At 42.3% G+C, this 57,671-nt stretch carries 56 protein-coding genes and 2 pseudogenes (1 of these 58 only partly in view); 24 read left to right on the top strand and 34 right to left on the bottom strand.

Annotated features, from left to right (window positions below):
- Positions 1–59: 59 nt before the first annotated feature.
- Complete coding sequence (locus tag V7K35_RS27665; RefSeq protein ID WP_273762064.1) at positions 60–353, bottom strand: hypothetical protein; 294 nt, start codon at positions 351–353, stop codon at positions 60–62.
- Positions 354–811: 458 nt separating this feature from the next.
- The gene (locus V7K35_RS27660; protein WP_335083424.1) at positions 812–982 is read right to left on the bottom strand and encodes a chlorophyll a/b-binding protein; all 171 of its coding nucleotides are present in this window, start codon (positions 980–982) and stop codon (positions 812–814) included.
- A gap of 414 nt (positions 983–1,396) precedes the next feature.
- On the opposite strand from V7K35_RS27660, the gene ald reads away from it, so the two are divergent.
- Entirely contained in the window at positions 1,397–2,488 is a 1,092-nt protein-coding gene (ald, locus tag V7K35_RS27655; RefSeq protein ID WP_335083422.1) for an alanine dehydrogenase, read from the top strand.
- Between the two features lie 126 nt (positions 2,489–2,614).
- Here ald and dusB read toward each other — a convergent pair whose 3' ends face one another.
- Complete coding sequence (gene dusB / locus V7K35_RS27650; RefSeq protein WP_335083420.1) at positions 2,615–3,670, bottom strand: tRNA dihydrouridine synthase DusB; 1,056 nt, start codon at positions 3,668–3,670, stop codon at positions 2,615–2,617.
- Between the two features lie 477 nt (positions 3,671–4,147).
- Between dusB and V7K35_RS27645 the strand changes: the two genes are divergently transcribed.
- Positions 4,148–4,330: a hypothetical protein gene (locus V7K35_RS27645; RefSeq protein WP_335083418.1), complete on the top strand. Its 183-nt coding sequence runs from the start codon at positions 4,148–4,150 to the stop codon at positions 4,328–4,330.
- On the top strand, positions 4,302–4,565 hold the full coding sequence (locus V7K35_RS27640) for a hypothetical protein (protein ID WP_335083416.1): 264 nt from the start codon (positions 4,302–4,304) through the stop codon (positions 4,563–4,565). The genes V7K35_RS27645 and V7K35_RS27640 overlap by 29 nt, the downstream gene beginning before the upstream one ends.
- Here the strand turns inward: V7K35_RS27640 and V7K35_RS27635 are convergent.
- On the bottom strand, positions 4,524–5,477 hold the full coding sequence (locus tag V7K35_RS27635) for a heme o synthase (protein ID WP_335083415.1): 954 nt from the start codon (positions 5,475–5,477) through the stop codon (positions 4,524–4,526). The two genes, V7K35_RS27640 and V7K35_RS27635, sit on opposite strands and share 42 nt — an antisense overlap.
- A 191-nt stretch (positions 5,478–5,668) precedes the next feature.
- Positions 5,669–6,607 carry a COX15/CtaA family protein gene (locus V7K35_RS27630; RefSeq protein WP_335083413.1) on the bottom strand — a complete coding sequence of 313 codons (939 nt, stop codon included), beginning with the start codon at positions 6,605–6,607 and terminating at the stop codon, positions 5,669–5,671.
- Between the two features lie 393 nt (positions 6,608–7,000).
- Between V7K35_RS27630 and V7K35_RS27625 the strand changes: the two genes are divergently transcribed.
- The 5 genes from V7K35_RS27625 to V7K35_RS27605 all read left to right on the top strand — a co-directional run bounded on the left by V7K35_RS27625 (position 7,001) and on the right by V7K35_RS27605 (position 14,218).
- Positions 7,001–8,083 carry a cytochrome c oxidase subunit II gene (locus tag V7K35_RS27625; protein ID WP_335083411.1) on the top strand — a complete coding sequence of 361 codons (1,083 nt, stop codon included), beginning with the start codon at positions 7,001–7,003 and terminating at the stop codon, positions 8,081–8,083.
- 83 nt (positions 8,084–8,166) lie between these two features.
- The gene (ctaD, locus tag V7K35_RS27620; protein ID WP_335083409.1) at positions 8,167–9,903 is read left to right on the top strand and encodes a cytochrome c oxidase subunit I; all 1,737 of its coding nucleotides are present in this window, start codon (positions 8,167–8,169) and stop codon (positions 9,901–9,903) included.
- A gap of 148 nt (positions 9,904–10,051) precedes the next feature.
- Positions 10,052–10,678: a cytochrome c oxidase subunit 3 gene (locus V7K35_RS27615; protein ID WP_334793225.1), complete on the top strand. Its 627-nt coding sequence runs from the start codon at positions 10,052–10,054 to the stop codon at positions 10,676–10,678.
- Between the two features lie 1,062 nt (positions 10,679–11,740).
- Positions 11,741–13,012 carry a serine/threonine-protein kinase gene (locus V7K35_RS27610; RefSeq protein ID WP_335083407.1) on the top strand — a complete coding sequence of 424 codons (1,272 nt, stop codon included), beginning with the start codon at positions 11,741–11,743 and terminating at the stop codon, positions 13,010–13,012.
- 114 nt (positions 13,013–13,126) lie between these two features.
- A complete protein-coding gene (locus tag V7K35_RS27605; protein ID WP_335083405.1) occupies positions 13,127–14,218 on the top strand; it encodes a PstS family phosphate ABC transporter substrate-binding protein in 1,092 nt (363 codons plus the stop codon).
- A gap of 365 nt (positions 14,219–14,583) precedes the next feature.
- Here the strand turns inward: V7K35_RS27605 and V7K35_RS27600 are convergent, their stop codons facing one another.
- The 3 genes from V7K35_RS27600 to V7K35_RS27590 form a co-directional block, all read right to left on the bottom strand.
- Positions 14,584–16,413: a tetratricopeptide repeat protein gene (locus tag V7K35_RS27600; RefSeq protein ID WP_335083404.1), complete on the bottom strand. Its 1,830-nt coding sequence runs from the start codon at positions 16,411–16,413 to the stop codon at positions 14,584–14,586.
- Entirely contained in the window at positions 16,403–17,695 is a 1,293-nt protein-coding gene (locus V7K35_RS27595) for an ATP-binding protein (RefSeq protein WP_335083403.1), read from the bottom strand. The genes V7K35_RS27600 and V7K35_RS27595 overlap by 11 nt, the downstream gene beginning before the upstream one ends.
- 881 nt (positions 17,696–18,576) lie before the next feature.
- Entirely contained in the window at positions 18,577–18,810 is a 234-nt protein-coding gene (locus V7K35_RS27590) for a hypothetical protein (protein ID WP_335083401.1), read from the bottom strand.
- A 177-nt stretch (positions 18,811–18,987) separates the two neighbouring features.
- Between V7K35_RS27590 and V7K35_RS27585 the strand changes: the two genes are divergently transcribed.
- On the top strand, positions 18,988–19,356 hold the full coding sequence (locus V7K35_RS27585) for a hypothetical protein (RefSeq protein WP_335083400.1): 369 nt from the start codon (positions 18,988–18,990) through the stop codon (positions 19,354–19,356).
- Between the two features lie 225 nt (positions 19,357–19,581).
- On the opposite strand, the gene V7K35_RS27580 is transcribed toward V7K35_RS27585, so the two are convergent.
- The 6 genes from V7K35_RS27580 to ndhC all read right to left on the bottom strand — a co-directional run bounded on the left by V7K35_RS27580 (position 19,582) and on the right by ndhC (position 24,004).
- Positions 19,582–19,704: an SUMF1/EgtB/PvdO family nonheme iron enzyme gene (locus V7K35_RS27580; RefSeq protein ID WP_335083603.1), complete on the bottom strand. Its 123-nt coding sequence runs from the start codon at positions 19,702–19,704 to the stop codon at positions 19,582–19,584.
- A 204-nt stretch (positions 19,705–19,908) separates the two neighbouring features.
- A complete protein-coding gene (locus V7K35_RS27575; protein WP_335083399.1) occupies positions 19,909–21,711 on the bottom strand; it encodes an SUMF1/EgtB/PvdO family nonheme iron enzyme in 1,803 nt (600 codons plus the stop codon).
- A 1-nt stretch (position 21,712) separates the two neighbouring features.
- On the bottom strand, positions 21,713–22,108 hold the full coding sequence (locus tag V7K35_RS27570) for a Pepco domain-containing protein (protein ID WP_335083398.1): 396 nt from the start codon (positions 22,106–22,108) through the stop codon (positions 21,713–21,715).
- 249 nt (positions 22,109–22,357) lie between these two features.
- Positions 22,358–22,921 carry an NAD(P)H-quinone oxidoreductase subunit J gene (locus V7K35_RS27565; RefSeq protein WP_335083397.1) on the bottom strand — a complete coding sequence of 188 codons (564 nt, stop codon included), beginning with the start codon at positions 22,919–22,921 and terminating at the stop codon, positions 22,358–22,360.
- Positions 22,914–23,651 (bottom strand): photosynthetic/respiratory NAD(P)H-quinone oxidoreductase subunit K, encoded by a 738-nt coding sequence (gene ndhK / locus V7K35_RS27560; RefSeq protein ID WP_335083396.1) that lies wholly within the window; start codon positions 23,649–23,651, stop codon positions 22,914–22,916. Before ndhK ends, V7K35_RS27565 begins: the two co-directional genes overlap by 8 nt.
- The gene (gene ndhC / locus V7K35_RS27555) at positions 23,642–24,004 is read right to left on the bottom strand and encodes a photosynthetic/respiratory NAD(P)H-quinone oxidoreductase subunit C (RefSeq protein ID WP_196526961.1); all 363 of its coding nucleotides are present in this window, start codon (positions 24,002–24,004) and stop codon (positions 23,642–23,644) included. Before ndhC ends, ndhK begins: the two co-directional genes overlap by 10 nt.
- A 368-nt stretch (positions 24,005–24,372) precedes the next feature.
- Between ndhC and V7K35_RS27550 the strand changes: the two genes are divergently transcribed.
- The 6 genes from V7K35_RS27550 (at position 24,373) to V7K35_RS27525 (ending at position 27,168) form a co-directional block, all read left to right on the top strand.
- Positions 24,373–24,708 carry a rubredoxin gene (locus tag V7K35_RS27550; protein ID WP_334798017.1) on the top strand — a complete coding sequence of 112 codons (336 nt, stop codon included), beginning with the start codon at positions 24,373–24,375 and terminating at the stop codon, positions 24,706–24,708.
- A 460-nt stretch (positions 24,709–25,168) separates the two neighbouring features.
- A complete protein-coding gene (locus tag V7K35_RS27545) occupies positions 25,169–26,188 on the top strand; it encodes a photosynthesis system II assembly factor Ycf48 (protein ID WP_335083395.1) in 1,020 nt (339 codons plus the stop codon).
- A gap of 263 nt (positions 26,189–26,451) precedes the next feature.
- Positions 26,452–26,700: a cytochrome b559 subunit alpha gene (gene psbE, locus V7K35_RS27540; protein WP_069071322.1), complete on the top strand. Its 249-nt coding sequence runs from the start codon at positions 26,452–26,454 to the stop codon at positions 26,698–26,700.
- 9 nt (positions 26,701–26,709) lie between these two features.
- A complete protein-coding gene (gene psbF / locus V7K35_RS27535; RefSeq protein ID WP_174708531.1) occupies positions 26,710–26,847 on the top strand; it encodes a cytochrome b559 subunit beta in 138 nt (45 codons plus the stop codon).
- Between the two features lie 8 nt (positions 26,848–26,855).
- Positions 26,856–26,978, top strand: a complete 123-nt coding sequence (locus tag V7K35_RS27530; protein ID WP_322670285.1) for a photosystem II reaction center protein L — start codon at positions 26,856–26,858, stop codon at positions 26,976–26,978.
- A 70-nt stretch (positions 26,979–27,048) separates the two neighbouring features.
- Positions 27,049–27,168, top strand: a complete 120-nt coding sequence (locus tag V7K35_RS27525; RefSeq protein ID WP_012411803.1) for a photosystem II reaction center protein J — start codon at positions 27,049–27,051, stop codon at positions 27,166–27,168.
- 325 nt (positions 27,169–27,493) lie between these two features.
- On the opposite strand, the gene psaI is transcribed toward V7K35_RS27525, so the two are convergent.
- Entirely contained in the window at positions 27,494–27,640 is a 147-nt protein-coding gene (gene psaI / locus V7K35_RS27520; RefSeq protein WP_273762117.1) for a photosystem I reaction center subunit VIII, read from the bottom strand.
- A 194-nt stretch (positions 27,641–27,834) separates the two neighbouring features.
- A complete protein-coding gene (locus tag V7K35_RS27515) occupies positions 27,835–30,636 on the bottom strand; it encodes a hypothetical protein (protein ID WP_335083394.1) in 2,802 nt (933 codons plus the stop codon).
- A 542-nt stretch (positions 30,637–31,178) separates the two neighbouring features.
- Between V7K35_RS27515 and V7K35_RS27510 the strand changes: the two genes are divergently transcribed.
- Together V7K35_RS27510 and V7K35_RS27505 are read left to right on the top strand one after the other, a co-directional pair.
- A complete protein-coding gene (locus V7K35_RS27510) occupies positions 31,179–31,376 on the top strand; it encodes a hypothetical protein (RefSeq protein WP_335083392.1) in 198 nt (65 codons plus the stop codon).
- An 81-nt stretch (positions 31,377–31,457) separates the two neighbouring features.
- Positions 31,458–31,937 (top strand): Tic20 family protein, encoded by a 480-nt coding sequence (locus tag V7K35_RS27505; RefSeq protein WP_335083390.1) that lies wholly within the window; start codon positions 31,458–31,460, stop codon positions 31,935–31,937.
- A gap of 3 nt (positions 31,938–31,940) precedes the next feature.
- Here the strand turns inward: V7K35_RS27505 and V7K35_RS27500 are convergent, their stop codons facing one another.
- A complete protein-coding gene (locus V7K35_RS27500; RefSeq protein WP_335083388.1) occupies positions 31,941–32,714 on the bottom strand; it encodes a fumarylacetoacetate hydrolase family protein in 774 nt (257 codons plus the stop codon).
- Between the two features lie 411 nt (positions 32,715–33,125).
- On the opposite strand from V7K35_RS27500, the gene rpsF reads away from it, so the two are divergent.
- Positions 33,126–33,470, top strand: a complete 345-nt coding sequence (gene rpsF / locus V7K35_RS27495; RefSeq protein ID WP_335083386.1) for a 30S ribosomal protein S6 — start codon at positions 33,126–33,128, stop codon at positions 33,468–33,470.
- 247 nt (positions 33,471–33,717) lie between these two features.
- Positions 33,718–34,278: an Npun_F5560 family protein gene (locus V7K35_RS27490; protein ID WP_334793529.1), complete on the top strand. Its 561-nt coding sequence runs from the start codon at positions 33,718–33,720 to the stop codon at positions 34,276–34,278.
- 521 nt (positions 34,279–34,799) lie between these two features.
- Here the strand turns inward: V7K35_RS27490 and V7K35_RS27485 are convergent.
- A complete protein-coding gene (locus V7K35_RS27485; protein WP_273762129.1) occupies positions 34,800–35,150 on the bottom strand; it encodes an STAS domain-containing protein in 351 nt (116 codons plus the stop codon).
- Positions 35,151–35,637: 487 nt separating this feature from the next.
- Between V7K35_RS27485 and V7K35_RS27480 the strand changes: the two genes are divergently transcribed.
- The gene (locus V7K35_RS27480) at positions 35,638–36,270 is read left to right on the top strand and encodes a DedA family protein (protein ID WP_273762130.1); all 633 of its coding nucleotides are present in this window, start codon (positions 35,638–35,640) and stop codon (positions 36,268–36,270) included.
- A gap of 88 nt (positions 36,271–36,358) precedes the next feature.
- Here V7K35_RS27480 and V7K35_RS27475 read toward each other — a convergent pair whose 3' ends face one another.
- The 5 genes from V7K35_RS27475 to V7K35_RS27455 all read right to left on the bottom strand — a co-directional run bounded on the left by V7K35_RS27475 (position 36,359) and on the right by V7K35_RS27455 (position 42,049).
- Positions 36,359–37,561, bottom strand: coding sequence for an argininosuccinate synthase (locus V7K35_RS27475; RefSeq protein WP_334793530.1), 1,203 nt, complete (start codon positions 37,559–37,561; stop codon positions 36,359–36,361).
- Between the two features lie 399 nt (positions 37,562–37,960).
- Positions 37,961–38,452 (bottom strand): PEP-CTERM sorting domain-containing protein, encoded by a 492-nt coding sequence (locus V7K35_RS27470; protein ID WP_335083384.1) that lies wholly within the window; start codon positions 38,450–38,452, stop codon positions 37,961–37,963.
- Positions 38,453–38,574: 122 nt separating this feature from the next.
- Complete coding sequence (locus tag V7K35_RS27465) at positions 38,575–40,524, bottom strand: alkaline phosphatase (protein ID WP_335083382.1); 1,950 nt, start codon at positions 40,522–40,524, stop codon at positions 38,575–38,577.
- Positions 40,525–40,725: 201 nt separating this feature from the next.
- Positions 40,726–40,962, bottom strand: coding sequence for a hypothetical protein (locus V7K35_RS27460; RefSeq protein WP_334793533.1), 237 nt, complete (start codon positions 40,960–40,962; stop codon positions 40,726–40,728).
- Positions 40,963–41,113: 151 nt separating this feature from the next.
- On the bottom strand, positions 41,114–42,049 hold the full coding sequence (locus V7K35_RS27455; RefSeq protein WP_335083380.1) for a cation diffusion facilitator family transporter: 936 nt from the start codon (positions 42,047–42,049) through the stop codon (positions 41,114–41,116).
- 564 nt (positions 42,050–42,613) lie between these two features.
- On the opposite strand from V7K35_RS27455, the gene V7K35_RS27450 reads away from it, so the two are divergent.
- The 3 genes from V7K35_RS27450 (at position 42,614) to V7K35_RS27440 (ending at position 44,539) form a co-directional block, all read left to right on the top strand.
- Positions 42,614–43,579 carry a glycosyltransferase family 2 protein gene (locus tag V7K35_RS27450; RefSeq protein ID WP_335083378.1) on the top strand — a complete coding sequence of 322 codons (966 nt, stop codon included), beginning with the start codon at positions 42,614–42,616 and terminating at the stop codon, positions 43,577–43,579.
- Between the two features lie 472 nt (positions 43,580–44,051).
- Complete coding sequence (locus V7K35_RS27445; RefSeq protein WP_335083376.1) at positions 44,052–44,315, top strand: hypothetical protein; 264 nt, start codon at positions 44,052–44,054, stop codon at positions 44,313–44,315.
- Between the two features lie 53 nt (positions 44,316–44,368).
- Positions 44,369–44,539, top strand: a complete 171-nt coding sequence (locus V7K35_RS27440; protein WP_335083374.1) for a hypothetical protein — start codon at positions 44,369–44,371, stop codon at positions 44,537–44,539.
- Between the two features lie 394 nt (positions 44,540–44,933).
- Here V7K35_RS27440 and V7K35_RS27435 read toward each other — a convergent pair whose 3' ends face one another.
- The 10 genes and pseudogenes from V7K35_RS27435 to V7K35_RS27390 all read right to left on the bottom strand — a co-directional run.
- Complete coding sequence (locus V7K35_RS27435; protein WP_323202785.1) at positions 44,934–45,281, bottom strand: hypothetical protein; 348 nt, start codon at positions 45,279–45,281, stop codon at positions 44,934–44,936.
- A gap of 265 nt (positions 45,282–45,546) precedes the next feature.
- Complete coding sequence (gene recG / locus V7K35_RS27430; RefSeq protein WP_335083371.1) at positions 45,547–48,021, bottom strand: ATP-dependent DNA helicase RecG; 2,475 nt, start codon at positions 48,019–48,021, stop codon at positions 45,547–45,549.
- A 257-nt stretch (positions 48,022–48,278) separates the two neighbouring features.
- Positions 48,279–49,136: a hypothetical protein gene (locus V7K35_RS27425; RefSeq protein ID WP_335083369.1), complete on the bottom strand. Its 858-nt coding sequence runs from the start codon at positions 49,134–49,136 to the stop codon at positions 48,279–48,281.
- 265 nt (positions 49,137–49,401) lie between these two features.
- Positions 49,402–50,346 (bottom strand): translation elongation factor Ts, encoded by a 945-nt coding sequence (tsf, locus tag V7K35_RS27420; RefSeq protein ID WP_335083368.1) that lies wholly within the window; start codon positions 50,344–50,346, stop codon positions 49,402–49,404.
- Positions 50,347–50,574: 228 nt separating this feature from the next.
- Positions 50,575–51,369: a 30S ribosomal protein S2 gene (gene rpsB, locus V7K35_RS27415; RefSeq protein WP_335083366.1), complete on the bottom strand. Its 795-nt coding sequence runs from the start codon at positions 51,367–51,369 to the stop codon at positions 50,575–50,577.
- 446 nt (positions 51,370–51,815) lie between these two features.
- Positions 51,816–51,983, bottom strand: coding sequence for a hypothetical protein (locus tag V7K35_RS27410; RefSeq protein WP_334793547.1), 168 nt, complete (start codon positions 51,981–51,983; stop codon positions 51,816–51,818).
- Between the two features lie 337 nt (positions 51,984–52,320).
- Positions 52,321–53,103: a Uma2 family endonuclease gene (locus tag V7K35_RS27405; RefSeq protein ID WP_335083364.1), complete on the bottom strand. Its 783-nt coding sequence runs from the start codon at positions 53,101–53,103 to the stop codon at positions 52,321–52,323.
- A gap of 50 nt (positions 53,104–53,153) precedes the next feature.
- Positions 53,154–53,741 (bottom strand): annotated as a pseudogene (locus V7K35_RS27400) (HAD hydrolase family protein); the annotation flags it as partial.
- 86 nt (positions 53,742–53,827) lie between these two features.
- Entirely contained in the window at positions 53,828–55,402 is a 1,575-nt protein-coding gene (locus V7K35_RS27395; RefSeq protein ID WP_335083362.1) for a group II intron reverse transcriptase/maturase, read from the bottom strand.
- A 554-nt stretch (positions 55,403–55,956) separates the two neighbouring features.
- Positions 55,957–56,166 (bottom strand): annotated as a pseudogene (locus V7K35_RS27390) (HAD family hydrolase); the annotation flags it as partial.
- 105 nt (positions 56,167–56,271) lie between these two features.
- On the opposite strand from V7K35_RS27390, the gene V7K35_RS27385 reads away from it, so the two are divergent.
- Positions 56,272–57,093, top strand: coding sequence for a hypothetical protein (locus V7K35_RS27385; protein WP_335083360.1), 822 nt, complete (start codon positions 56,272–56,274; stop codon positions 57,091–57,093).
- A gap of 140 nt (positions 57,094–57,233) precedes the next feature.
- Here the strand turns inward: V7K35_RS27385 and V7K35_RS27380 are convergent, their stop codons facing one another.
- Positions 57,234–57,671, bottom strand: partial view of a DevA family ABC transporter ATP-binding protein gene (locus V7K35_RS27380; protein ID WP_335083358.1) — the 3' portion only. The gene runs 273 nt beyond the window's last position; 438 of the gene's 711 nt are visible here — the last part of the coding sequence; its start codon lies beyond the right edge, outside the window; the stop codon is at positions 57,234–57,236.

The following is a 57,671-nucleotide window of genomic DNA, read 5'->3' as shown; positions in this document are numbered from 1 at the left end:
TTATATATACGGTTAGCTAATCAATTTTGCAGAGTTATTACTTAATAACTCTGCACTTCCTAAAGAGGTGGTTTTTTCTTAGAAACGCTTAACATTGGTAAAGGCGGACTAGAAGAACGAGAGGGCAAATAATGTTGCACTACAGGCTCCTCTGGTAAAGGACGGCGCTGCTGGAAACGCCACAACTTAAAGGCTAGCGCTATGCCTGTTGTTCCTAAACCAAAAGCGAACAACGACCAACTATCATTCAATCCGCCAATCAGGGCATCCATAACGCCCATCGTCATCAATACACTGATTAGTGGCTCTTTTCGGTAGGTTAACTTTAAAAAACGAGGTAATACAGCATTCATCACAGCTTGATTGGTTCCAGTTCGCCTTTCGTGTATATTTACCAAGAATACCTCACCCGTAATTTGCCTTTCTCATCCAAGGCAAACACTATTATGATTTTCTTTAGTAGGGGAGGAAGTATACTCATTAATAGCCTTGCATATAATAGTAGACAATGGCAGAAATTTGCCTACCTTTAACAAGGGGATTTTGCCCCAAGTCTTGTTAATTAAGATGGCGGCTGGATTTCTGCCGTGCTGTACTAGTTGCAAGTCTATTGATATTTCAATCACTAATAAATATTTCGATTCCTCTCTTGCTTACATTCTAGGGCAATAATTTAGGAATAAGTCTAATTAAACTATCTAGGGCGAAGTACTTCGCTTTCAATTGTTAAAGTCAAAACCAACTGGTTGTTCCAGCTGGTTGAAATTTTAACTACTAACTTACAACTTCGACCTTGGGCTTGTTGGTGGCACTACTTCAGACCCAGCCATGATAGCACCCCTTGATTGCTTGTATATTCAATCACCAGCATCAAAGCAAAGCCAATCATTGCGGCTCGACCATTCAAGCGTTCAGCATATTCGTTAAAGCCAAACTTTGGCTCCACTAGTTTAGGTGTAATCGTTGGTTGTGTTTGTGTCATTTTTTAGAAACCTTTTTTCGGCAAACGGGACTTGATATTAGACTTTGCAGCAGTTGTCGGGGATAAGCGGTAAAGGTTAAAGAAATTAACCCGCTCTTTTCCTTTAAGCTTTACCCTACTTCGGCAACTTATGATCTGATTGCAGTGCTTGAATGCCAAGATGACTTGAGAAATTCAACAAAAGCTTCCTAGTAGGGAGCTATACAATCACTGTTTTAATAAATTGTTACTATTCTTTATATATTGTATAAATACTGGAGCAATAGTCAAGGGTAAGAGTTTAGGGCTACTCAGATGAAATTGAGAAACACAGGCCAGAGATTAGCTATCTCTAATACAGCTACTCCAATAGATCAGTAGCAAGCTTGAAATTAGCAGGCTAGAGTTAAACAAAAAAATTATCAGAGGCGGTATATGGAAATCGGCGTTCCCAAGGAAAATAAGGATCAAGAGTTTCGGGTAGGGTTAAGTCCTTCTAGTGTGCGGGTGCTGCGAGAAAATGGTCATAGCATCTTCGTCGAGACGCAAGCAGGTAATGGTGCTGGATTCTCAGATAACGACTACAGAAGTGCTGGAGCCGAGATTGTCCCCACATCAGAAACGGCTTGGAATCGGGAATTAGTTGTTAAAGTCAAAGAACCGCTGACATCTGAGTATAAATTTTTGCAGAAAGGGCAGATATTATTTACTTATTTACATTTAGCAGCCGATCGCAAATTGACAGAACATTTAATTGATTGTGGCACAAGTGCGATCGCCTATGAAACTGTAGAACAACCTGGTGCTAATAGACTTCCTTTGCTCACCCCCATGAGCGTTATTGCCGGTCGGCTAGCAGTACAATTTGGGGCCAGATTCCTAGAACGTCAGCAAGGTGGTAGAGGAGTGCTTTTGGGCGGTGTACCTGGAGTCAAACCAGGTAAAGTAGTAATTCTCGGTGGCGGCGTTGTCGGCACAGAAGCAGCTAAAATTGCTGTAGGCGTGGGTGCTAGCGTCCAGATTTTAGATGTAAGTGTCGAGCGCTTATCTTACCTAGAAACCCTCTTTGGCTCTAGAGTCGAATTGCTTTACAGCAACTCTGCTCATATTGAAGCCGCAGTCAAAGAAGCCGATTTGCTCATCGGTGCAGTTTTAGTCTTAGGACGTAGAGCACCAATATTAGTATCCCGTGAATTGGTCAAACAAATGCGTCCTGGTTCTGTAATAGTTGATGTAGCCGTTGACCAAGGCGGTTGCATAGAAACTTTACACCCCACATCCCACACAAATCCAGTATATGTTGAAGAGGGTGTGGTGCATTATGGCGTTCCCAATATGCCAGGAGCAGTACCTTGGACAGCAACTCAGGCACTCAACAACAGTACATTACCTTATGTTGTTCAGTTGGCGAATTTGGGAATTTTGGCACTGGAAGTTAACCCAGCATTAGCGTCTGGTGTGAATGTGCAGGCTCATCGCTTAGTGCATCCGGCTGTGCAACAGGTATTCCCTGATTTGGTAAGTTAGATTTTAGTAAATTTAGATTACCAATAGTTCCCGCAAACCCCTCATCGCTTGCAATGAGGGGAAATTTGGTGCTAAATATTTCCAATATGAATATTACAAAAAGGAAATTTTTGTAATATTCATTTTTTAAAGCATTACTAAACTACCTTGTACTTCTTCCTCTAATTCATAACCATTAGCCAGTTTTTCAATTGCTTGGTCAATCATTGCCAAACCTTGATCTACCTTTTCAACTACACTTAACTGTCCTCGGAGTTCAGCAGCACCAACGAAACCTTTAGCATACCAAGTCATGTGCTTACGAGCTTGACGCACACCGCGATCGCCTTTATATTCCCATAAGGCTTGTAAATGATCTCTTGCACATTCCAAACGCCCAATTGGGGTTGGTGGCGGTAATATCTCCCCAGTTTTCAGGAAGTGATCAATTTCTCCCACTAAAAACGGATAACCCAAAGTTCCACGGGAACACATCACACCATCAGCGCCAGTTTGCTCTAAACATTTCACTGCTGCTTCAACAGAGAAAATATCTCCATTCCCAATCACTGGGATAGAAAGCACTTCTTTTACACGGGTAATCCATTCCCAACGGGCATTGCCATTGTATCCTTGGGCACGGGTGCGTCCGTGTACCGTAATCATCTTTGCCCCTGCATCTTCCATCCGCTTGGCAAAGTCGAGAATAGTAATTTCGTTGTCATTCCAGCCAATACGGGTTTTTACTGTCACAGGGACATCAACAGCTTTTACCACTTCCCGCACAATTGCCTCTGCTACTTCTGGTTGCCGCAACAACGAAGAACCGCCACCATTTTTAGTAATTTTATTTACCGGACAACCCATATTAATATCAACAGTATCAGCACCTTCGGCAACTGCCTTGATTGCTGCTTCTGCCAGAAAATCTGGACGGCAATCAAATAGTTGAACGCTAATTGGGCGTTCATTCGGGTCTACCTCCATGATTTTGGGTAACTGCTTGACATAATGCAACCCCGTGGCATTCACCATTTCGGTATACATCATTGAATCTGGGGCATAGCGACGCACCAGACGGCGAAACACCATATCTGTCACCCCAGATAGAGGCGACTGGAGAACCCGACTTTTTACCTCAAATGAGCCAATTTTTAAGGGTTGAGAGAGCCTAGCTTGGAGAGTGGGAGACAGAGAAATCATAGAAAAAATTAAAAATTGTGGGAACCGAAGATAGTTAGGATATTTAAAGATATTGTTTATTGTCGTTGATATATCTTGACTTAGAGGCTATTTTTGCAGCTTACCGAGCCTGTTCAACTTCCAAATCCAACGCCTGCGAGATTTGTTTGGCTGTCAAACCCAATACCAATAATTAAGATAAAGTTGTTGTCTTCCACAACGACAACTCAATAGGTACAAGCACCCCATGTTGTAGATCCTAGCACTACTACAATGCCTGCTACTGCAAATAAACGCTACGACGATGCGCTATTTTAACCGTATCATCATGGCAATGCTAGCAATGAACTTTTGTAAAATAATAATGGTTTTTATCAACTGTTAGAGCTTGATGAGCAACGGTTTGAAGTCACAGAAGTAAAACAAAACAGTCTGCTTAAGAAAATCCAGGCGAGAGTAACACCAATAGTTTTTATCACTAGTAACGATGAGAAAGACTTGCCTGATGCTTTCTTGCGCCGTTGTTTATTTCACTACGTAAAATTCCCCGAACATCAACAGTTAATCGAGATTGTCAAAACTCGATTTCCAGTTCCGTCTTTGGAATGGGTGGACGCAATTATTGACCGCTTTTTAGAACTACCTGAACTAAATGCAGCGGGACAAGGGCGAAGCTGGTAAAAAGGTCAGCATCAGCGAACTGATAGATTGGGTGCGGATTCTTAATTATCAAGATGATGAAATTCTCAGCAAGTTAAAAACTGAACTTCTGTATCCTGGCGTTTTACTGAAAAGTTGGGATGATTACCGCCGCTATGGTGAACAGATGCGATCGCGCCCTTTACCAAACGCGATCGCTAAAATTTCTCTCCCCCTAACCAATAAAATGCAAATGATTGCTCACCGCACTAATTAGATTATGGGTAACAGGAAGACTATCCACCACCATACCCAAGCACAACAGCATCATGTAGGAGATGGAATAGAGAAACAATTCTCTAGCTACAGTGCGATCCTCTGGATTTTGCAACAACCGCCAAGATTTGTGGATAAATAATCCTCCCAGAATTAGGGCGATCGCAGCATAAAGAATTCCACTTGCTCCCAAGGGATAAACCAATAACACGGTTGCAACTACGGTAAGCAACGTATAGTACCAAATCTGCTTGACGGTTGCCGTAGTACCTTCAATCACGGGTAACATTGGTATCCCAACTTTTGCGTAGTCATCTTTAATCATCAGAGCTAACGCCCAAAAATGGGGCGGTGTCCACAAAAAGACGATCGCAAAAATCAACCATGCTGACCAGCTTAAAGTGCCCGTGACAGCAGCCCAACCCACTAACGCCGGAATTGCCCCAGCCGCCCCACCAACAACGATATTCTGAGGGGTGTGGCGTTTCAGCCAGTGGGTATAGACCAAAATATAAAAGACGATACCAGAGAAGGCTAGCAGGGCGGCTAACAGATTGGCAAATACTGCCAGGAGTGTAAAGGAAATCGTCGCCAGTGCGATCGCAAAAATTAGAGCATCACGCGGCTGCACCTTACCGGAAGGTATCGGACGATCGCGCGTCCGCTCCATATCATAATCAATATCCCGGTCATAGACACAGTTAATCGTCTGGGCGCTTGCAGCCGCCAATGTGCCACCAGTGAGAGTTACTAGCAACAGCAATGGATCTACTTCTCCCTTAGCAGCAATCCACATACTCCCAGCCGTGGTAATCAAAAGCAACGGAATAATCCGAGGCTTCGTTAGCTGGTAGTAACTTTGAATTACCTGTAAAAATGTTTCGTGGTGGCGAGAGACATTAGTCTCAATCATTTTGGCTCTGGTTCCTTATTTTTCAACAACTTATATGCAGCCCCCGCTCAAGCTGGCTCTTTCAGGCAAACGAAAACACAGACTTTTTGCACCTGCGTGGGTCGCAATACTCGCCGTTGCGCCTTCCATTAGTTCTGAGTGCTGAGTTAGAGTTAGGAATTCTTCCCCTGCTCCCTCATCTCCCTCATTCCTTACCCGTGACTCACCACTCGTGACTCAGCACTAACTGAGTCACGCAGTGCGAGAACTGTGAAAGCCACCAAAGTACCCAGCAAAGTAGCTCCTATAGCTTGGTGAGAGACGGTTAGAGGCTCGACTTGGAGATGTAATTTGAAAGTAGCGACTCCCAACAAGATTTGTAAGGTCAACAACGCACCAGCCATATTTGCCAGTCGCCGTAAGGCTGGATGTAGTGCTGGTGTACGCCAACAGATAAATACCATTGCCAAGGTTGCTACTGTTGGCGGCACCAAACCAGCAATATGGCTGTACATTACATTACAAAGTTGAGAACCGCCAAGACATTGGTGCAGCGCCCAGCGAGAGCCTACCAAAGCACCCAAAAGACTTTGCAGGTAAACCAGAACAGCGGCAGTTAAACCGACCCAAGGCAACTTACCAACGGTTCCATTCCCCTGATAGGGTGTGAGTGCTGTGCCGATAACCAGGAGGGTGCTAAAAAACAACAGCGCCGTTCCTAAATGAGCGGTAACGATATCAAACCGCAACAGTTCGGTAACGGTGAGTCCCCCCAAGATACCTTGGAAGACGATTAGAAACAGAGCGAATGTAGATGCCCAAGGGAGCCAAGAGGGTAAGAAACGACGATGCCACCAGGACAAACCGAAGAGTGCGATCGCGCTTACACCAATTAAAGCTGCATCCAATCTGTGAAACCACTCCAGGAACACCTGGAGATTCATCTGCTTGGCTGGCACAAGTTCGCCATAGCATAAGGGCCAGTCTGGGCAAGCAAGTCCAGCATTCATCACGCGGGTGGCACTGCCTATTGCCATCAAAATTAAGGTGGCTATGCACATTTTCCACACCAAGCGCCGAATCATTTCTTTGGGCTTTTGCTGCTGCTCAACTGCCGCTTCATTTTGTTGTTGTAGGACAAATTCGCTCATGAATGATACCTTCTGCCCGCTCTTGGTGGATCTGTTAAAATTTTCAATTTTCTTTTAGCGTCCCATCTCCACCCTAGCGTATAGGCTAGGGGTTTATAAATTAGCACTCACTTATACTTTGAATCACTTCAGCAAGGTTTTGCCTGAAGCTTTAGGTATTTTTCAAGATGTGAAAAATTGATTAATGACAATTAATTTAAGCATCCTAAATTTTTCCACTGATTTACATCTACTTTTGGCAGTAGTTTGATAGTCACCTTCTACCCAAAATTAGTAAAATAGTCAAAAAAATTAATAAAAATTTTAGACCTTTGGACTCCATGCCTTCTGGCCTAGACTACCTTAGTAAGTGGGTAGCTTTGAGATAACGTAGTAAATTAAATTAAGTAAGCCGTGAAGATTCCAAGTTCAATATGGACATTACTCATTGGCATCGTGCTAACGCTAGTCAGCTTTTGGTACGGTCAAAATCACGATCTGTTGCCAGCAGCAGCAACGGATGAAGCCGTATTGGTGGATGGTCTGTTCAACGCGATGATGATCGTTTCTACAGGTATATTCCTGCTCGTAGAAGGTATTTTAATTTACTCTGCATTCAAATACCGTCGGCGTGCAGGTGATAATGAAGACGGCCCACCAGTTGAGGGCAATGTACCTCTAGAAATTCTCTGGACGGCGATCCCAGCAATTATCGTTCTTGGCATTTCTGTTTACAGCTTTGATGTGTACAACGAAATCGGTGGCTTCGATCCCCATGCTATCCATGAAGCGCCGATGAATCAGGAGTCAATGAGAATGCCAGGAAGTGCTATGGCTGCAACTTTAAGCGATACACCTCCCAGCACTGAACCCAACCTCAATCAAGAAAAATCTGATGAGGCAATGCAAGATCCAGCTACCGCAGAAGTTCGCAATGCTGACCAAATTCCCCAACTGCGGAATGCCCCTGGTGTCGGTAGTGTTGCTCCAACAATTGGGGGCAGTCCTGATCGAGCAGGTAAACCACCAGAATTGCGGGTCAACGTCACAGGTCTACAATATGCCTGGATTTTCACCTATCCTGAAACTGGTATAACTACAAGTGAAATGCACGTCCCCATCGGGCGAGAAGTGCAAATCAATATGACAGCCAACGATGTCATCCACGCCTTCTGGGTGCCAGAGTTCCGCCTCAAACAAGATGCTATCCCTGGTAGACAAAGCGAGATTCGTTTCACGCCCAAAAAAGCAGGCGATTATACCCTGATTTGTGCTGAACTTTGTGGCCCATATCACGGTGCGATGAGAGCATCAGTCGTCGTTGAAACAGAAGAAGCCTTTGAAAAATGGCAGCAAGAGCAGCTAGTTGCCAGCAAAGAAACGCTAAATCAAGCTGTTGCTGTTAACCCTGCGAATCTATCCCCAAATGAATTTCTCGCTCCTTACACCAAGGACATGGGAATTCAGCCAGAAATGTTACATCAAATTCACAAATAGTCAACAGTCCACGTCAAAAGTAATAACTCACAACGGGCTAAACGCCCGGCTATCGCTAACAGGACTCAAGACTCAGAACTCTTATGACACAAGCTCGGTTGCAAGAAACTGCCAATATCCCCGCCCTTCTTGAGGAACCAGGGGTTAGAAAATGGCAAGACTACTTTGGCTTCAACACCGATCATAAGGTGATTGGGATTCAATACCTAGTCACCACATTCATTTTCTACTGCATTGGTGGCGTGATGGCTGACTTGGTTCGTACAGAACTGCGAACCCCAGAAGTCGATTTTGTCACCCCTGAAGTCTACAACAGCTTATTTACGCTGCACGCCACAATCATGATTTTCTTGTGGATCGTACCAGCTGGTGCGGGTTTTGCTAACTTCCTGATCCCCTTGATGATTGGGGCCAAGGATATGGCATTCCCGCGCTTGAATGCTGTTGCCTTTTGGATGATTCCCCCTGCGGGTTTATTGTTGATCACTAGTTTAGTGGTAGGCGATGCACCGGATGCAGGTTGGACTTCCTACCCTCCCCTAAGCTTGGTAACAGGTCAAGTAGGTGAGGGAATTTGGATTATGAGCGTCCTCCTACTAGGTACGTCATCGATTCTAGGGGCAATCAATTTCCTCGTCACATTGCTGAAAATGCGTATCCCCGGTATGGGGGTTCACCAAATGCCCTTGTTTTGCTGGGCGATGTTTGCTACCTCGGCACTGACTCTGGTATCTACGCCAGTGTTAGCAGCAGGTCTAATTCTGCTTTCCTTTGACTTAATTGCCGGGACAACATTTTTTAATCCAACTGGCGGTGGCGACCCAGTAGTGTACCAGCATATGTTCTGGTTTTACTCTCACCCGGCAGTTTACATCATGATTTTGCCCTTCTTTGGGGCAATTTCAGAAATTATCCCCGTCCATTCCCGCAAGCCGATTTTTGGCTATAAAGCGATCGCCTATTCGTCTCTAGCCATTAGCTTTCTGGGGCTAATTGTTTGGGCACACCACATGTTTACCAGCGGTATCCCCGGTTGGTTACGGATGTTCTTTATGATCACCACCATGATCATTGCCGTACCCACAGGAATTAAAATTTTCAGTTGGTTAGCAACAATGTGGGGTGGAAAAATCCAACTCAATAGCGCCATGCTATTTGCAATGGGCTTTGTTGGCACCTTTGTGATTGGTGGTATCAGTGGCGTAATGTTGGCCGCAGTACCTTTTGACATTCACGTTCACGACACCTATTTTGTAGTGGCACACTTGCATTACGTCCTATTTGGTGGTAGTGTTCTCGGCATTTATGCGGCGATTTACCACTGGTTCCCAAAAATGACGGGACGGATGCTGAACGAATTTTGGGGTAAGGTTCATTTTGCCTTGACAATTGTTGGTCTAAACATGACCTTCTTACCCATGCACAAACTGGGATTAATGGGCATGAACCGCCGTATCGCCCAGTATGACCCCAAATTTACCTTTCTCAACGAAATCTGCACTTATGGCGCTTACATACTAGCAATTTCGACATTCCCCTTCATCTTCAATGCGATTTGGAGTTGGTTGTACGGAGAGAAAGCTAGTAATAATCCCTGGAGGGCACTTACCTTAGAGTGGATGACAACCTCACCGCCTGCGATCGAGAATTTTGATGAACTCCCAGTACTGGCTACAGGCCCCTATGATTACGGTTTGGAAAGGGCTGGTGAAGGTGTACCTTTGTCTGATCCCAATCCAATCTTGTCTGGCGGGCCAAACTCAGTATTAAGAGCAGAACCCGATCCAGCCGTTGCTGCTAATCCCGAAGATCGTAAATAGATAGGGGACTGGGGACTGGGGACTAGGGACTGGTTAATTAATTCTCTTCCCAATGCCCCATGCCCCATGCCCAATACTTCTCTACGAGAGGCTGCGCTCAGTACAAGTTCCCAATACCCAATTCCCAATACCCCACTTATCAAAATTCATGCAAAGTCAAACTATTGACCCAGCTAAAACCGAACTAAATCATCACCACGCGGCGGAGGCGTCCGTCGGTCATCACGAAGAACATCCAGACCATCGTCTGTTTGGGCTAATTGTCTTCCTGATTGCTGAAGGGATGATTTTTATGGGGTTGTTCGGAGCCTACTTGGCTTTCCGTGCTACCTTACCTGCATGGCCCCCAGCAGGTACCCCAGAGTTAGAGCTATTGCTACCTGGAGTCAACACCATCAATCTGATTTCTAGTAGTTTTGTCATGCATAATGCTGACACTGCAATCAAAAAGAACGATACGCGGGGTATGCAAATCTGGTTAGCAATTACTGCTGCGATGGGTGCAATTTTCTTGGTGGGTCAAGTATATGAATATACCCATTTAGAATTTGGTTTAACTACCAATTTATTTGCCAGTGCATTTTACGTTTTGACTGGTTTCCACGGATTGCACGTTACCATCGGCGTTTTGGCAATTGTTGCTGTGTTGTGGCGATCGCGCGTTCCGGGTCACTACAGTAACGAAAAGCACTTTGGCATTGAAGCAGCCGAAATCTACTGGCACTTCGTTGACGTGATTTGGATTATTTTGTTCGGATTACTGTATCTACTGTGAGTATTATTTATTAGTTGTTCACTCCACGCTAACAAGTTAATAGGCCCCCATTCGGGGGCTTTTTTTATTAACATAACGCTACCGTTGCCGCTAGCTGCCCTGATGCCACATTATTTTATCTATCGGCTGACAACAAAACCTAAATTAGGACAGTTTCTAAAAAATTAAATATTTGGGAAGTTATCTAAACCGTTATTTATTTACAAAAAATATATTAAAACCAGCTCAGACTTTTCGCACTAGAAGTTTTGCTAAATGTAAATGAGTTATTGCAAGTGATACAGACGCGAATAAAAAGTGGGAAAAGTGGGAAAAGTTGGATATTTTGGAGAAATTATTGAATAACTAGTTAATATGCTGTAACTTGATATCTCAGTGATTGACAACTAATACTTATTTGCCTTAAAAACCATCACTCGATATTTACCTCAAGAACTTACCTGCTCTTTTTTAGTTTTGTCGAAATCACGTTGCTGTGATGACGCGATCGCGGTTAGTAATGACTAAAATCTGGTAACAAAATTGTGGTGGACACCGGAAGGGATATTTGTAGCTTTAAATTCCACTGTTAAAGGTTTTGTCAGTAATCAGACCCAACAGTTGAAATAAATGAATCCTCGATTTTAGACTAAATTGGAATTTTAAGGCTACAACCCTTATGTGACAAGGGTTATCGACTTATGATTTCAATAAATCATAAGAATCATTAAAGCCTTTCGGATAAGGGTTTAGCGGTTTAATGGATAGAATTAGTCTCAACTCCAATAAATCTCTTAGCTCCTGAATGTTGTCTTCATACCGCAGTTATAAATAAATACTGTGGACTAGTGTTAAACTTACTTAAGTGATAAAATTTTTGAACTATTTCAGAAATAAATTTTATATGTAAAATACCTATAAAGGTATTAAATGAGCTAATCAAGCGGCTAACCATAAAACTGCTCCAAAGCATAGGTTGTATGAAAAGCTGACTGCCTTAAACACCAACAAATCTAGCAGCAGGTATTCATAACCTCACCCAAGCTCTGAATGGTCAGCAAATTAACAAGTAGTAGACACCATATGAGCCAGAACCCTCTAGTCAGAAAAACACTCCGAAGTCGCTTTGAGACTGTCAAACTGCACAAAAGCGGAGGATATGGTAATACTTACTTGTTGGCAAGTCCTAGACGTAACAGACATCAATACTATCTTGCTGGAAAAACACTTCGGAATCGCTTTGAGATTGTCAAACACTTAGGAAGCGGAGGCTCTGGTGATACATACTTAGCCGTAGATCTGGATTTACCAGGACAACCCCATTGTGTTGTCAAACATTTCCACCCAAAAGATCGCAATCCTGCTGTTCTACCCATCGCTAAAAGTCTATTTGATCGGGAAGCGGAAGTTTTATACCAACTAGGCAACGCTCATGATCAAATTCCTAGATTGTTTGCCCATTTTAATGAAGATGGAGATTTTTATTTAGTCCAGGAGTTTATTGACGGTCATGCCTTGACTCAAGAAATTGTATCAGGTCAGCGTCTTAGCGAGAATGCAGTCTTAAATTTATTAAAAGACATCCTGGAAGTGCTAGCCTTCGTCCACCAACACAATATTATTCACCGGGATATCAAGCCCCAAAATTTAATGCGGCGGCACTCCGATCAGAAGATTGTGCTAATTGACTTTGGGAGTATTAAGAAAATTGGTGCTTTGGGAGCAGGCTTAACAATTGCTGTTGGGACTCCTGGCTATATGCCAAGCGAACAGGCTAAGGGAAAGCCAAAACTTTGCAGCGATATCTATGCAGTAGGGATGATTGGCATTCAAGCTTTGACAGGCTCAATACCTGAGCAACTCCAAGATGATCCTAATACTGGAGAAGTTATCTGGCGCGATAAAGCACAAGTAAGTGATGGTCTTGCAAATATTTTAGATACAATGGTTCGCGATCGCTATAACCAACGTTACCAGACTGCTGGAGAAGCTTTGCAAGCGCTTAATTCTGATCTGGTGTTGTCACAGTCTTCACAATCTGCTGGCATAAACCAAAATACTGATGATAGTTATTCGCTAACTTATAGAAATTTTATTTTGCTGCTGGGAATAGGGCTTGGTGCTATCACTAGTTTGATAGTAATAGTTTTAATCTATACATTCATTAATACAGGGACATCGCCTTCAAAGCAACCTACTCAATTAAATAATTTTATAGAAAAATTTATTGAGCGACGGTTCACTAATCTTAATCTGAATAGCATCACAGCCAAATTAGCAGTTAACAGAGGAGCTATAAAAGCAATTCCACTATTGCAAAAACTACCAAAGAATAAATTGAATCTCACTACATGAAAAAGATTTAATTATTTACCAGCACTCATAAAACTGGCTTATTCCAGATTTGCTTTTAACCTAAATATCTATAGATTCCTGTAGGATAAATATAATAAAGAATATTTGAAAATAATGGACAATACAAACCAAAAAAAAGCTTTAATTAACAGTGAAATAGCCCTCTTTCTTAGAGGTTTGATTATTGGTAAAGTGCTGACACTTATAGTTATTGGGGGACTGCTTTGGTGGTTACTGAAGCCGAACTTATTGTCCCGCAGCAGCGTTGATTCCTCCAATCAAAGTTCTAACGCCATCTCTAGTAAGACCCCCCCTAGTACTGGAGGATCAACTTTTCAGACAGTCGCTGATATCCCCAATGCCTCATTTAACTACGGAGGCAGTACAGCTTGGGCATCTATCCGGCAATTGGTAGATTCTCAGATCCAAAGCGATCGCCCTGAACTACAATTGCGCTACGTAGACCCTGTTAATGGTAGCCCTGGTTCTAGCTCAGGCATTCGGATGTTGCTTGATGGGAAACTAGACTTTGCTCAGTCTTCCCGTCCTCTTACAGATGAAGAACAAGCTATTGCAAAAGAGCGAGGCTTCACCCTTGAGGAACGTCCCGTGGGTAAGGATGGGATAGCAGTGGTAGTCAACCCATCACTCAAAGTGTCAGGTTTAACTGTTGACCAATTGCAGCAGATTTATTTAGGGAAAATTACTAACTGGAATCAAATAGGTGGGCCAAACCTGCTCATCACACCTTTGTCTCAACGACCAGAGGACGCAGACACAGTAATATTCTCTAGTAACAGCGAATTGAAGGGGCAAGCACTTGGCTCTAATGTGCAGTATGTCTACTCTACAACAGAGGCAGTGCGCCAACTTAGTAAAACCCCTGGTGGCGTATATTACGCTTCTGCGCGTTCAGTAGTATTTCAATGCAGTGTGAAGGCTTTGCCATTGGGTCGCACTTCTGGTCAGCTAATTCTCCCCTATCGCGTACCGATGGTGTCGCCTGAGCAGTGTCCACGTCAGCGCAACCAGATAAATACTCAGGCTATCAAAGATGGTAGCTATCCCATTATCGCTAACTTGTCTGTGATTATTAAGCAGAATAAAGGTCGGGAACAACAGATTGGGGATGCCTATGCCGAACTTTTATCAACTGACCAAGGGCAAAAGGCAATTCAGCAAGCTGGTTTCGTCGGGGTTCGGTAGTACAGCACAATCTAATTGATAATGCTAGGTAGCATTAAACTTGAAATTTATAAAACCCAATTCTGATGGTAAACCTCAGCATACAGCCAACAAGTTGATAAAACTTAGTTAGCGATGCCTGCGACGGGCTACGCCTACACACTTTCCATTACATGATTGATTTGGTGCAATCGCACTTTACAGCAGATTGCGAGTTGGTGAGGTACAAAAATACCCCACCCTAACCCTCCCCTTATAAAGGGGAGGGAACTAGATTTTCCAGTTTCCCCCCTTTATAAGGGGGGACTAAGGGGGGTAAAAATTCGATTAAAATCACAGCCAACCACTTTTCAAACAACCTCTTAACCCAAAATGATGTTTTTCCTCTATGTAATGCGTTCCCCGAAGAGGTTGTCGTTCGCGCAGCGTGTCGTAGACAAGACATCGTACTCTCCATTATTCTGCATTGCTGCGGCAAGTTTTTCTAGATTTTGACGAATATTGAGACTACGAATATGATTAACGCCCCAGACTCGTTCACAAATATCTAAAGCTTGCAAATAAAGCGGTTTCGCTTCATCATAACGTCCAGTTTCACGATAAATTTCTGCCAGATTATTGAGACTTTCGGCAACATTGGGATGATTTTCTCCCAATAGGTGCTTATCAAGTTCTAAGGCTTTTATACATAAGGGTTCCGCTTCATTATAACGTCCCTGCTCCCTATACATATAACCAAGAGCATAGATAGTATCTGCTAAAAGTGGATGCGCCTTTTGCAATAGACGTTCTTTAAGTTCCAATGATTGCAAAAACAGAGATTCGGCTTGATCGTAGCGTCCTTGAGCGCGGTATATCAATCCCAAATTGTGCAAATCTGTTGCAACTTCGGGATTCTCTTCTCCCAAAAATCGCTTATCTAATTCTATTGCTTGTTGCGACAACGGTTCAGCTTCGCTGTAACGTCCTTGATGATAATAAAGTAGCGCTAAATTATTCAATATAAAAGCCAAAGAAAGATGATTTTCGCTAACCAAACGTTTTTCGAGTTCTAATGATTGCAGATACAAAGGTTCTGCTTCGTCATAACGTCCTTGTTCATCATATAATAGTGCCAAATCGTTCAGACTAGCGGCGACATCGGCATGGTTTTCTCCCCACAGGCGTTTCCTCAGTTCCAAAGCTTGTTGATATAGGAGTTCCGCTTTACTATATTGTCCAGTAGATTTGTATAGTCCTGCCAAATTATTCAAGCTAGTAGCAAAAGAAGGATGGTTGTCTCCCAAAAGACGTTTCGTCAGTTCCAAAGCTTGTTGATATAGTGGTTCTGCTTGGTTGTAGCGTCCTGTTGCGCGGTATAGTCCTGCTAAATTGTTGAAATTAGTAGCTAAGTCTATCTGCAAACCTAATTCATTTTGCAATTCAATCGCTTTTTGCCAATACTTAATTGCTAGTTCTTGTTCTTCTTGATAATTCTGAAACTCACCCCGATCTAATCTGCTGCGGTAAATATCACCCAACCTTGAATATAAGGTAGCCAAACTGGGATCTTTAATTCCCCGTTCCTGTTCTACTTTCTCGATTAATCCTTGTAAATCTTGGATGGGTAAGAAAAAGGAGTTATCTTGATTAGTATCTGTGCTAGCTAATTCCGTGTCTCTAAAAACAAACCGTATATGTTCTAGTTCTTTACCAGGAATAGCATTCGTCTTTTTAGATTCAAACCGGAATACACCATTACGCCAACTCCAAAAGTCAGGGGCTTTTTTAATCAGGTTGACTAAAATTTGGTTAGTTACCCAAAGCACGATCGCAAAAGGAAACTCGCGCAATCCTTCCCTTGTCCACTGTAAGTAACCAAAAAATTTCTCCTGTTCTGATTGCTCTTTTCCCAATCTGAGAAAATAAAGTTGTTCAGCACCCGTCACAGTGATCACCGCCTGGTTATGCTGACAAAGATATTCTTCTTGTTGTACCAGTTGATTAAGAACAGCTTTGAGACTAGGTTCCTGACGTGCTAAAGTCACTCGATATGGACGGAAAGCAGGTTGTAGTTCAGCTTCATACTGGGTAATAATCTCATCACGAAAGCTTGCATCATTGCAAACTGCAATCAGTAAATTTAAGCCCCGTTTTTGAGCTTCAATAGAAACAATTAAATCATCATACGCATCTTGATTCTCTCCCTCATCCTCTAAGAATTCTTCATTTAACATTAATAGCTCCCTGTCTTCTCAAGCTTTCGATAATAATTGGATGAACATCATACCAAGTTTCATCAGTGCGATATTCTAGAACATACAACCCATGTAGCAAATCCAAAAACTCTGCTTGTTTGGGGTCATTGGGCATAAACTGTTCATAAACACTCTGCAAAATATCTATATCAGCTTTTCCTAAACGGATAGAAAAATCATTGCGGATTTTATTGATTGCTTGAAGGAGAATTTTATCATCAATAATAATTTCTGCTGAGGGATTTCGCCGGATCATCCGCAAACAAATCCGGCAACATTCCTTAGAAATACGAATTAACTCTCGCAATACACCACCACTGGAAATCACAATTTTTTCAGCAGTTTCTGCTGTGATTAATTCACTGGAGATCCGCTTTTGTAAAACTTCACCGAGAATCTTTGTTGCTTCCGGGCGAGGTTTGGCATTAGGGAACCGATTTTTACCTTTCTCAAAGATTTTTAAGACAGGCATCGCCACAACCTGGTCGTTGGTTTCAGTGGTAATTATTGTACTGATAAATGTTTCCCGAAGAACTGCGATCGGGATAGTGTAGATAATTTGAAAGTTAGGTTGGCAGAGAGCTTTAATATTATCTCGATAAATTTCGTTAACTCTTCCTAAGTCAAGTTTATCTAAATCATCAATAATTACTAAAACGTTTTGTTGAGTTGCAGTTTGAATTAGCGCAGCAATTTCATTAATTCTGGCAACTAAATCTGATAATTTACGTTCAAATTCTTGCTTAATTTCATCCCTAACACTAGCATCAGCTTTTAATTTAGAGCTAATCAATTTTAGTAGGTCAAATCCTATACTAGCTTCTGCTTGTAAATTTAATTCTTCAGTGCGAGTGCGGGTAGCAAACCACTTATAAAGAGCTTCTTTAGTAGATTGAGGAATATCAACTTTGCGTGCTTCTGCCTCGGTCATCAAATTAACTGCGATCGCAAACAGGATATTAATATGATTAACAGCCGACATTTCAATTTTGTCAGCAATAGAGAATAGAACTACAAAATATTTATTTTGAATTTGTCTGCTAAACTCAGCTAACAAAGTGGACTTACCACATCCCCGATGTCCTGTAAAGACAATTTTGCCATCTCCATTAGGACTATCTTCCACTAATTGGTTAAGGTCTGCAATCAAATCATCACCATATTCGACTCTAAATTTTTCCATTTCGTTCCGTTCCATCAATGGAAACAGTTCGAGATTGCTGTATGCTTCTTGAAAGGAGTTTAATAAGTCTTGAGACATCGGATAGTGTTGTAAAGGTGCTAACTATCCATATAATGGCTCATGATTTTTCAAGTAGAAGTTTAGGTAATGTCTAAGATAGAGTATGCCTACATAACTTCTCAAATTCCGTTAAAAAATAACTACTAGGTGAGTGGTATGTTATGTCTTAAAAAGAGATACCCTAATCCCTAAGTTTCAACCTATCAATAAGTAATAGAGGTGAATAATTAATCAGACTGAATGATAGATTATACATTCGATAATTTAAACTGAATGATAGATTATACAGATAACATCCTGAAAGCTACTTAACACATAAATAAAATAAAATTTTCAGTTATAAAAATAAATTTTTAGTGTGCTTCGTCTCATCCCCCTCTAGCCTATGCGATGGGTAGCTGTTGTTACTATTGGTTTAGTAAGCGGGTATTTCACTTTTGCAAATATACCTAGTACCGCAAGGCGGACGAAAGTAAAAAGTCAAAAAGCTTAGAAGAGAGGCTTTTGAACGATTTGAAATAGTTGCTTTATTTACGCTGTGCTGTTTTACCCCACCCTAACCCTCCCCTTATAAAGGGGAGGGAACTGGATTTTTTTCCTTATCACTAACTGGAAGCGACACCCACAACTCGCCTGCGATCGCCTTATAAACGCGAGGGAACTGGATTTCTTGTTTCCCCCCTTTCCAAGGGGGGATTAAGGGGGGTAATTCGACTTGTGTACACCCGCCCCGAAACGGAGAGAGGCTTTGATTCTTGCTCCAAGGGAAGAGGCTGGGGGTTAGGTTTGAAAGAAAGTTGCACACGGCGCTAAAAAGCATTATTTTAATTCCGCCTTGCGGTAATAGTCGCAACCCCACAAATAAATCCGTGGGGTTGTTCTGTTGAGCTAATTAAGCCTTATGGAATTATTTGAACAACTTTCACCAAACTAGCTTTTGCGACTTGTAAACCAGCTTTTGCGACTTGTAAACCAGCTTTTGCGACTTCTAAACCAACTTTTGCGACTTCTAAACCAGCTTTTGTGACTTGTAAACCAGCTTTTGCAACTTGTAAACTAGCTTTTGTGACTTGTAAACCAACTTTTGCGACTTGTAAACCAGCTTTTGCGACTTGTAAACCAGCTTTTATCAACGAATTTCAGCAAATATACCCGCATCTATCTAGTTGGTTAATGCCATCCAATGCTTTTATAATTCTGTAACTTCACTGTGGCTGCTGCATCTGATTATTGCGTATTTTAATGATATATAAATAACTCAGTGTTTAAATTCAGGGTTATTTATAAATTAATCCAAACAGGAAAACTATATGACGCAACGCAAACGAAACTCCATAGCACTCACCAAAGCTGAACGACGGATTGAAGGAATGCAGACAATTAACTCTCAGTTAGACTTTAGCAATGGGTTTTCAATTGCTACTTACAGCACTAAAGTAATTGAGTTACGAGAAAAGTTAGCCGCTTATAATCAAGCACAAACAATAGTAGATAAGACACACAATGCATTAACAGAAACAGAACGTGAGTTAAATATTTATACTGAGCAGATGCTGTTGAATGTTGCATCTCGCTATGGCAAAAATAGTGATGAGTATGAAATGGCTGGTGGAACGCGCAGGTCAGATCGTAAAAAAGCACGTCCACTAGTAAACCAAACAGTAACATCTGTGAAGTGATTAGACCTCTTGCAAAAATCCTTGAATCACCCCTCCTCAACCCTCCCCTTATGAAGGGGAGGGGCAAGATTTGAAGTTTCCCCCCTTTATAAGGGGGGATTAAGGGGGGTCTATTCGACTCTGTTTTATATTTTGAGGTTGTCGCCTTCCTCGCTGGTTCAGGTCTGGACTCCCTGGTGTACGCTCGATAAATTCCCACTTATCAACTCTGACAATGGGGAGTACTCACGCCACAGCCACCGCTACCACGCGAAAACCAACATTGTTGTTACGATTCGCGCGCGCGTTGTTGTTGCGATCGGCAGAACGGCAATTCCTAGCGTTGTTGATCCAACTACCGCCACGCAGCAGCTAAAATCGACCTGCCCCATGCTCAAATTCTCAAACTAAGTGAGAAATTTGATTGAAATGTAGTGTATAATAGTTTTGATATAAAGACACCACTTCTTGAAAAAAAATTTTTGATCCGCCTGTGGCCGAGAGGGAAAAAGAAGGCAAAAGAATAAGAAGTGCAGAGGGCAAAAGGGGAAGAGTGTAAAGGGCAAGGAATCCTCACGCCACAGCTACCGCCACCACGCGAAAACCAACATCGTTGAGACGAAACGCGCGCGCGATCCAAGGGCGAGCGGCAGAACGGCAATACCTAGCGTTGAGGTACCAACTACCGCCACGCCGCACACTTTGGTCATCATTTATACCAGTTAACAACGCATTAAGATAACTTTCCAGATCCTGGTAATTGTTATTATATACATTTAGACACCACTCAAGTATATTACCATGCATATCGTATAAACCGAAAGAGTTAGGCGGAAATTTTCCTACGTCTGTTGTTTGTTCACGATATTCGCCCTTTGGTGCAGAGCCGTAAGGATAGTTACCGTTGTAGTTAACTAAATCTGTAGTAATCGTTTCACCAAAATAGAATGGGGTCTTGGTTCCAGCACGGCAAGCATACTCCCATTCGGCTTCGCTGGGTAGTCGATAGGTTTTTCCTGTCTTCTGACTCAACTTTTGACAAAATTTTACTGCATTATGGCAACTTACCTTTTCTACAGGTCGTTTCTCACCTTTGAAGTTGGAAGGATTACTGCCCATAATTGCTTGATACTGTGCCTGGGTAACTGCATATTTCCCCATGAAGAACTTAGGAACTGTTACTTGATGCAGTGGACTTTCATTATGTCGTCGTTTCGCTTCCTCTAGTGGTGAACCCATCATAAAAGTTCCCCCTGGTATCTGCACCATTTCCAAGGTGACACCATTACCTAAATTTTCTTCAAAATATTTCGCTTCCTCATTACGGCGGTTGGTGATATTTCCTTTTACATTTACCGTAACCACTTCAAATTGAAAAGTTTTTAAGGGATTTTTTTCAACTGTAAATATTCCCTTTGTGGAATTTTCAGCACTAGGACTAGGTTGTGGTGAAGGTGGTTGTTGACGTTCCCACCGCAACCGTTCAATTCGTTGTAAACTTTTCACCGCCTCCATATCCTGTCCTGAAGCCGCAGCTAATACCCGAATCCATAATTGCTCTGCTAAATCTAAATTCCTGTTTACTTCTGCTTGGTAAGCATCATTTTTCAATGTGGCAATATCCGCTAGGGTTGCATATCGTGGCACAAGTATTAGGTGGGATTTATTCACAGGTTCAGCAATCACATAAGGCGTTTGCCTTGTATTTTTATGCTGGCGAACCAGTTCAGGCACGCGAAACTTGAGATATTGCTCCAATCGTTCAACAGTAGCGCACTTACCTTGAATTCCTAACCCTTCTAGTAATGCCTTGGTAAAAGCACCTTGTTGTAAAGCATTAATTTCATAAGAAAACTCTTGGGGAATACAAGAAAATATGCTGATAACTCCTTGTTGGCGTGCTTCTTCTGCGGTTTGTCGCCCAATTCCTTCACCTGTTTTTTTACCTTCATTGCGACAAGCATCTAGAATCAAGACAACATTATCAGCACCGCAGCGACGCAGACGTTCACTCACAAAGTTAATTGCTATTGCCGTGTTTTCAATATCCTCTGGATCGCCATCACAGGGCATGAGATAATCACGGTCAGCGTATCTTATCCCATGTCCACTGAAGAAAAACCAGAAATTATCCCCTGCTCCCATAAAGGGATTGTCAAATAACTGGCGCAAGATTCGCAGCAAGTTAGTGCGAGTTGGGCGAGTAGATTTTCCGTCAACAGGAGGAGAGTCATCAGAGAAGAAAAATATCCGCTCAAATCCCGCTTCATTGCCAAGAAACTCTTGCATTAAGAGTGCATCCCGCTTGGCATAGTTTAGCGGTTGCAGATAATCATACTGGTTAATACCAATTGCGATCGCCCAATTTTTTGCCATTTCATTGTGATTCTTGGCGCTTGAACTTCAGCTTAATCGCTCCTTTAGTCCCAGCTTTGGCACCATTACCAATTAATTTAACTTCCCCATCTGCACTAATTTCTACCGATAGTTCAATTTCATCTAGCTGCATCTTGGAGTTAACTTTTGCTTGCTGTTCAGCTTGACTAAACAAACTTCCCACAACTTTGAGAAAGTGAGTCATATTTTGCTCTAATGTTTGAGCGCTAACCTTAACAGCATCTCCTACCCCTTTGCTACCAATACTTTCCCTGATAGCTTCATCTCCCCAACTACGTGTATTCGTACTCCCGCCTTTAGCACCTTCAGGAATCGATATTTGAGGGGTATCATCCGTCACAATCCAAATGCGATCGTCTTGGGGTGTTTCCGACATATTACTTTAAATATTTAGATTAAATCTTCCCACATCATAAATACAACGGTAGAGATAGCAATTCCGATTACTAAGAAATTTCACTGAGCATCTTAGACATTGCACTAAATACGATAGAGATGCCCAGAGCGATTGCATCTCTCCTTTCTCTGCCAACCTCTGCGCTTCCCTCCGCGTCCCTCTGCGTTAAAAAAACTACCCCTCTCCGCCACCGGAAAGGGGTTAATCACTGCCGAAACTCAGCAATCTCTAATAAGCGTCTTGCAACTCGTAAAAATCAGGCGAGATATAATCCTTCCGCAAAGGCCAACCTACCCAATCTTCCGGCATCAAAATCCGCTTGAGATTTGGGTGTCCTTCGTAGATAATGCCCAACATATCGTAAGACTCACGCTCTTGCCAATCTGCGGTCTTCCAAATCCAGTACACAGAAGGCACTACAGGATTTTCCCGTGGTAAGAACACCTTAACTCGAACTTCTTCGGGGCGATCGCTATTATCACCGACTTTATTCAAATGATATACACTCACCAATTCCTGTCCTGGGCCAAGGTCAACACCACCTTGAAACTGGAGATAATTAAACCCATAAGCATAAAGGGCTGTAGCAGTGGGAAGCAAGAAATCTGCCCCCACTTTAATTATCTCTACACCATTCTTGTCTGGTGCTAAAAACTCATGGTCAAAGCCATTTTCCGTCAACCACTGGGAAACTTTACCGGCTTGTACCAATGACTCTTCTTTGGCCGCTGCGACCGGTTTAGATTCTTCTTCGTCGTCTGCTGGTACTGGTTTAGATTCTTCTTCAGCCACGAGTTTGTTCCTCCTTTTGCGCCTTTGCTGTCAGCAGTGCAGGTGGTATTGGCATACCTATCGCTTCTGCCAATTCCTTCGGTGGTGCAGAGCGAGTATCTGACTGCAAATACTTACCAGTTAAGATTTCCTCTACTGGCTTCAGATTATGAGTCGTGCTGTAGTAGCGGTGGGTTTGCTTAATTTTATACCGCTCTTGCATCGATTCATTGGCGATTTTCTTCCGCAGCTTAATGATTGCGTCGATAATTGCTTCTGGACGGGGAGGACAACCAGGCAAATACACATCCACAGGAATCAGTTTATCAACTCCACGCACTGCTGTTGGGGAATCAACGCTGAACATCCCGCCAGTAATTGTGCAAGCTCCCATCGCAATTACATACTTTGGCTCTGGCATTTGTTCATAAAGACGCACCAGTTGGGGAGCCATCTTCATCGTAATAGTCCCTGCTGTAATAATTAAATCGGCTTGGCGGGGGCTAGAACGGGGAATTAGTCCAAAACGGTCAAAGTCAAATCGGGAACCAATTAAAGCTGCAAACTCAATAAAGCAGCAAGCAGTACCAAACAGCAACGGCCACAAACTAGAAAGCCGCGCCCAGTCGTAGAGATCATCAACCGTCGTCAAAATGACGTTTTCTGAAAGGTCTTGAGTGACATTAGTCCGCTCAATGGGGTTGATAATTCGCTCTTTATCCTGGGTTGTTAAGTTAGAATTCAAGACCATTCCAAGGCTCCTTTACGCCATGCGTAAACTAAGGCGACTACAAGAATTGCAATAAAGACTAGCGCTTCAATAAATGCTAATAGCCCCAAACGGTGGAAAGCTACCGCCCAAGGATACAAGAAAACAGTCTCTACATCAAAGACGACGAAGACCAGAGCAAACATGTAGTAACGGATGTTGAACTGAATCCAGGCTCCCCCGATGGGTTCCATACCAGATTCATAGGTGGTGTGCCGTTCGGGGCTGTAACCACTGGGTCGTAGCAGCTTGGATGCTGAGAGCGCTAAGGCAGGTACTAGGCTACAGATGATGAAAAAGCCTAGAAGGTACTCGTAACCGCTGAGGACAAACACAATGAGTATCTACCGCTTATGGAGTATTTTAAGTAGTGACTGGGGGTGGGGAGTGGGGAGTGGGGAGTAGGGACTGGGGACTGGGGACTGGGTACTGGGTAATGGGAAATCCTTCTGAATCTCCAATCCCTTATCCCTAATACCAAATTCTTTATTTTTAATCCCCAGTCCCCAATCCCTAGTCCCCAGTTCCTAATCCCTCAGTTGCGTAACTTTCTTTTACATTATATCTGTTTGGTTTTTCTGAAATCTGGCAAACAGATGCACTTCAAGTATTTAATTCGCTTTTGATAGTGATAGAAAAGTCTAACAATTATGTCATAATTTTTAACGTATATTTAAGATTTCTCCTCTGCGAGGCCTTAGCCATGAGCGAACCAGCTGTTGAGACTTCGGTGTTAGACCGCTACGAGTGTCGAGCCTGCGGTTATGTTTACGAACCGGAAAAGGGAGACGACAAAGATGATATTGCTTCAGGGACAGCCTTTGCAGAACTGCCCATAGATTGGCGCTGTCCAGTTTGTGCCGCGAAGAAGACCGCTTTTGCTAACATCGGCCCTGCGGGTACTGCATCCGGCTTTAAAGAAAATCTCGGTTATGGTTTGGGTGTCAATAACCTAACGCCAACCCAAAAGAATATCCTAATTTTTGGTGCTTTGGCTCTTGGCTTCTTGTTTTTTATCAGTCTCTACGGTTTACAATGACAGCCGTTATCTCAGAAACACGGAGTAGTGAGTAGGGAAAGAGATTTTAATTATTACTTGTGTGATTATAATCACACAAATATGTTACTTTATCTATTCCATAGAGCGTTTAATTAAGCTAAAAAATGATTACTTTTTTACATTGATTAACAGTGTATTCTCTGATAAAATATCAAAGAATCAGGTGAGAATCCGTAACGTCAAGCAACCTATATACTGATAAGTTGCCTCTGAGGTGTTACAGCAAGTAATCGCAAACATGTTGCTTCTCAAAGCAAAAATTACGCTAAGAGCAAAAAAGTAAGAGTGTATAAAACTTGTTTTTATGCATCGGTTGATACGCCTTGGTTAAGATTGATCTGCTCAACTTATGTAAATGTTTGCAAATTTTAGCAGAAAAGTATCAGTAAACCTTTTAGAGAACAGCTACAGAAATTTAGAAACAACTTAAGAAATACTAATGCATTCAATTGTGAAAGGTTGGCAACGAATAGCTGCCTTGTTGATAGTAGTCCTCATGTGTATAGGTTGTAGCAAAATCCCATCTGTTAGCTACAACCCTTGGAAAATCATTTCTGTGCCAACAGACTCGAATCTATTGGATATTGCTTTTACTAACAACCCTGAGCATGGCTACTTAGTAGGTAGCAATGCTACCCTGTTAGAAACCAATGACAGTGGTAATACCTGGAAGCCGATAATATTGCAACTGGATGAGCAAAAGTATCGCTTTGACTCAGTAAGTTTTGCAGGAAAAGAAGGCTGGATTGCCGGAGAGCCTGGACTGTTGCTGCATACTACCGATGAAGGTGGTTCTTGGTCACGTATTCCCCTGAGTGAAAAGCTACCAGGTAGCCCGATCGCAATTAAGGCACTGGCAGACAAAACAGCTGAAATGGCTACTGATGTCGGAGCAATATATAAGACCACAGATGGCGGCAAAAACTGGAAAGCTCAGGTAGAATCAGCAGTAGGTGTGGTACGTAACTTGGAACGTTCTGCTGATGGTAAATATATTGCAGTTTCCGCTAAGGGTAGTTTCTACTCGACTTGGGAACCTGGGCAAGATGCTTGGGTACCCCATAACCGCAATAATTCTCGGCGGCTAGAAAACATGGGATTTACTGACAATGGGCAATTGTGGTTACTAGCTAGGGGAGGCCAAATTCAGTTTAGTGATCCAACTAAACCTGAAGAGTGGGAAAAGGCAAAATATCCAGAGGTATCCACCAGTTGGGGTTTACTGGATTTAGCATATCGCACACCCAATGAAATTTGGATAGGTGGCGGTAGCGGTAATTTGCTACGGAGTGGCGACGGTGGCAAAACCTGGGAAAAAGACCGGGCAGTGGAAGAAGTTGCTGCTAATTTGTATAAAATAGTGTTCTTAGAGCCAGAACGGGGATTTATAATTGGCGATCGCGGCGTTTTGCTCAAATATTTACCAAACCCTGAAATAACTTCCCCAGAAGCAGCTTAATGGGGACTGGGTACTAGGGACTGGGGACTGGGGACTGGGGACTGGGGCGTTTTTTAAAAATGCTCGTTTTACCCCATAACTTTTTAGATCCCCTTAAACTCCGCGATAAATTAGGGGACTAAGTAAGAGTTTTCCCAATCCCTAATCCCCAATCCCCAATCCCCAATACCTAATTTCTGAGAAGAACGTTGCAACTTGTAACTCTTTCTTAACTTTGTAGGATAATAAACTCAATAACACTCTATGTAAAGGTAAGGATCTAAATGTCAGGTACCACTGGAGAACGTCCGTTTTCGGACATCATTACCAGCGTTCGTTACTGGGTAATTCACAGCATCACCATCCCAGCATTGTTTATTGCAGGTTGGCTATTTGTGCAAACTGGGCTGGCTTATGATGCTTTTGGCACACCTCGTCCCAATGAGTATTTCACACCAGCACGCCAAGAAGTGCCAATTGTGAAGAACCGTTTTGAAGCTAAAAAACAAGTTGAACAATTTATCGGAAAGTAGTTTGAGATCATGACTAGCAGCAATAACATCAATCAACCAGTTACCTATCCAATTTTTACCGTTAGATGGCTGGCAGTTCACACTTTAGGTGTACCAACTGTATTCTTTTTAGGCGCGATCGCTGCAATGCAATTTATTCACCGTTAGGAGCAATTATGGTAGAAAGATCCCCCAATCCCAATAATCAGCCGGTTGAACTAAATCGGACTTCTTTATACCTGGGATTATTAATGATTTTCGTTCTGGGTATTCTGTTTTCCAGTTACTTCTTTAACTAATTGGAATTACTGTTGTTAATTTTTGTTTATTGAACCTGTATTGATTTGTTGTTAAGGGAGGAGAGAAGCTGTGTCTGGAAGTGGGAGAATTCCCCTGTGGGTCGTCGCTACGATCGCAGGTTTAGGTATAATTACAGTCTTGGGCATTTTCTTTTATGGTGCCTACGCCGGACTTGGTTCTTCGATTTAACATTGGTTTGAACCGAACACTATAAGTTAGGATTTTCTAGCATTTGTTGAGAAATCAACGTTAAAAAAACCGCCTGTCTCATAGAGATGGGCGGTATTAATTTTGGTAAATGTATCCGACAGAATTAATAACTCTCGCTTCTTTGAAAACTTGACTAATGAACGCCACTTGCTCCTCCTTTTGGGAGAATGGGAGCCACTACGCCCTGGTGACTGGTGACAAGAATTGTAACAAGTGGCGTGAGACGCTCTTGCTAGCTGGCTTTTGAGCAGGGGTACAACTTTGGAAACCAGAGCAACGCAGTGGCTCCTAATGACTACATCAGTTAAATATCGCTGATATCGTCGCTTTCGATGTATAAAAATAGAAACGCGAAGACGACACCTGGCAAAACCCAACCAATTATGGGAATGAAGATAGAAGGCAAGTACGAAGTACTAGCCAGGATAGAAGGCAAAAAATAAGCTGCCATAGTAAAGGTTCCTATCAAATCACACTACAATTCAAAATGAGCTTACTGCAAATTCTGCCAGATTTTTGAAATTCTTTCATATTATTAACACAGGTAATATTGGCAGATGAGGACTCTTAAAGTGCAAAACACTCTTTCTTTGTCCTCCTTGTCCCCCTGATCCTGCTGATTCTTAAGTTACTCGCTCGTCTTGATCACATACCCAAAAGTTCATCTAGCTGCAAGTTTGGCAAGTCTGGAGGAATCACAGTTCGCACTATTGTAACTTTGTGACTCTCCTGTTGGGTTGTCAGATCAAGTGCGATCGCTTCTAAGCGAATTTCCAAACAGCCAAAGGGAATGTTTAATAGGCTCATCACTTCCAACTCTCCCAATGCATTAGGTAGTAAATTTGTCAATAAATGGGGCCCATCTAGTAACCAGCGAGTTTGATAATCTTCAACCCATAACTTGACAACCACTTGCGGAGGTACTTCCGGGAGTACTACGCGCACTATGATATATTTGCCGGCGATTAGTTCGCCTTCTGGTACATGCAGTTGGGGAATTGGCAAAGGCTCAATGGCTGCCGCAGTTATGGGTAGAGAAGGGGATAAACCTAAAGGTGGTTGCTTCTGTTCTTCAAAGGAGTAATTCTTCTTCGCCTCGGCTTCCAGTTCACTATATATGTCATCTACAACGATTTCTTGCGCCAACCAAGCTGACGCTATATTTATTTTTATCGGAGGAGGAGGGGGCGGTAGTTGTCTTACCACCATTGAGAGTGTTGGTTCAGATACTTTTTCTCCTAGCGTATTTTCCCCTGTCTCTAGATCAGTTTCCTTTGCTGTGTCTACATCTTCCCCAAAGTTACCAAGATCAAAAACCGCCTCTTGGGCTTCTTCCCGTGTCTCTATATCAGCATCTAGGCTTAATAACAAGTTGAGATCAACATTGGGAGTTTCAGCACTAAGAGAAAGCTGGGTTTCTTGGGCTGGAACATAGTTATTGTAGTCTTCAGGTTCGAGATCATTGATGGATTCAGGCAAAGAGTATCCTTGGCTGTGCATCCACTTCCTGAGCAGGGGAGATGAGTAAAGATTACCTGTTTTAATCAATTGTGCATTTGGCTGTGCTTCTAGTGCAGCAACAGATTCTTCCTGGAATTGTTCATTTGGCTGGGCTTCTAGTACAGCAACAGATTCTTCCTGGAATTGTGCATCACCCACCACTAATTCAGGTGTATTTTCATCTTCAACTGTAATTGCCTCCAACTGCGGGAAGTTTTCAGCCGCTTGAACTTCCAATGCATCTGGGGGGACATTGTTTTTTACTTCCTCTGCATCACCCGGCAAAGCTTGTAGCCGTCTCAAGTATGGAAAAGTAGCGTCGAGTATTCGCATTCGACGTTGCTTGATGACCAACTGCTCCAAGTTGATGGCAGCTATAGGAACATCCTTTTCTAAAAGCTCCTCCTGTGTAGGGAGTTCTGCAACAACATCTGTGGCAGGGTTAACATCGGTTTTAACAGGTGGCAATTTCGGCAATTGAGGCGAAGTGGCTGAATTCTTTAAGTTAGATGTCCGCAAGGTGACTTCTTGCAGAACTTGCAGGTTAATTTGCGGTGGTAGGGGTGTATTTGGGGATGGATTAAGGATCTGCGACTGGTCTGTTTTTGGAATCTTGACCAAATTGAATAGTTTCAAATCGATCCTCACGGCGGTTTCCGGCTCCGTGAAAGCAGTAGACGAGTCAGATGGTGCTATGGAGTTATTTAAGGATTTACTAGATTTTGCTGCGGCTGTGATTGCCAGTAATTCTGTTACATCTGCTGTAATGGTGAACGACTGGCTGGCTAACCGGATGACTTGAGCAACATCGGCGAATCTACCATACAAACTGATATCTGCCAAAATTAACTTAGATTCACAGTCAGCAGGAATATCAATTGAGGTATTGATGGTGAAGGGCAACTCCTGATCTGGTAAGGGTTGCCGTACCTGGGTTAAGATTTTTGAGTTATTGGGCGATCGCAGTTCAATTCCTAGTTCAAGTGCCCGCAGGCTTTTTGGGGATAATGTTTCAGCCTGATCTAGATTTGTCTTTTCTTTAAGTTCTATATGTCCATTGATTGTAAGAGCTTGTCCCCAACGAGCAATGTAAGTATCCTCACCTAAAGTTAGCAGTAATGGTGGCGGTGGTTGTGTTGCTAGAGAATCTGTAACCTTTTCATCTTTGGGTAAGGGTTCAGAGGTGGGTAAAGCTAAATCTATTAAATTTTGTAAAATCTGCTCTACTGTCTCACCTTTGAGCCACACAGGACTCACAGGCTCATCGCTAACTATAATATCTTCTTCTGTTTTATCTAGTAGAACAGTGGTACTAAGCTTACTGTCTGTAGTAATTGCCACTTCTGTGGAGACAGCGATCGCTTTATCTAGCGTAATTGGCGATTTTGGTGGGATAGTAGATTCCAAGTTTCTTTCTGGCAGAACAATGGTAGCGGGGTTATTGTCTGTAGCAATTGCCAGTTCTGTAGAAATAGCGATCGCTTTATCTAACGTAACTGCGGGTTTTACTGGGGTAGTGCATTCCAAGTTTTCAGAAACAGGATCTGGGTGATCAGGTGAATTTGATTCTACATTCTCCTCCTGCTCCCCCTCTCCTTCCTGGGACAAGACTTGAAGTTGGACAATATATTGCCAAGATTTACCCAGCAAATCCGACATCAAATCGCCGCTACAGCGCAACTCCCAAACTCCCGGAGCGAAGTAGGTAAAGGGAATTAGCGCCATTAAGCCTTCTGAATTAGTGCGACGCGATCGCTTGAAAATTCGCTGCTTTGGTTGAACTTCATGGGTTGAAGAGTGAGTTACCCGCACTTCCACATCTGTATTTGGAAGGTTAGAACGAGCTAAAACTCTATAATGCCCTTCCAAAATCTGCAAATTTGGCGATTCTAGGATATGCCACGAGCGAGCGCCTTGTTTCTGTATCAGAAATTGCCAGTGTTCCATTGTAAGTGATGTTCATACCGACGAGTCGCTTAGTAATATTGTGTATTACCTTGCTTGCAAGTTTACCTCAGTAATTTGTAAATGCATCACTTAAATGGCTATCAAGTTAACTCAGTTTTACTTACTTGAGTTCTCGCACTTTAACTAGTCGCATCAAGGGAATTTCACTGGTTCGTCGTGTTGCTTGTGCATAAAGCTTTTGTTATTTTCCTGAATGTTAACTTTGACCCTCTCCAGTGCTAAATTAACAGGGATGCAATGAATACCGTTGGTTGTCTCTGCTCAACCTTGTACGAATATTTATGTACTATTTTTTACCAAAAATATAATTTGCAATAGACACAACACACAATAAATTAAGATTCACTTGATAATTTTTCTTGAATTGCAATCGCCCACGCCGGGTGCAAAGCGCCATCGCCAATCACAACAAACCACCTTGTAAAACTCGCCCAATTTACCTGAAGCGGTTCAAACCGCGACAAAGCGTGTCCTCCCCTGAGTCAATGTGGGTGACAATGAGGATTTACAGGAGGGATTCGATGCTACTCATTTTAATGGACGAGCAAATCCTTGCCCCTGAGCAAGTTTGCCAGTCTTGTTTACTTGCTGACGGGAGCGGTCAACCCCGTTGGCGTGGGGGTAAACTGCGTTGTGGTCAAGCCATTCGCAAACTTAGTCAACAGCAGCCTGACCAGTACGAGTGTATGATGGGCTTCCGCATCGCCCATATAGAATAGTTGAATTTGCCAGCAAGACCAAGTAACTGCGTTATCCTAAGCTCAAGTAACTATATAAATTTCACCACAGGAGAACGCATAATGTCTTGGCGCGGGTCTACAACGGTTTCAGATCGGATTTTTGCTTCCTTGCCTTATTTGCTGCCCCTAATTGATGGTTTAGTTTTTGGCAGCTTTTTGTTAAATCAGTTTCCAGCACTAAGAGTCCTGCTTTTACCGCTGCAACCAGTGTTAATAATTTACGGTAGTTTAGGACAATTTGGACAAATAATTGTGTTTTTTGCGTTGTTACTATTGGTGGTAAGAAACGAAAAAATCAGTCACTTCATTCGTTTCAACACAATGCAGGCAATTCTTTTGGACATAGTTATATTTTTATGTTCCATACTGGTAGGAGCTTTAGGAAAGGTTCCTGGTACTGGCTTTGCAATAGAAACAGTAGCCAACACCATCTTTTTAGGGGTAGTGGCAGCAGTTGGATATTCAGTCATTCAGTCGTTGATCGGACGTTACGCGGAAATTCCGGCGATTTCCGATGCAGTGCATATGCAAGTGCGTTAGAAGTTAACGAACCGCTACAATGTTTTCCAGGCGACCAATACCTTCAATTTCTACGCGGACGCGATCGCCTGGATGCAATGGACTTACACCCTCAGGTGTACCTGTAAGCACCAAATCACCGGGTAGTAGTGTCATAACCTGACTGATATAGGAAACTAGAACATCGGGGGAAAAGACCATCTGATTGATACAGGCAGATTGGACTGGATTAGCGTCGTCATTCACAAAAGTTTGCAATCTCGCTCCTGGATTTAATTCCCGCACAATCCAAGGACCCAAGGGACAAAAAGTATCAAAACCTTTGGCTCGTGTCCATTGACCATCCTGTTTTTGTAAATCTCGCGCTGTTACGTCATTGGCGATGGTGTAGCCCCAAATTTTTGTTTGGGCTACCTCTGGTGTACATTCATAGACGTAATCGCCAATCACTAATGCTAACTCTCCTTCGTAGTCAACTCTTTGTGACTGAGGAGGATACTTAATTTCCCTCTCAGACGGGATGATAGACGTAGGTGGCTTAAGAAAGATTAGTGGCTCAGAAGGTACTGGAGTTCCCATTTCCTCTGCATGATCTGCATAATTCTTACCCACCGCCACAATTTTTGAGGGAGCGCAGGGAGCCAGAATTTGGTAATTTTCTGGTGTCAAAGTTAAATCAGTGGGTTGTCCTTCTAACCAGGGCGGAGCATCTAACACCTGCACATTCAGGGATAGTTGTAGTATCCCATAGTAAATTTGTCCTTCTTGATTTTGAATTCGCACATAGCGCTGCGCCATAACCTTGATGAATATCCTTTTATCTGCTTTTTTGTTGCTGTGAGCGGGTAGCAATCCTCAGTTAGCTTTTTAGTGAACCGATTCAGCCTTGAACCTGAAAGCGATCGCTATAGATGCCTTTAGGGAAATATACCCGTTGGCGAAGCTGATAGCTTGATCAATTTGCTGGCGATCGCCAAAAACTGGATTCTTCTTGCTAAAGAAATATCACAGTAGCCTCCCAACCTAGTTTTCATTAAGGACATCCAAAAAATCCAAACCTTGGCGATTTGGCTGATGAAACCAAATTGAAAACTGGTAAGATTATAGTTCCTTGTTGCTTCAGATGTTGATTAATACTGATATTTAAAATTTATCCTAAGTATAAATCAATGTCAGCAGCCGTTTTTGTCCATGAGGAGACTCAAAAATATGACTACAACTTACGAAACAATGTATATCCTTCGTCCTGACTTGGGAGACGAACTGATAGAGCAAGCAGTTACCAAATATCAGAATTTGCTTCGCGATCAAGGTGCCGAGGATATCCAAATTCAAAATCGTGGTAAGCGTCGCCTCGCTTATGAAATCAAAAAACACCGCGATGGCATCTACATTCAGTTAAACTACGCTGCACCTGCAACTGCGATCGTCCCCTTTGAACGCGCCATGCGTTTGAGTGAAGAAGTGATTCGCTATTTGACAATTAAGCAGGAAGCCGAACAAGAAAAACCCGCTAAAGAGGAAAAACCCGCTAAAGTGGCTGCAACAGTCTAAGAAGATGTGTTGTATCTAATTTACTTCTTAAACATCGTCTAAGGGATATGGAATAGGGAATAGGGGATAGTTTTCCCAATTCCCAATCTCCAATCCCCAGTATCTAATCCCATTCAATGAAATTTTGTCTTTTTCTTTTTCCGTGACTTGTCTGGGAATACTAAATTAACAAATACTTGCCAAAGGTAGTACTCCCGCAGTTATACCTAAGAGTGGACAAGATTCTGAATGGGAGATGTAAGCTACTGTGAGCCAATCTGATACACCCAATATTCAAGTTCTCTCTACGGAAGTATCGCAGCTACGCCAAGAGTTGCAACTTCGCGATCAATTAGTGCAACAACTATCTCAAGAACTCTTCCGCCTGGTAAAGGGTAACACTAGTTTTATGCCCCAACAGCCGGAGGTTGAGCGCGATCTGACCCAGTTACAGGCTTTGCAAGAACAACTCCAAGCTGTGGAGCAGCAGGTGGCGTTCTATCAAGAGCAAATTACAACTCGTGACTCCGAAATTTACCAATTGCGACAGTCAGTTCAAGAACTCACCGATCGCACTCGGATGTTGGAGCAAGTAGTACAAGAGTTGCCTCAAATTTACCGTCGCAAGTTTGAGGAACGGATGACGCCAGTCAGAGAAAAAGTAGCAATGCTACAACGGGAAAACCGCCAACTACAAGCAGAACTGCAAAGTGTGAGTTACCGTTTAGCACTCAAAACTCGCAATGCTAGTCACAGCGGTATTGATTTGCCAAATTTCCCCCGCCCAGCATCCGAAGAAACTAGCATTGCTACTCCCCAGAATGCCTAAAGTTACCATTATGGTGGAATCGAAGAGGTAAGAAATTGGTGCGGCAGAGAATCTTGGAGACATCCAAGTAGTACATCAAGGCAAAAATAACTATAGAGTTAGAAATAATGCAAAGGCTGATATTCTAACCTTTCTTACCTCCTGCTTCCTTGTACTAGTTGCGTTAGGCAAGTCTAATTAGCTCAAAGTAATTTGCAGAGGCTGGGGAGGATCACAAAGAATTGCATTTGCTTTGACCGATTTTGGTCAATCAATTTTGGATTTTAGATTTTAGATTGACCCCAGCAATCAAGTTACTTGAAAAGTCAATTAATTTGAGATTTTGGATAATAGAATTATTCTCGCGTTCTAATTCGGGGGCTTCTCTACGATCCGCTGCGCGAACAGACCTTTTTAAATTTTGGATTTTGGATTGAAGATTCAAAATCCAAAATTTAAAATCCGCTGAGGATATTTGGGTAAATGTGAAAAAATGCAAATATGGATTGACTCTACCATCCTTCTAAAGGTAGATTTATTAGTTAGCGTGCTAGCACCAGATTATTATTTTCGGCAGTAAAAATGTCTTCGTAAGTGTGAAAAATTTCAAACACTGAATCTAGGTGGGTAAGTTCAAAAATTAGCCGTACAGGAGCTTGCACATTGCATAAAACCAAGCGGCAACCACTCTGACGGGCAGCTTTCAACCCTTTTACTAAAGGGACTAACCCAGAACTGTCCATGAAATTAACTTCTACTAGGTCGATAACCCAGAGTTGATCAGCTTGGGGTACTACTCCAGCCATCTGTTGACTTAAAGCCTTACCGCCTTCCAAATCTATGCTTCCTTGGGGTTTAAACAAAATCACTTGAAGTTCTTGTGTAAGAGTCATGAATTTAATAGGGTAGTTGGAACACTTGACAAAAAATTGAAAAAAGACATCAATACCTTTTCTCTTTCAACCGCAAAATTACTGTTTTACCCAGATATTTGGGCAATTGCAGTCGTGCAGTTGAGAGAGATTGATTCAGTATTCATGCCGTATAATTTGTAATAACTTTCATCAATATAGGCATAACCGCCTAACAATTTCGGTATCAACCGTATCTTTTACAATATTTTTATAATTTAACTAGATATTTATAAATTTTTTATGAATTTTTTAATTTTTTTAAAAAAAATATTAAATCGTGGTATTTAGTTAGAAAATCGCATAGTTAACAGTCAAAAGTTCATCGTTATCATAGACTATAAACTCTGGTTAATTCAGAATTAAATTAATGACTCAATGACTCTAATATAGCGGTTTGATTGACACCCCACCCAAAAACAAGCAAAGATATAATAAAAGTAAAAATTTGTAAAGCCGGCGGTGCAGGATGTCTTTAGAGTTGATTTCACTAGAAAACATCCAGAAAGTCGCTCATATATACGGGTATTGGGCAATTTTTTTGGGAATTTTGCTAGAAAATTTAGGCATTCCTCTTCCTGGTGAAACCGTGACCTTAGTGGGCGGATTTCTAGCTGGCAGTGATGAACTAAATTTCTGGCTAGTTCTCGGTGACGCAATTATGGGTGCTGTCATTGGTGGCACTTGTGGTTATTGGATTGGTAGAGTTAGCGGTTGGCCTTTTCTGGTAAAAGTTGGTAGCATACTTCGGATTTCGGAAGTGCGGCTGCTGACTATTAAAGATCAATTTAGTCAAAATGCTGCTAAAGCAGTATTTTTTGGACGTTTTTTGGCGTTGTTGCGAGTTTTTGCTGCACCACTAGCTGGTATAGCCGAAATGCCCTTTGGAAAATTCTTTTTATACAACTTGTTAGGAGCAGTTGCTTGGGCTAGTTTAATGGTGACATTAGCTTTTTTTGCGGGCAAAATTGTCTCTTTAGAACAATTGGTTGCTTGGGTGGGTCAATTTGCGATCGCAGCGTTACTAATCCTCGCTGCCTTAATTGTTGTGCCCCTGTGGCTAGAGTCTCGCCAAGTTAAGGAAGTGAGGAGTGAGGAGTGAGAAATAAGGTGAAAAGTTATTTCTTTTAACTTTCACTTTTTGTATTTTGCATTTTTAACTCTAACTCCTAACCCCTAACTCCTAACCCCTAACCTCTAACTTGCTGCGACCAAATGCGAGTTGGTAGTCCCCAAACGTAGATAAAGCCTTCAGCAGCTTTGTGGTCAAATTGGTCTTCGGCTCCGTAGGTTGCTAAATCAGGAGTATAGAGGGAATTATCGCTCAAACGCCCAACTATCGTAGAGTTGCCCTTGAACAACTTGACTCGCACAGTTCCAGAGACTCGTTCTTGTGTCTTTTGAATAAAGGCATCCAGTGCAACTTTGAGTGGACTGTACCAGAGACCGTTATAAACAATTTGACTGTAAGTTTCTTCAATCCCACGTTTGTAATGGGTGACATCTGCCGTTAAAGTCAAGCTTTCTAAATCCCTATGTGCCTGAATTAGCACCAACATCGCGGGTGATTCGTAGATTTCCCGCGATTTAATCCCTACCAGACGGTTTTCAATCATGTCGATCCGTCCGATGCCGTGATTTCCTACAAGCTGATTGAGTTGTTCAATTAGCTCAACTGGTTGTTTAGCTATGCCGTTAAGGGTTGTGGGAATACCACCGTTGAAACCAATTTCGATGTACTCTGGCTCATTGGGAGTGTGAGCGATCGCTTTGGTCATCTCATAAATTTCTTCTGGTGGCTCAAATGACGGATCTTCGAGACTACCCGCTTCAATACTACGACCGAGCAAATTTTTGTCAATGCTGTAGGGAGAGGATTTTTTGACTGGTGAGGGGATACCAAACTTTTCCCCATAGGCGATCGTTTCTTCACGGCTCATTCCCCATTCTCTGGCTGGTGCGAGGATCTTTAGGTTGGGGTTGAGGGCGGTAACAGAGACATCAAAGCGAACCTGATCGTTACCCTTGCCGGTGCAACCGTGAGCGATCGCATCAGCACCATATTTTTCGGCTGTATCTACTAATACCTTGGCAATTAGTGGACGGGCAAGGGCAGTTCCTAGAGGATAACGATTTTCATAGAGGGCGTTGGCTTGAATCGCTCCAAAGGCGTAATCTTTAATGAACCTGTCTTTGACATCCGCCACTAGGGATTCACTTGCACCGGATTTAAGAGCTTTTTCTCGAATTGGCTCTAATTCATCTCCCTGACCTAAATCTGCCGCTAGGGTAATCACCTCTTCCACACCCCACTCCTTTTTGAGGTAGGGGATGCAAACTGAGGTATCGACTCCGCCAGAATATGCCAGGACAACCTTTTTGGCGCGACCCATTAATTTCTCCAGTTAGGAAAACAAACAATGAGTCATTATTATATCTAAACTAATCCATGTATATTTTATTTATGCAACAACCTATAGGCAGATTGTCAGCAAACTCAGACAGAAGAATCTGCGTAGGTTAATTTGTGGTTAACTCTAATCGAAGTTTGCAAATAGAGCGATCGCTTATATATCGATACAGCAGATCGACTAGATGAAATACAGCATCTGTGCCTGAAAGCTAGATATAACTTTACTTTAAAAATATTAATTTTTATAATACTAAATAATTGATGTATTATATATTACATCTTTTATAAATGTAAGAAATTAGTAATAGGGTAGAATTATCCACCCTGTTTTAAATGGATGCAAATTAACTGCCTAACACTTTATTCTTGATAACTTGGTTCAAGCTTTTGTGCTTGATGACCTAGAAGATAGTTGCTTTTTGGCAAATAATACACCCAGTCCTAACACAGATAACCCAAGGGTAAAATTTGGCTCAGGAACGCTGGTGTAACTGATAATCTGAACATCATTTAGATCAATAAAATTACCACTGTAAACTTCAAAAGTGCCCGGTGTAAATTGCAACCCTAATCCCTGTCCTTCAAGAATTTTTCCCGAAGAGTCGGTTAAAACTAATGCTAATGGATCATTTGCTTCAGTATAGGACTGGCCATTGTAGGTAGCAAAAATCTTTAACCCTTCTGAAGTCGTTATTTGTTGGTCAGCAGCAGCTGCCTGGTCAAACGAAAAAGCGCCTATGAGAGTTTTATTAGTGTTAGAGAAATGATAAGTGAGTTGTGCAGCCTGGACGGGCATAATTTCTCCGGCTGCAAAAATCAAAGCAGTTCCCATCGTTACAGGTGCTAATTTCTTGAAGATGGAGTGAGTCATTTTTTTACTTGATAGAGAACAGGTACAAAAAGACTGAAATAGTTTTATGAGAGAGACGTGTAATACACGTCTCTGCAACACCAAGCTTTTCAATCAGTGTTCAATGAAGCAGTGGATTAAATTCACTGACTCGTCAGCGCAGTTTTCATTGCCTTAAAGATATGGCTCTGATCAAGTACTCCTCGGACACCGGGCGCACTGTAAGTAGTATTAGAGCTATCTTTGAACTTAACTTCTTTTCCCAGGTATTTAGTCAGAACTGATGCATAAGCACCTTGGTAGTAAACAGGTACAATCCTTCGGCTGTGACTACCCCAGAGGTACTTATAATTCGGATCAGATCCCCAAAAGTGACCAGCATCTTTAGAATTGTGCTTGTTGAAAGTGATGTCCTTGGCGTTATACTTCAAGCCCTTAGACTGATTTGGGTCAGGATTAGGAGTCAGCTTTGATACAAAGTCATTATTCAGAGTTAAATAGTGGTCATGGTCAGCAGTAACGAGTAGCAGGTTCTTGCTCCAACCACCATGATTGTTGATCCAGGTAATAACCTCTTGAACTGCTTTGTCAAAATCATTCGTAGTACCAATCAGGTTATCCATGTTGTTGTCATGAGCACCCCAATCGATATCACCTCCCTCAATCATTAGCCAGAAGCCATCTTTGTCCTTACCTAAAACTTTAAGAGCAGCTTTGCTCAGATCAGCCAAAGTTGGATTTTCGTTAATCTCTTTGGCAATAAAGCTAGCATCGGTTTCATTGGCAGCCAGAGGACGCACAGTATCAGGTGCAGGAGCATTGGGAGCAATCGGGTTGCCTGCTGCATCAATGACAGGAACACAGTCCCCAGCAGTACCAGGAATGATTTGACCTGATGGACAGGGAGTTACAGTTTTAACAACAGAGCTATAGAGTGTGAAATTACCCAGACCTGTGGTGCTGTAGTCACCTTTAGAGGAACTGGTAGGAATATTGCCATCTTGTCCACGGGCACCGTATAGACCAAATAATTTACCTCCTTTATTTGGGTCGATTTCGGCTGCCTTGTCTAACAGTGCCTTAGTTGCATTCGGTCCACGTTCCAAAAAGTTATAGCCATAACGATTGGATGTAGGGTTAGCCTTCAAATACTCGTAGGTGTCTTGTGTAATATACGTGTAGTTAAAAACTGGTCCTGTATTGGTTGTATTGTTAAAGTCCAAGGGATGACCACCACCCAACAAAACATTGGGCTGAGAGTTTAGCAATGTTTGCTGCAAAATGCTGTCTTGGTTGGTCTTGGTGGGGTCATAAATACTGTCGTACTTGCTACGACGATTGACGAAAGAGGCAGCAGCACCAGGCGTTGCATGGCTAACAGGTACAGATGTTACCAGACCTGTAGACTTACCTTTTTCTTTGGCAATTTCCAGGATGGTTTTCAACCTCTTCTCGTAAATGTCTACTCCCATCGCGTTGTTATAGCTCTTTACGCCTGTATAAAGAGTGGTAGCGGTGTTAGCAGAGTCAGGATAACTGTGCTTGATGTACTCTTTGTCGTATCCACCAGAAGTAGCAGGAGTTAAAGGAATCCAGGGAACGGGGCCTCCTTTATTTGTTTCATAACCTGTCAAGTTACCAGGTGAAAGGCTATTACCATCAGCGCGATCGCCAGGATTAAAAGGAGTAGGCTGGAATGAGAAGTTTGGACGAACAGGACTTGCAGCTGTAAGTGGATTAGACCCATCTAAGCCAGAGTTACCTGTGAGGTGGGGTTGATTTATTGGTTTAGCTGGTGTATTGCCCTGAATCGTTGTGCCATAAGTGGTCACTAATCCATATCCAGTCAAATTTTGAAAGCTCAGACCAGAGCCTTTCCCACTAGTATAAAAAGGAGCGCCTTTAGCAAGGGCTGCGGCCCGTGCCATGTTCCAACCCATGCCATCGCCAATCATGATAATCACGTTAATTCCATTACCAGCGGCCATAGTCGGCTGAAAAACAGAATTACCGAACATCAGCAAAACGGTACATAAAAAGCCAGCCATAGTCAAAGCTAGGAAGCGTCTGTACTTTCCTAAAAATGAAATCATTGCAGTATGCCTTCAGATTGATTGAGCAATTAGTAGCTGTTAATACTCAGGACTTTCGCAAAAATTCCCAAAAAGCTTAATTTATCGTAGACACGTAGTGGCTTGCCGCAGGCTACCGCCAACTCTAAGAGACACTACGCTTGCTTCGCCGTAGGGGTACGCAGAGCGTCTCCTAGAGAAGAATTCGTACATGCGTAAGTTCTAATACTGATAAAAATTGGGTTCAAGATGATTATTCTCGAAGTTTGAGTGGGTAGCACTCACATCTGGTTGAGTAGAAGTTGTGACATGACTCTGGTTAGAGGCAGTAGCTGGTTGTTGAATCAATGTTCCTAAAAACAGCAGGATTGCCACAACTAAACCAGATATGAACCAAGCCAATGCACGTTTGTATTGTTTCATTACCGAAACTATTTTTGATTTTTGAATTAAAGTCATGATTAGCAAACCTCCTAGTAAATAAGTTGTGCTTATTAGACAATAGCTATGCTTTGACAATTAAAAAAAACGTCGATAAGCATCATGTTTAAATCTGAATTATAAGGAAGCACAAAAACTGATTTGTTTAATATATGTTTTAGCCATTGCTTCAAGATGAATGTGTTTTATTTACCGATAACATTAAAGCTATATCTTGGTTGAAAAAAGGATGAATGGATATTTTGGAAGGAAGTTTACAGCTAGTTAGCTGCAAAATTACTTCAGTAATCTTAAAAGTTTTTTTTAGATGATTTTGTAATTTATTGAGTAAGCGATCGCGTTCTTGGGGTGTTGTACATTTAACTGTCAAATCAGCGCAAAGTATTACCTGATTTAAGCTAATTGCCCAGATATGAAGTTTTTCTACTTGATCAACATCAGGAAAAGATTTGAGAGATATTTCTACTTCATCTGGATCAATTGATTCTGGTGCATACTCCAAAAAAATTTTCAGGCTTTCTTGAACTAAGGGGAAAGCACTTAAAGCAGTAAAAGTTGCAACTACTAAACTAATAATGACATCTGCCCACCACCAATCCCAAAGATGAACTGCTAAAGCAGCTATAATAACGCCAACAGAACTAGCAGTATCAGCGATGACATGAAGCAAAGCCCCCCGGAGGTTTAAGTCGTGATGAGTGTGGGGATGAAGCAAAGTAATGTTGAGTAAATTGACTATTAAACCTAATACTGCAATTCCTAACATTGGTAAGCCCAAAATTGTTGTTGGATTTTGCCAGCGCCCAATAGCTTCCCAAGTAATAAAACTAGCGATCGCCAGCAAACCTAATCCATTCAACAAAGCTGCTAAAACTTCGATTCGTTGATGTCCGAATGTTGCCTGGCTCTTAGCTGGTTGCCGTGCTAAGAAACTTGCAAATAGTGATATTAGCAAGGCTGTAATATCGGAGAACATATGTCCGGCATCTGCTTGTAGAGATAAACTTTTACTCCACAAACCTACACTCCACTCAGCAACGAAAAAACAAACCAGTAAACCTAATGTTATCCATAATATTTTGTCTTTTTGCCGATTTATAACCACTTTCTTAAAAGTATTTTCGCATCTACATTCATCCCATCGAAGTGAAAGCATTACCCAAAAAACCCTTTAAATATACATTATTATTCTGAAAATATTCACCTCAAGATTTGTGATGAGTCGGTTTTTAATTTAGAATGCTACATTTTTACAAATTATCCTCAAATAGGCTGTAATTAAATATTTTGGTTTTCTAGAAAACTCTTGATTTATAAACAATACTTTAGATTAAATCTTAATAAAATGTGTTTTTTAGTCTTAAAATGCTTTTCAAATTAAAATCGGAGTCATCGATATATTTCTGGAAATTACTCATTAACTTTTTATTCTAGAGATACATAGTATTAAATGCAATGATTTATGAACACTAGAATATATTTAAGAGTATATAAAATTTATCCTGATTAATTTAAGGAATGGTAATGTTTACGTTAAATGACAGTCCATATTATATTTATTTACACCCATCCACTTATGTATTAGTTAACTAATAATTAACTCTTACTGTTTTCGTGACCAGAATCAGGTAAGGAACAGTGTCAGCGCTCCATCTGTCCTATCCTGGAGATGAGTAGTGTTGTGGGTGAGAGTGTGTTTTTCAGCGTTGTGATACCAACTTATAATCGCCAACCGATTTTAGAAAAGTGCCTCCGTGCTTTGGAGGCGCAGGAGTTGAGTAAGCCAAGTACAGTTTCTGGTTACGAGATTGTCTTGGTGGATGATGGTTCTACTGATGGCACATTGGTGTGGTTGACAGAACACAAAGAGGAATTTCCTCATGTACGATGGTTTCAGCAAGACCATGCTGGCCCAGCGGCGGCTCGGAATTTGGGGGTAGAACAGGCGCTGGGAGATACAATTATCTTTATTGATAGTGATTTAGTAGTGCTGGATAATTTCTTGCAAGCTCACGCGGATGCACTAATGCAGGGACAAGAGAAATTGAGGAGCGATCGCTTTTTCACTTACGGTGCAGTTATTAATACTTGCAATTTCCACAACCCAACGGCTGAACCCTACAAAGTTACAGATTTTTCAGCAGCTTTTTTTGCTACGGGAAATGTAGCAATACCCAAACATTGGCTAGAGAAAGCCGGACTTTTTGATACTAGTTTTCAACTCTATGGCTGGGAAGATTTAGAACTAGGCGTGCGGCTGAAAAAACTAGGTTTGACACTAATTAAATGTCCAGAAGCCGTTGGATATCACTGGCATCCACCATTTAAATTAGAGCAAATTCCCCGATTGATTGACCAAGAAATTCAACGCGGACGTATGGGAGTTTTGTTTTATCAAAAACATCCCACATGGGAAGTGCGAATGATGATCCAAATGACTTGGCTGCATCGCTTACTTTGGGGAATTTTGTCCCTCAATGGTGCGTTAAATGAACGGACAATGGCTCCATTGTTGCAATGGTTAATTAATTTAGGTAAACCTCAACTGGCTTTAGAAATTGCCCGAATTTTTCTTAACTGGTACAACGTGAAAGGTGTTTATCAAGCCTATGCCGAAATGCAGCAAGCATCGTGATTTAAAAGTGAGGAGTGCAGAGCTAGGTCTAATACCATTTCCAAAAAACTTTGCAACAGATGAATCGGTTGTAGGGGCGTATTGGGGTTCAGCCGGGATACGCGCAAATTGGCGTCACAAATTTTTTACGTAGATATAAATTCTAAACCTGATACAAGCTAGCGATTTTGTATTGAGATAAGCCGATAAATCAAAATTCCCCACAGCGATCGCTACAGGGAATCAAAGGGTTATGTGGTTTGTGCCGAGGGCGTGGTTAGTCGTCAACTTCAGAATTATTCATCAACTCGCGTAGGCGTCGTATGTTCTCAGGTTTTACGGTTAAGAGTGTGGGTTCACTCGCACTGTTCTCTAGCAGTTGCCGCAAGTCATCCTCAGCTATGCATTAGATCCCTTAGTGTTCATATAGCTTGACGTAGAATTTTATATAAGTTGTTACCGATAATGTTGGATATAGTTAAATGTAATAAATATGGACTTCAATCAGATAGAGAAAGTTTTTGATATTGCTTCTAAATTGATCCAAAGCTCTGAAGAAAATCCTAAATTAACGGTTTATCATTTGATTTATGATAACGCAAGTCTTGGTCATGTTGAGTTAGAGCAAACTTTGGTGTTATTAAAAGAGAGTGATTTAATTTCATTTATAGCTAAAGTTTTTAATGACGTAGAACCAATTTATTTGACTCATAAAGGTTTACAGAAATATCTACAATTAAGGCAAGCTAGAGAGTAATAAAATTAATTCCTTCAAGAGCGATCGCACCTTGTTCGCCGTATGCCTGTTTAGTGCCTAGGAATTTAGAACAGTTGCAGAGATATTTAGAAGTGTCTGACGATCAGGTATTGAGAGCGACGGCGGCGTTGTCGATGTTGTCACCTATGGCTAATAATCGTCTAGAATTACAAACTGACATGGGATTAAAAGCGCTTACAGTAGAGCATTCAATTTCAGATTAGCCCACTCAAAAGCGATCGCACAATTTAGGGAAACTATTTCTTGGGACAGGGAGCTATTGGTCTACTTTTGGACTGTACAGCCTTTATTAGAGATAAAAATCTGGAATTATAAATAGTGCCTACTAAATACTTGTAGTGATTTGACAAAGTACTAATAAGTTTATAAAGATTTTTATGAATATTTTGAAGAATATTATTGCTGTCCTAGCCGCTATAACTCCCTTATGGGCGATTATTACACCCTGATTTTATTCCTGTAGCTGTAAGCGTATCGCCTATGGGTGTACGTTATTTGCTGCAAACATCTAAGGATAAAGAGGATACTAAATAACTTAAGTTTGACCGTACGTACTTTTACACGCTACCTGCGGTCGTTAACTCTTACCATCGCATCTCAAGAATTATTTCTGATCAACTGCAACAATATTGACTCAAGACTTTGTAATGCAGCGTTTGTGGTGCGCTGATGTTCTTCAAAATTACGTTGATGTTGTTCATGGCTATCACGTAATTCAAGTAACACATCATCCAAAATCGCACTACGACCCAAAACACGGTCAACGTTACTGGTTAGCTCTCTCATTTCTTGGCTTAATTCATCCAGTTGCGCCTGTGTGTTAGCTTGTCTAATGGTTAAATTGTCTAATTGTTCTTGTGTACTAGTTTGTCTTTCAGCCAACCCCAAGATTATTTGTTCAATACGGTCTATTCGGTTAGGGAAATATTCGGGTGTATCAGTCATTTTCCTTGTGTTAAACTCCTACAATTTTACTTTCTCCTTTGATTCAATATCCTCAAACACCGATAAATATTGTTTTTAGGGCGGCGTGATAGTTAAATTATTTTATCGCTAGCACTACAAACCTGATACAGATAACGCGATTTTCTACTGAGATAACCCCACTAAATCACAATTGCCCAAAGCGATCGCTACAGGGAATCAAAGGGTTATGCGGGTTAGGGGATGGTTAAGGCGGGTTAGTCCTCTACTTCAGAATTATTATATATTATGTCAAAATTGCCCCACCCATCAATTTCTCATACCGATACTTCAACTCTTCTTTCATCAAATGCCAAGGCTCTAGGGTTGCATCCATCTCTATAATTTTCTCAGCTGATTGTCGTGCTAAAAGCAAAACTTCTTCATCTTCAACCAAGCTGGCTAACGTAAAATCTGGCACCCCAGATTGACGAGTTCCCAGTACTTGCCCTGGGCCACGAAAACGCATATCCATTTCAGATATGAAAAAGCCATCCTGGGATTGTTCCAACACCTTCAACCGTTGTTGAGCATCAGGACTCCTAGAACTGCTCATCAACAGACAGTAGGACTGAGCCGCGCCCCGACCGACACGCCCCCGCAGTTGGTGCAGTTGTGATAAGCCAAATCGCTCTGCATTTTCAATGAGCATTACTGTAGCATTAGGTACGTCTACACCAACCTCAACAACGGTAGTAGAAACCAAAATTTGCGTTTGGTTATCGCGGAATTTGGTAATCGCTTCATCCTTATCGGCTGAACTCATGCGACCGTGTAGCAGCCCTACTTGAAAATCAGGAAAAACGCTTTCTTGTAACTTTTGATGCTCCTCCACAGCCGATCGCAAATCCAGTTTTTCTGATTCTTCCACTAACGGCAAAACCACATAAACTTGTCTACCTTGGGCAATTTCTCGGCGGATGAGGTCGTAAGCATGGTTGCGTTGCTGACCTGACAATACTGTTGTCTGAATTTTTTGTCGTCCTGGCGGTAACTCATCAATTTGGCTCACATCCAAATCCCCGTGTATCGTCAGTGCTAAGGTTCGGGGAATCGGGGTAGCTGTCATAGTTAGCACGTGGGGTTGCTCACCTTTTTGCTGTAAACGCGCCCGTTGTTCTACCCCAAAACGATGCTGCTCATCTATCACCACTAATCCCAGTTGATGGAAGTTTACGGGGTCTTGAATTAAGGCATGGGTTCCCACTAACAGAGGTAATTCACCAGTTCCTAATTGAGAATGTATTTGTCTTCGTTTAGCAGTTTTAGTAGAACCTGTCAGTAATTCCACTGGTAAATGCAGCAGGTTAAACCAGCTAACTAACTTGCGATAATGTTGTTCTGCCAAAACTTCTGTGGGAGCCATCAGCGCCGCTTGGTAGCCAGATTGAATTGCTGCCAGGATAGCTAATACGGCGACGACTGTTTTACCAGAACCGACATCGCCTTGCACCAAACGATTCATTGGTACAGGTTTCTGCAAATCATTGAGAATGTCGTTGAGGACTCGTTGCTGTGCGCCAGTGAGTTGAAAAGGCAGTATTTCGTGGAATTTCTCTACAAGTTGACCGCGTGGGACAAGGATGGCGCTGGTTTGAATCGCCCTTGCTTGCTGTTGACGTTGCAGTAAACCAAGTTGCAGGTAGAAAAATTCATCAAAAACTAGGCGACGACGGGCAACTTGTAGGGCGGCGCTATCACTGGGAAAATGAATGTTAGCGATCGCATCTTTCAATTCCATCAAACCATACTTTTGTCGCAAACCACTAGGTAAAGGGTCTTTCAGATGAGCCGCAGCTGGCAAAGCAGCAATTACTGCTTGTCGGACTGTATTCGCCACCACACCTTCAGTCAATCCATAAATTGGCACCACGCGCCCAATATTTAGCGACTCAATCGAATCTCCTGGATTTGCCAAAACCTCTAGTTCTGGATTATCCAATGTCAAGCCGTATTTACTTTCTTTTACCAACCCACACGCCGCCAAAATACTACCTACTGAATAACGACGTTTTAAACTTTCTTGCCAAGCGCGACTGCTAAAGCGTGTACCTGCATAAAAACGACCAATTTTGATTTGACCGCTGTTATCTTTGACAATCAGTTCTAAAATTGATAATTTCTGATTTTTAGGGCTAGTAAAGCAGTTGCAACGCTTCACAGTAGCCACTATTGTCACCGTCTCACCCGCCTGTAATTCGCGGATATTCACCTGACGCGCATAATCAATATGGTCACGAGGATAGTAGAAAAGCAAATCGCGGACAGTATATAACCCAAGCCGTGCCAAATTATCAGCTTTTTTGAAGCCTATTTCTGGTAAATCACTGAGTTTTTGCTCAATTTTTGGGGCAAGCCTCTGACTCACCTCAGCAACAATTGGAGATTTTGGATTTTGGATTTTTTTCCCCTGCTTCCCTGCTCCTCTGCTCCTCTGCTCCCCCTGCTCCCCCTGCTCTAGTTGGGAAAGATACCTGCGAGTATCTGCTACTAAGTGTTGTCTTTCTTCCAGTGCTAGATGTGGATAACTAGCAAATTGCACTGCTAGTCCTTGCCAACGGCGGCGTTCAGTTTGGGGCAAGCCTGTTGGGAATTTCCCCAAAGTCAGGCTAAGAAATTCACTGAAGCGGTACTGTCTGCCCACCAAGTCTGTAAAGCCATGTTCGGCTTCTATTGCCAAGGCTTTGTGCAATCGGATCCAATCTGGTTTTTCATTAGTCATTGGTCAGCAGAGTGAGGAGTCAGGAATAAATTACTCATAACTCATAATTCATAATTCTTGAAGAAGAATTCAGAATTCAGGAGTCAGAATCAATCAGTCAGGGATTCAGACCGCGCAGGAATTGAAGACCACCAAAAATTCTAGTTTTGTGGGGGTGCAAAAACGCCGATTATTCATCCGCTCTTATCATCAGAAAACATTGCTGAATTCTGACGACTGACGCCTCTATTCTGTTCGATAATTCATAACTCATAACTTTATTCAAACCAACTAGCACGCCATGCAGCTTCAGCTTCAGCGATCGCTTTTTCTCGATGTTTTTTTTGATACTCTCGTCCTAGCTTGTTGATCTGAACTAAAATACTGCGGATTTGCCTGCGCTCAGAGGAGAGTGTCACATCAGCAAATTCAATTTCCCCTAGCCGCAGATTAATAGCCATGATTTGCGCCAGTTCAGAATCTTCTGACTGCTGCTCATTTTCAATTTCAATTACTAAGTTTAATAAGTTGGGTGGCCCTGGCATAACCTCGGCAGACGCTTCTGATGCCGCCGCCGCCGCCGCTAAAATCGGTTCTGGTAATTTCTTGGGTAATACTCCAGCTTTTTGTAATAAAAGATTAGCATCATGCGAAAGTTTTTTCAGTATCTCTTGCGTGACCTCTTCTAAGTTCTGTTGCCATTTTGCCAGTTCTATAGGATTAGAGGTGTCGAGGGTGAGAGGCTCAGGAGTAGATGTGCCTAGCATCACAGGAGATGAGGATGTTCCTTCCCCATTTTGCCCATCTCCCTCATCTGTTCCATCTGTTCCATCTGTTCCATCTTTCCCTACTTTCTCACTTTTAATACAAGTGAGTAATTGCTCAGATGCCACTTGACCCAACTTGCGGATGGCTTGTTGCAATTGTTGGCGCTGATTCAATGATAAATGCAGAAAATTTTCGGGATAGCCTTGGGTACAAAGGTGGTAACTCGCTAGAATCAACTGTTTTCGTACAGCTAGCCCTAAGGTGTTTAGATAACTAGCATAAGCGCTTTGTAGTTCTGTTGCGATCGCCTGAATCGCTTCTTTCAATGCTGCAATATCTCGTTCAATTCGCTCGATTGCTCTTGCCATATCTTTTCGTTCTTGCCCATGTGAACTCTTACATAGTACAAATGTACGAATTTATTGGAGGATAACTTTCCAGAGGATTTTAGATTTTAAATTAAATGCGATATTTCGCGTCTCTAATAATAAAATACAGGTCAGGCAATTTGCTTGACCTGTTCTTGAATAAGTTAGGAGTTAAGAATTATGAGTGACGAATTAGGAAGCTAACTTCCTATTAACTCCTAACTTCTGTACAGACGCGATTAATCGCGTCTCTCCTAACTAATTATTACTTGCTGCCAATTTGTGCAGCGACTTCATCAGCAAAGCTAATTTCTTGCTTCTCAATGCCTTCGCCGAGTATATAGCGGACAAAGCGAGTCACTTGAATTTCTTCGCCTAATTGTGCCTTCGCTTGCTTCAAGAGGTCTTCCACGGAAATACTCTGATCGCGAATGTAAGGCTGATCGAGCAAAGCCAATTCTTTCAAGCGTTTTTCAATCCGTCCCTGAACAATCTTTTCTTTGATGTTATCTGGCTTGTTCGCCAAATCATCCTTACCCATTTCAATGTTTTTTTCCTTTTGGGCAATTTCGCTAGGGATTTGGTCTACGCTCACATACTCGACATTTGGACAAGCCGCAACTTGCATAGCAGTGTTCCGTGCCAAGGTTTGGAACTCTTGATTAGTAGCCGCTGACTCCGTTTTAGAACCCAACTCTACCAATACACCAACTCGACCGCCAGTGTGAATATAGCTGTCTACTATCCCTTGCGTGCCTTCTGCTAATGCAAAATTATTAAAGCGACGCACTTGGATGTTTTCACCGAGCGTGGCAATAGTTTGCTTGATGAATTCTTCTACAGTCGCACTTTCATTATCAATATAGGGTTGAGCTAACAAAGACTCAACACTATTAGCAGTCGCTGCTTGCTTTGCTAGGTTCTTAACTAAAGCTTTAAAAGCCTCGTTACGAGCAACAAAGTCGGTTTGGCAGTTGACTTCTATGAGTACACCCACTCTACCTCCGGTCTGAATGTAAGTGTCTACTAGACCTTCTGCCGCAACGCGATCGCTTTTTTTCCCCGCCGTAGAGATGCCCTTTTTCCGTAGCCAGTCTACCGCTTCATCTATGTTGCCATCAGTCTCTTTCAGCGCATTTTTGCAGTCCATCATGCCGGCACCAGTTTTTTGGCGTAGCTCTTGGACGAGTTTTGCAGATATTTCCGCCATGTTGCCTCAATTCCTAACTTGACCTCGATTTGTAATCGCTCACGGGTGTTGAGTATTTCTATCTTACTCAGGGCTGGGGGAGAAAAAATAATCAAGTACAAAGGTATGAGGCATGAGTTTTTTGCCTCCACCTTTGCCTATGATTTGCCGCAGGCTAGGGCAGGGCGGCTTGCTGCTATTGTGCAATCCACCGCCCTCCCTTGTCCACTTACTTTACCCCTGCTTTACTTATTCCTCTGGTTCCTCGTCGGGAATTACGGCGTCAGTATATTCGCTTTCTTCGTAGTCTTCGTCATACTCACCACCTTCGTAATCTTCGTAATCCTCTTCAGCATCCAGCTGACCATGACGACCTTCATAAATGGCATCCGCCAGTTTTCCGACTATCAGCTTAATTGACCTGATAGCATCGTCGTTTGCTGGGATGGGGATATCTACTACATCTGGGTCACAGTTTGTATCCAGCATGGACACAATCGGAATATTCAGCTTTTGGCATTCTTGAACTGCGTTATATTCCCGCCGTTGGTCTACAATTACCACGATATCGGGGACTTTCCGCATTGTTTTAATGCCGCCCAAGTATTTCTGAAGCTTCGTCATTTCCCGACGTAGCATTGATGCTTCTTTTTTGGGTAATAAATCTAGTGCGCCAGTTTCCTCACGGCGTTCTAAATCTTTCAGACGGTCTACTCGTGTTTTGATGGTTGCCCAATTAGTCAACATTCCGCCCAACCAGCGTTGGTTAATGTAGTGGGAACCACAACGGCTGGCCTCTTGGGCAATAATTCCAGCCGCTTGGCGCTTAGTGCCAACAAAAAGAAATTTTTTCCCTTGTTCAGCGTGCGATCGCATATAGTTATAAGCATTATCCATCAACTGGGCAGTCTGCACCAAGTCGATAATATGTACACCATTGCGGGAAGTGTAAATGTAAGGAGACATTTTTGGGTTCCAACGCCGGGTCTGATGCCCAAAGTGAACCCCTGACTCCATCATCTGAGCCAATGAAACTACTGGCATATATTTTCTAACTCCGATTCGGGTTAAACCTCCATCCAAGCGTATTTCCCAACCGGGAAACACCCGAATTCTCAGATGTGCGAGATTAGTTAACCATACTAGGTTAGCACATTCGGAAGAGTTGTAGTTTGGTAAGGGCGAGAAAATAGCGCTGCCCACTCAACAATAGGGAAGCGCTATGCTTGTAGTGATAGTGATAAAAATCTTGCTGTTTTAAACGCCTTCAACAGCGATCGCTACCCTTTTTTAGTAATAAATACTCAGTAAAAAAGCTGAACTTACGCGTTTTAAGCCAGGGGAGCTACACCCTAGTACATGGCGTCAGTTTGCCTACCTTTAAAGAAGGGATTTTGTCCCAAATCTTGTTAATTGAGATGGTAGCTGTATTTACGCCGTGATGTACTAGTGTTTAACTGACTAGTTTTAAACTACCCCAAAAGACCTATCTACTCGCGGTCTTCTTGATCCTTCGGTTTGGGTTTTTGTCGCCGTTGTTCGATCTGCTCGTCGATAGTTTCTCTCATTTTTCGTTCAGCACTGTCCATCGCAAAATACTTAAAGCGGTTGATTACGCTACTGAACAAGTTGCCAAAGAATCTTTCAATTTCTTGCATAATTTAGTACCACAGTATTTAAAGGTAAATTCTTGACTCTACCATTGGTCTTGGACTTTCTAGTGGAAGTTGGAAATAAAACGCTAACCTCTTGCGAATGATTTTATAAACCAGTCTTTTAAATAAAATCACTACTGTTGAGACTTCCGAGATTGAAACGCGGTGGATACCCATCTATTCTATTCTGTCTAAGGTAATAAATGTGGCAAAAATATAGGTAACAAATTGTCTACTTGTTTGTAACAATTTTTCAATTTAACGGTCACTCATTAGTGTCTTTGGTGCGATGTCTAGGATGGGCGTAGTTACATCAATTTCTAGAATTACACCTTGCATGTTACTCAATAGTATCGGGGTCTATATTGAGCGATCGCAACCTTGCCTTTAACTGTTCTATTTGCAACTCTGCCTGTTCTGCTCGTTGGCGTTCTTGTTCTGCTCGTTGGCGTTCCTGTTCTGCTCGTTGGCGTTCCTGTTCTGCTCGTTGACGTTCTTGTTCCACTAATTCTTCTGCTTGCTGTCTTGCTAAAATTTCTTGCCTTAAAGCCTCTACCAGTTCATCAGGGATCAGTAATTTTTCCCCCGTATCCTCAAGGTAAAACCCAATTAGCCTTTCCTCAACCACCAAGCGCAGTTGTAACGGTTCACTGCGTCCATCTTGTATAGGTTCGTAGATTTCTCCCCGCAGGCGATAGCCACGTAGCTGTTGTTCCACCCACTCGCCTTTAGGGTCAAATAGCCAGTATTCCTTGACACCTAACTGCTCATAGAGGGTCTTTTTGAAGATTTCATCTTGTCCCTTAGTACCAAAAGATGTCATTTCAAAAATAACTGTGGGTACTTGACCCTCTTCCCAGATTTTATAGTTGTCTCGACCGCCAGGTGCAACATCAAAAATTACCATCACATCTGGGGCTACCCGCAACTTGGGCAAGCCTTGTGCATAATAAAGAAATTGATTTCCCAATACTGTTGCCTGACGAGATGCCAGATACTGTTTCAGTACTTCCAAAGTAGTTAGCAAGGCATAAAGGTGGTCGTAGGTTTCTGCCACTGGTTGACCATCAGCACTGGGATAGAAGATTTCTGATTCGATACCAACTCTTAGAGTAGCCGTCATGGTTATAAAATCAGTGCTACGAGATTATTGTAGAGCAAGTCTGGCTCTGCCTAAGTTGAGATGTGTAAGCTTTTCAAAATATAACTAGATAATTCACAAAATCCTTCCCCTTCGGCAGCGTTAGTAATATAAGCAGGGTGATATTTCAACTGATTCAGATATTCCAGCACATTTGCCACGCCTACAGAAACAGGAAAATAACGCCGATCAAATAAACTTTCATCATTGGGGCTATCGCCAACAGTGACAATTTGCTCTGGCGAGTATTGGGGCAAATATTCGCGCAACACCTGCAACAATCCTACAGCTTTATCTTGCCCTTGGGGTTTAATGTGACACTGCACGTTGCTATAGGTAAATCCCCAACCCATTTGTTCACAGAGATTGTCTATGGTTTGTAGTTCGTCTTGACTCAAACCAGCTACATCAAAAGTCCAGTCGGTGATGCGAAAGCGATTATCAGCAGATTCTTGGATTTGGGGAAATTTAGTTTGTAAATTCTCAAAAGTCGTAGCCAAGTGCTGGCGATGTTTAACTAAATCAGGAATGGGTGTTAAGACTACTGGTTTCTGGTTTCCAGGTGGAAAGTACAAACCGCCATTTTCTGCCATACCACCTGCTACTGGCATAATCGCACTGGTTGAGTCGATGGGGAGTATTATCTCCCGCACCTCTCAGTTAGATCCGGACATGCCCATTTCTGTGCATCCGGCTCCCGATGTTCTCAGCTTGCGCTTTTGCTCATGTGTTTGTAATCGTGGCAGCTCTCATGAATTGCTTTGAGATTATTTTTCTTCCAGTTGGCGTGGTTTCCGTCGATGTGATGCAGGTGAACCTGCTCCTCATCGATGAACTTTAAGCCGCAGGAAGCACATCTATGGTTTTGCTTCTTAAGAGCTTTAGAGGTTTCGCCGTCGTAGAGCTTGCTGTTACGTTCGCTCCAATAGGCTATATCTCCGTCATAGGGGGATTTTGTTCCTTTAACCATGACGTGTTTATTTTCGGAGTAAGGAACCTTTGGGAATGCCTTTTTTGTTAGCTCCTGGCATGAGTGACGGTTTTGCTTGGTTTCCTTGTTGAATACCTTGAAAGCTCTATGATTGGTGTGCCATAAGGAAAACTTTGACCCATCCATCTTGCAGAACTTATGGTAATTTCTCCACCCTCTAACTATCGGGGCTAATTTCTCAGCCTTTGTGGTAGCGCCATAATTCGAGTTGTTGACGATGTGTTTTACTTTCTTGCGAAAAGCTTTGAAGTTATCCACTGAGGGAGTGCTTCTAAACTTTCCATCGCTCTGCACTTTGAAGTTCCATCCAAGGAAATCAAACCCATCTGTCGTGGCGGTAACTTTGGTTTTCTTTTGGCTTACATTCATTCCGCGTTTGCGGAGGAACTCGCTGATTCTTTCAAGTATCTCTGTTGCATCATCTTCGGGTCGGAGTATAATAACCATGTCATCCGCGTATCGGATTGATGGTTCAGTAATATCACTAGATAAGGTTTTATCAGTGATTCTCTGTCTGTGATTCATGTGGTATCTGTGTATACTCTCAATCCCATTGAGTGCAATATTTGCTAATAAGGGGCTGACCACTCCCCCTTGTGGGGTTCCTTGTTCAGGAAATTCTGGGTTAACTCCTGCCTTGAGGCATCGGAAGATACCGAGTTTTAAGCCTTTGGGGGCGATGAGTTCATCCATTATTACTGAGTGGTTAATCCTGTCGAAGCACTTTTCAATATCGAGTTCGATTACTCGTTTTTCTATTCCGTTGCAGGAAGAACGTAGGTTATTGTAAATGTACCTTTGAGCATCATGGGCAGAGCGCCCAGTTCTGAACCCGTAACTCCTGGCGTGGAAAGTGGCTTCGTGTGCTGGTTCGAGTGCATATTTTGCAAGGCATTGCCAAGCTCTATCCGCTATGGTTGGTATTTTAAGCATTCTGGTAGTCCCGTCCTTCTTAGGTATAGGGATTTCCCGTAATCCTTGATGTTTCCAATTTCCACTATTTACTTTGAGTAGTTCTTCAAGGTTGAAGCGTTCTTCAAATGAGAGGGATTTCTTACCATCAATACCAGCCGTCTTTTTACCAGCGTTTAGCTGAGATACTTGTCTTATTGCAAGAAATCGAGCCGAGGTGGATTTTAGAATAAGCTTTTGGAGTGACCTAGCTTTCTGCTTGTCTCCAACTTGAACAGCTTTATACACGCGCTTTTGAAGGCGGAATAGATTTCGGCGGAATTTCTTCCACGGTAGGGCTACCCAAGATTCACTAGTTTTGTAACTGTGTCTAATCATTTTCTCTTCTCTGGTTAGTGTATTCTGAACACCTCGAACCAATTACGGTTCGTCCTACCCGAATTGTGGGGATTCCACCACTCGTCTGGTCTACTTGGGGTTCGACTCCCCCTTGACCCACAACTCGTTTTTATTCGTTCCTTCAGAGAGATTGTTATGTTCCGTTAGGTGTAGCCAATTCAACCATCAGATTCCCTGGACTCTTGCCGCTATTGGACTAAAGAATGCGGCGGGAATTGTCTCTGATAAAGTCGGGGTTTTTGAATTGTGCCCCGCTTGCGAGTAGGTTGCTTTTCTAGGCTCAGTTTCACCGTAGGAGCTTCCTATTAGCGCCAGTGTTATCCCACAACGGATATCTGATTGCGCCCTGTTCCCAGCTTCGACCTCCCGAAACCGAGTCGGGTCATCGTGGGCAGATAAGGGTTCACATTGAGTCTAATGGACAGGGTTTTCACCTGTATATCTCTGAAAGTTCAATCATTTCTATTTCTAGATTTGATTGGAGTAGTTATGACCGGACTGGATACCGGAATTCGCTACTCAACGAATCGCACCAATCCACTCACCCACCCAGCAGAACGTCCTGTGACAATCAGCACCTTAATGTCAGCTGCCGCTAAATCCTCTAAAGCTTGCAGCAGTGCGGGAGTAAATTTTCCTCGTATAGTCAGGGTGCCATCCATATCTGTGGCTATCAGACGAATATTGCTAAAGCTTGTAGATGAAACCTCAGACAGGGTAGGGAGGCTCAAATGTCTGGACATATGCAGTTTGTAAAAGGTTGTAAAAAATATTAATGATACAGCAAGATGGCATTGAAGATTTGGGCATCCTAAACATCAGGAGTCAAGTTTTTCAGTTTCCCAACCATGTCCACTTCGATGTTTCTTGCCCAATCCTCCGGGACAAAGATTAAAAAGGCATCCCAGGAAGTGCCAGCAAGTAATCCTCAAATACCACCATTATTGTTGGTAACTTCAGGAGGACTGGCTTTAGCGGTGATTGCTTTAATTGTGTATAGTAAGTTCCAGATGAATAAGCTGGAGAAAAAACTTAAGTTTGAACAATTCCGCTCGCGAGAATTGGAGAAAAAATTTAAGCTGGCGCTGGAAACAATTCGTAAAATGGAAACTAATCCCGATTTGGTCAACTCACGGGACTTTAACCTGGATTATCTGCGAATGCGGATGTCAGAGGAGGTGTTTCATTTTGCAATCCTTAATCAAGTGAAGATTCAGATTAAAGATAAAGTTTCTCAAGCCCTGCGTCCAAATCAAGCACAAGTTGGATCAGTCGGAATTGCTAATAGCGCTGGACGGCAAGTAGATGAAATTTTTGATGTTGAGTATGAGACTGGTAGTCCAGGGAACTCTGCCAAGCGAGTTCTATTTCGCATTCAAATCCGGTTAATGAAGTTACCGACGCAAGCAAGTTCTGCTACTATTAGTCAAATTATTGACTGTATAGAAACTTATTTAAGCCCCATAGAAGACGAAGATAGCTGGCAACCAACAATTCAAGGTCGGATTGCTACCATGCATTGGGATCAAAAGGCTAAACCTACGCCTCTACTGGTGCTAGAGCAATCGAATGAAGGCGTGAATGTGACTTTTCGGACTAATCGCCAACCAAATGCCCCAACTTTGCCAAAGCCACTTGGAATGAAAAAATCAGGCTCGGTTAGACAATAAATTATGGCTGTCATTAGTCATTTGTCCTTTTTCCTTTGTAGATACAAATGACCAATGACAAAAAATGACCCTTACGAGTAAATAGGCAATATTTATTTGCGTCACAACTTAGTTATCAGTTGTGATTTATTACTTCCAAATCATAACCCAATAGTTGCATTGGGGGAATTACGGGTTAAAAGACCATCTTCCATTTCTACGATGCGATCGGCTATGTCTAAAATGCGGTTGTCGTGTGTCACTAATAAGATAGTAGTTCCCTGATTTTTGGCAAGACTCTGCATTATTTCCACGACATCGCGTCCTGATTGTTTGTCTAATGCAGCTGTTGGTTCGTCTGCTAGCACCAGTGGAGGACGATTTACCAAGGCGCGGGCGATCGCAATTCTTTGTTTTTGTCCACCAGAAAGATTGTCTGGGTAGTAATCAACTTGTTTTTCTAAACCAACAGACCCCAGCATGGCTTTTGATTTAGCTACTGCTTCTGTTTTAGAAATATTCTTATTCAATTCTACCGCCATTTGCACATTTTGCTTCGCAGTCAAGAACCCTAGCAAATTGTGAGCTTGGAAAATATA

This window comes from Nostoc sp. (assembly GCF_036917275.1).
GTDB lineage: Bacteria > Cyanobacteriota > Cyanobacteriia > Cyanobacteriales > Nostocaceae > Nostoc.
The sequence above is the reverse complement of the archived record's forward strand: the minus strand, read 5'-3'. Positions and strand labels throughout refer to the sequence as shown.

Bases quoted from the DNA above. Each gene is read 5' to 3' on its own strand.
- V7K35_RS27665 (WP_273762064.1), bottom strand. From the start codon at position 353: ATGAATGCTGTATTACCTCGTTTTTTAAAGTTAACCTACCGAAAAGAG.
- V7K35_RS27660 (WP_335083424.1), bottom strand. From the start codon at position 982: ATGACACAAACACAACCAACGATTACACCTAAACTAGTGGAGCCAAAG.
- ald (WP_335083422.1), top strand. From the start codon at position 1,397: ATGGAAATCGGCGTTCCCAAGGAAAATAAGGATCAAGAGTTTCGGGTA.
- dusB (WP_335083420.1), bottom strand. From the start codon at position 3,670: ATGATTTCTCTGTCTCCCACTCTCCAAGCTAGGCTCTCTCAACCCTTA.
- V7K35_RS27640 (WP_335083416.1), top strand. From the start codon at position 4,302: ATGCAGCGGGACAAGGGCGAAGCTGGTAAAAAGGTCAGCATCAGCGAA.
- V7K35_RS27635 (WP_335083415.1), bottom strand. From the start codon at position 5,477: ATGATTGAGACTAATGTCTCTCGCCACCACGAAACATTTTTACAGGTA.
- V7K35_RS27630 (WP_335083413.1), bottom strand. From the start codon at position 6,607: ATGAGCGAATTTGTCCTACAACAACAAAATGAAGCGGCAGTTGAGCAG.
- ctaD (WP_335083409.1), top strand. From the start codon at position 8,167: ATGACACAAGCTCGGTTGCAAGAAACTGCCAATATCCCCGCCCTTCTT.
- V7K35_RS27615 (WP_334793225.1), top strand. From the start codon at position 10,052: ATGCAAAGTCAAACTATTGACCCAGCTAAAACCGAACTAAATCATCAC.
- V7K35_RS27610 (WP_335083407.1), top strand. From the start codon at position 11,741: ATGAGCCAGAACCCTCTAGTCAGAAAAACACTCCGAAGTCGCTTTGAG.
- V7K35_RS27605 (WP_335083405.1), top strand. From the start codon at position 13,127: ATGGACAATACAAACCAAAAAAAAGCTTTAATTAACAGTGAAATAGCC.
- V7K35_RS27600 (WP_335083404.1), bottom strand. From the start codon at position 16,413: ATGTTAAATGAAGAATTCTTAGAGGATGAGGGAGAGAATCAAGATGCG.
- V7K35_RS27595 (WP_335083403.1), bottom strand. From the start codon at position 17,695: ATGTCTCAAGACTTATTAAACTCCTTTCAAGAAGCATACAGCAATCTC.
- V7K35_RS27585 (WP_335083400.1), top strand. From the start codon at position 18,988: ATGACGCAACGCAAACGAAACTCCATAGCACTCACCAAAGCTGAACGA.
- V7K35_RS27575 (WP_335083399.1), bottom strand. From the start codon at position 21,711: ATGGCAAAAAATTGGGCGATCGCAATTGGTATTAACCAGTATGATTAT.
- V7K35_RS27570 (WP_335083398.1), bottom strand. From the start codon at position 22,108: ATGTCGGAAACACCCCAAGACGATCGCATTTGGATTGTGACGGATGAT.
- ndhK (WP_335083396.1), bottom strand. From the start codon at position 23,651: ATGGTCTTGAATTCTAACTTAACAACCCAGGATAAAGAGCGAATTATC.
- V7K35_RS27550 (WP_334798017.1), top strand. From the start codon at position 24,373: ATGAGCGAACCAGCTGTTGAGACTTCGGTGTTAGACCGCTACGAGTGT.
- V7K35_RS27545 (WP_335083395.1), top strand. From the start codon at position 25,169: ATGCATTCAATTGTGAAAGGTTGGCAACGAATAGCTGCCTTGTTGATA.
- psbE (WP_069071322.1), top strand. From the start codon at position 26,452: ATGTCAGGTACCACTGGAGAACGTCCGTTTTCGGACATCATTACCAGC.
- psbF (WP_174708531.1), top strand. From the start codon at position 26,710: ATGACTAGCAGCAATAACATCAATCAACCAGTTACCTATCCAATTTTT.
- V7K35_RS27530 (WP_322670285.1), top strand. From the start codon at position 26,856: ATGGTAGAAAGATCCCCCAATCCCAATAATCAGCCGGTTGAACTAAAT.
- psaI (WP_273762117.1), bottom strand. From the start codon at position 27,640: ATGGCAGCTTATTTTTTGCCTTCTATCCTGGCTAGTACTTCGTACTTG.
- V7K35_RS27515 (WP_335083394.1), bottom strand. From the start codon at position 30,636: ATGGAACACTGGCAATTTCTGATACAGAAACAAGGCGCTCGCTCGTGG.
- V7K35_RS27510 (WP_335083392.1), top strand. From the start codon at position 31,179: ATGCTACTCATTTTAATGGACGAGCAAATCCTTGCCCCTGAGCAAGTT.
- V7K35_RS27505 (WP_335083390.1), top strand. From the start codon at position 31,458: ATGTCTTGGCGCGGGTCTACAACGGTTTCAGATCGGATTTTTGCTTCC.
- V7K35_RS27500 (WP_335083388.1), bottom strand. From the start codon at position 32,714: ATGGCGCAGCGCTATGTGCGAATTCAAAATCAAGAAGGACAAATTTAC.
- rpsF (WP_335083386.1), top strand. From the start codon at position 33,126: ATGACTACAACTTACGAAACAATGTATATCCTTCGTCCTGACTTGGGA.
- V7K35_RS27485 (WP_273762129.1), bottom strand. From the start codon at position 35,150: ATGACTCTTACACAAGAACTTCAAGTGATTTTGTTTAAACCCCAAGGA.
- V7K35_RS27480 (WP_273762130.1), top strand. From the start codon at position 35,638: ATGTCTTTAGAGTTGATTTCACTAGAAAACATCCAGAAAGTCGCTCAT.
- V7K35_RS27475 (WP_334793530.1), bottom strand. From the start codon at position 37,561: ATGGGTCGCGCCAAAAAGGTTGTCCTGGCATATTCTGGCGGAGTCGAT.
- V7K35_RS27470 (WP_335083384.1), bottom strand. From the start codon at position 38,452: ATGACTCACTCCATCTTCAAGAAATTAGCACCTGTAACGATGGGAACT.
- V7K35_RS27465 (WP_335083382.1), bottom strand. From the start codon at position 40,524: ATGATTTCATTTTTAGGAAAGTACAGACGCTTCCTAGCTTTGACTATG.
- V7K35_RS27460 (WP_334793533.1), bottom strand. From the start codon at position 40,962: ATGACTTTAATTCAAAAATCAAAAATAGTTTCGGTAATGAAACAATAC.
- V7K35_RS27450 (WP_335083378.1), top strand. From the start codon at position 42,614: ATGAGTAGTGTTGTGGGTGAGAGTGTGTTTTTCAGCGTTGTGATACCA.
- V7K35_RS27445 (WP_335083376.1), top strand. From the start codon at position 44,052: ATGGACTTCAATCAGATAGAGAAAGTTTTTGATATTGCTTCTAAATTG.
- V7K35_RS27435 (WP_323202785.1), bottom strand. From the start codon at position 45,281: ATGACTGATACACCCGAATATTTCCCTAACCGAATAGACCGTATTGAA.
- recG (WP_335083371.1), bottom strand. From the start codon at position 48,021: ATGACTAATGAAAAACCAGATTGGATCCGATTGCACAAAGCCTTGGCA.
- V7K35_RS27425 (WP_335083369.1), bottom strand. From the start codon at position 49,136: ATGGCAAGAGCAATCGAGCGAATTGAACGAGATATTGCAGCATTGAAA.
- tsf (WP_335083368.1), bottom strand. From the start codon at position 50,346: ATGGCGGAAATATCTGCAAAACTCGTCCAAGAGCTACGCCAAAAAACT.
- rpsB (WP_335083366.1), bottom strand. From the start codon at position 51,369: ATGCCAGTAGTTTCATTGGCTCAGATGATGGAGTCAGGGGTTCACTTT.
- V7K35_RS27410 (WP_334793547.1), bottom strand. From the start codon at position 51,983: ATGCAAGAAATTGAAAGATTCTTTGGCAACTTGTTCAGTAGCGTAATC.
- V7K35_RS27405 (WP_335083364.1), bottom strand. From the start codon at position 53,103: ATGACGGCTACTCTAAGAGTTGGTATCGAATCAGAAATCTTCTATCCC.
- V7K35_RS27395 (WP_335083362.1), bottom strand. From the start codon at position 55,402: ATGATTAGACACAGTTACAAAACTAGTGAATCTTGGGTAGCCCTACCG.
- V7K35_RS27385 (WP_335083360.1), top strand. From the start codon at position 56,272: ATGTCCACTTCGATGTTTCTTGCCCAATCCTCCGGGACAAAGATTAAA.